This window comes from Duganella violaceipulchra, from assembly GCF_019166075.1.
Lineage (GTDB): Bacteria > Pseudomonadota > Gammaproteobacteria > Burkholderiales > Burkholderiaceae_D > Rugamonas > Rugamonas violaceipulchra.
Genome location: NZ_JAHTGR010000003.1, coordinates 55876 through 112689, shown reverse-complemented (window position 1 = coordinate 112689; position 56814 = coordinate 55876). Strand labels below are relative to the sequence as shown.

Annotated in this window: 54 protein-coding genes and 1 riboswitch (2 of these 55 cut by a window edge); of the genes, 30 read left to right on the top strand and 24 right to left on the bottom strand. The window is 65.3% G+C overall.

Going from position 1 to position 56814, the window contains the following annotated elements:
* On the bottom strand, positions 1-1851 hold the 5' portion of the coding sequence (locus tag KVP70_RS06425) for a hypothetical protein (protein ID WP_217941323.1). 252 nt of this gene lie to the left of the window's left edge; the window shows 1851 of its 2103 coding nt (coding positions 1-1851); its start codon is at positions 1849-1851; the stop codon falls past the left edge of the window.
* Positions 1852-2259: 408 nt separating this feature from the next.
* Here KVP70_RS06425 and KVP70_RS06420 point away from each other — a divergent pair, with 408 nt between their 5' ends.
* A complete protein-coding gene (locus KVP70_RS06420; protein ID WP_217941322.1) occupies positions 2260-2547 on the top strand; it encodes a helix-turn-helix domain-containing protein in 288 nt (95 codons plus the stop codon).
* Complete coding sequence (locus KVP70_RS06415; protein WP_217941321.1) at positions 2544-3854, top strand: type II toxin-antitoxin system HipA family toxin; 1311 nt, start codon at positions 2544-2546, stop codon at positions 3852-3854. Before KVP70_RS06420 ends, KVP70_RS06415 begins: the two co-directional genes overlap by 4 nt.
* Positions 3855-3881: 27 nt before the next feature.
* Here KVP70_RS06415 and cobA read toward each other — a convergent pair whose 3' ends face one another.
* Positions 3882-4601 (bottom strand): uroporphyrinogen-III C-methyltransferase, encoded by a 720-nt coding sequence (gene cobA / locus KVP70_RS06410; RefSeq protein WP_217941320.1) that lies wholly within the window; start codon positions 4599-4601, stop codon positions 3882-3884.
* An 81-nt stretch (positions 4602-4682) separates the two neighbouring features.
* Positions 4683-4874: riboswitch (cobalamin riboswitch) on the top strand.
* A 113-nt stretch (positions 4875-4987) separates the two neighbouring features.
* On the opposite strand from cobA, the gene KVP70_RS06405 reads away from it, so the two are divergent.
* From KVP70_RS06405 to KVP70_RS06325, 17 genes are all read left to right on the top strand, one after another.
* Positions 4988-5671 carry an energy-coupling factor ABC transporter permease gene (locus KVP70_RS06405; protein ID WP_217941319.1) on the top strand — a complete coding sequence of 228 codons (684 nt, stop codon included), beginning with the start codon at positions 4988-4990 and terminating at the stop codon, positions 5669-5671.
* A complete protein-coding gene (locus KVP70_RS06400) occupies positions 5668-5997 on the top strand; it encodes an energy-coupling factor ABC transporter substrate-binding protein (RefSeq protein WP_217941318.1) in 330 nt (109 codons plus the stop codon). Before KVP70_RS06405 ends, KVP70_RS06400 begins: the two co-directional genes overlap by 4 nt.
* Positions 5987-6721 (top strand): cobalt ECF transporter T component CbiQ, encoded by a 735-nt coding sequence (gene cbiQ, locus KVP70_RS06395; RefSeq protein ID WP_217941317.1) that lies wholly within the window; start codon positions 5987-5989, stop codon positions 6719-6721. The genes KVP70_RS06400 and cbiQ overlap by 11 nt, the downstream gene beginning before the upstream one ends.
* Positions 6718-7575 carry an energy-coupling factor ABC transporter ATP-binding protein gene (locus KVP70_RS06390; RefSeq protein ID WP_217941315.1) on the top strand — a complete coding sequence of 286 codons (858 nt, stop codon included), beginning with the start codon at positions 6718-6720 and terminating at the stop codon, positions 7573-7575. Before cbiQ ends, KVP70_RS06390 begins: the two co-directional genes overlap by 4 nt.
* A complete protein-coding gene (cobM, locus tag KVP70_RS06385) occupies positions 7572-8357 on the top strand; it encodes a precorrin-4 C(11)-methyltransferase (RefSeq protein WP_217941314.1) in 786 nt (261 codons plus the stop codon). The genes KVP70_RS06390 and cobM overlap by 4 nt, the downstream gene beginning before the upstream one ends.
* A complete protein-coding gene (locus tag KVP70_RS06380; protein ID WP_217941313.1) occupies positions 8354-9274 on the top strand; it encodes a sirohydrochlorin chelatase in 921 nt (306 codons plus the stop codon). The genes cobM and KVP70_RS06380 overlap by 4 nt, the downstream gene beginning before the upstream one ends.
* Entirely contained in the window at positions 9271-9948 is a 678-nt protein-coding gene (locus KVP70_RS06375; protein WP_217941311.1) for a precorrin-8X methylmutase, read from the top strand. The genes KVP70_RS06380 and KVP70_RS06375 overlap by 4 nt, the downstream gene beginning before the upstream one ends.
* Positions 9945-11138: a cobalt-precorrin-5B (C(1))-methyltransferase gene (locus KVP70_RS06370; protein ID WP_217941309.1), complete on the top strand. Its 1194-nt coding sequence runs from the start codon at positions 9945-9947 to the stop codon at positions 11136-11138. Before KVP70_RS06375 ends, KVP70_RS06370 begins: the two co-directional genes overlap by 4 nt.
* Before the next feature lie 2 nt (positions 11139-11140).
* Positions 11141-12451 (top strand): precorrin-6y C5,15-methyltransferase (decarboxylating) subunit CbiE, encoded by a 1311-nt coding sequence (gene cbiE, locus KVP70_RS06365; RefSeq protein WP_217941308.1) that lies wholly within the window; start codon positions 11141-11143, stop codon positions 12449-12451.
* Complete coding sequence (gene cobI / locus KVP70_RS06360) at positions 12444-13250, top strand: precorrin-2 C(20)-methyltransferase (RefSeq protein WP_217941307.1); 807 nt, start codon at positions 12444-12446, stop codon at positions 13248-13250. Before cbiE ends, cobI begins: the two co-directional genes overlap by 8 nt.
* On the top strand, positions 13247-14008 hold the full coding sequence (locus KVP70_RS06355) for a cobalamin biosynthesis central domain-containing protein (protein ID WP_217941306.1): 762 nt from the start codon (positions 13247-13249) through the stop codon (positions 14006-14008). Before cobI ends, KVP70_RS06355 begins: the two co-directional genes overlap by 4 nt.
* Complete coding sequence (locus tag KVP70_RS06350) at positions 14005-14409, top strand: cobalamin biosynthesis protein (protein WP_217941304.1); 405 nt, start codon at positions 14005-14007, stop codon at positions 14407-14409. Before KVP70_RS06355 ends, KVP70_RS06350 begins: the two co-directional genes overlap by 4 nt.
* Positions 14406-15398: a precorrin-3B C(17)-methyltransferase gene (gene cobJ / locus KVP70_RS06345; RefSeq protein WP_217941303.1), complete on the top strand. Its 993-nt coding sequence runs from the start codon at positions 14406-14408 to the stop codon at positions 15396-15398. Before KVP70_RS06350 ends, cobJ begins: the two co-directional genes overlap by 4 nt.
* Positions 15395-15742, top strand: coding sequence for a (2Fe-2S) ferredoxin domain-containing protein (locus KVP70_RS06340; RefSeq protein ID WP_217941302.1), 348 nt, complete (start codon positions 15395-15397; stop codon positions 15740-15742). The genes cobJ and KVP70_RS06340 overlap by 4 nt, the downstream gene beginning before the upstream one ends.
* Before the next feature lie 521 nt (positions 15743-16263).
* Positions 16264-17142 carry a ParA family protein gene (locus KVP70_RS06335; RefSeq protein ID WP_217941301.1) on the top strand — a complete coding sequence of 293 codons (879 nt, stop codon included), beginning with the start codon at positions 16264-16266 and terminating at the stop codon, positions 17140-17142.
* Positions 17139-17600, top strand: coding sequence for a hypothetical protein (locus KVP70_RS06330; protein ID WP_217941299.1), 462 nt, complete (start codon positions 17139-17141; stop codon positions 17598-17600). The genes KVP70_RS06335 and KVP70_RS06330 overlap by 4 nt, the downstream gene beginning before the upstream one ends.
* Before the next feature lie 6 nt (positions 17601-17606).
* The gene (locus KVP70_RS06325) at positions 17607-18299 is read left to right on the top strand and encodes a hypothetical protein (RefSeq protein WP_217941297.1); all 693 of its coding nucleotides are present in this window, start codon (positions 17607-17609) and stop codon (positions 18297-18299) included.
* 443 nt (positions 18300-18742) lie between these two features.
* Here KVP70_RS06325 and KVP70_RS06320 read toward each other — a convergent pair whose 3' ends face one another.
* Genes KVP70_RS06320 through soxC form a run of 10 tightly spaced genes read right to left on the bottom strand, consistent with a single transcriptional unit; the run spans position 18743 to position 27002 of the window.
* On the bottom strand, positions 18743-19168 hold the full coding sequence (locus tag KVP70_RS06320; protein WP_217941296.1) for a DsrE family protein: 426 nt from the start codon (positions 19166-19168) through the stop codon (positions 18743-18745).
* On the bottom strand, positions 19165-20139 hold the full coding sequence (locus KVP70_RS06315; RefSeq protein WP_217941295.1) for an MBL fold metallo-hydrolase: 975 nt from the start codon (positions 20137-20139) through the stop codon (positions 19165-19167). Before KVP70_RS06315 ends, KVP70_RS06320 begins: the two co-directional genes overlap by 4 nt.
* On the bottom strand, positions 20136-20573 hold the full coding sequence (locus KVP70_RS06310; protein ID WP_217941293.1) for a thioredoxin domain-containing protein: 438 nt from the start codon (positions 20571-20573) through the stop codon (positions 20136-20138). Before KVP70_RS06310 ends, KVP70_RS06315 begins: the two co-directional genes overlap by 4 nt.
* A gap of 6 nt (positions 20574-20579) precedes the next feature.
* Complete coding sequence (gene soxB, locus KVP70_RS06305) at positions 20580-22298, bottom strand: thiosulfohydrolase SoxB (RefSeq protein WP_217941291.1); 1719 nt, start codon at positions 22296-22298, stop codon at positions 20580-20582.
* 24 nt (positions 22299-22322) lie between these two features.
* Complete coding sequence (soxX, locus tag KVP70_RS06300; protein ID WP_217941290.1) at positions 22323-22943, bottom strand: sulfur oxidation c-type cytochrome SoxX; 621 nt, start codon at positions 22941-22943, stop codon at positions 22323-22325.
* Between the two features lie 12 nt (positions 22944-22955).
* Complete coding sequence (gene soxA, locus KVP70_RS06295; protein ID WP_217941288.1) at positions 22956-23762, bottom strand: sulfur oxidation c-type cytochrome SoxA; 807 nt, start codon at positions 23760-23762, stop codon at positions 22956-22958.
* A 10-nt stretch (positions 23763-23772) separates the two neighbouring features.
* Entirely contained in the window at positions 23773-24084 is a 312-nt protein-coding gene (gene soxZ / locus KVP70_RS06290) for a thiosulfate oxidation carrier complex protein SoxZ (RefSeq protein WP_217941287.1), read from the bottom strand.
* Positions 24085-24107: 23 nt separating this feature from the next.
* On the bottom strand, positions 24108-24566 hold the full coding sequence (soxY, locus tag KVP70_RS06285; RefSeq protein WP_217941286.1) for a thiosulfate oxidation carrier protein SoxY: 459 nt from the start codon (positions 24564-24566) through the stop codon (positions 24108-24110).
* Positions 24567-24597: 31 nt separating this feature from the next.
* Entirely contained in the window at positions 24598-25668 is a 1071-nt protein-coding gene (locus KVP70_RS06280) for a c-type cytochrome (RefSeq protein WP_217941283.1), read from the bottom strand.
* Positions 25668-27002, bottom strand: coding sequence for a sulfite dehydrogenase (gene soxC, locus KVP70_RS06275; RefSeq protein WP_217941281.1), 1335 nt, complete (start codon positions 27000-27002; stop codon positions 25668-25670). Before soxC ends, KVP70_RS06280 begins: the two co-directional genes overlap by 1 nt.
* Positions 27003-27135: 133 nt before the next feature.
* Here soxC and KVP70_RS06270 point away from each other — a divergent pair, with 133 nt between their 5' ends.
* The 4 genes from KVP70_RS06270 to lnt all read left to right on the top strand — a co-directional run bounded on the left by KVP70_RS06270 (position 27136) and on the right by lnt (position 33157).
* Complete coding sequence (locus KVP70_RS06270; RefSeq protein ID WP_217941280.1) at positions 27136-28668, top strand: methyl-accepting chemotaxis protein; 1533 nt, start codon at positions 27136-27138, stop codon at positions 28666-28668.
* Positions 28669-28899: 231 nt separating this feature from the next.
* A complete protein-coding gene (locus tag KVP70_RS06265; protein WP_217941279.1) occupies positions 28900-29994 on the top strand; it encodes an SGNH/GDSL hydrolase family protein in 1095 nt (364 codons plus the stop codon).
* A gap of 20 nt (positions 29995-30014) precedes the next feature.
* Entirely contained in the window at positions 30015-30692 is a 678-nt protein-coding gene (locus tag KVP70_RS06260) for a hypothetical protein (protein ID WP_217941278.1), read from the top strand.
* 5 nt (positions 30693-30697) lie between these two features.
* Entirely contained in the window at positions 30698-33157 is a 2460-nt protein-coding gene (gene lnt / locus KVP70_RS06255; protein ID WP_229224652.1) for an apolipoprotein N-acyltransferase, read from the top strand.
* 6 nt (positions 33158-33163) lie between these two features.
* Here lnt and KVP70_RS06250 read toward each other — a convergent pair whose 3' ends face one another.
* The 3 genes from KVP70_RS06250 to KVP70_RS06240 form a co-directional block, all read right to left on the bottom strand.
* The gene (locus KVP70_RS06250; RefSeq protein ID WP_217941276.1) at positions 33164-33466 is read right to left on the bottom strand and encodes an RES family NAD+ phosphorylase; all 303 of its coding nucleotides are present in this window, start codon (positions 33464-33466) and stop codon (positions 33164-33166) included.
* Positions 33463-34017 (bottom strand): antitoxin Xre/MbcA/ParS toxin-binding domain-containing protein, encoded by a 555-nt coding sequence (locus KVP70_RS06245; protein WP_229224651.1) that lies wholly within the window; start codon positions 34015-34017, stop codon positions 33463-33465. Before KVP70_RS06245 ends, KVP70_RS06250 begins: the two co-directional genes overlap by 4 nt.
* Before the next feature lie 168 nt (positions 34018-34185).
* The gene (locus KVP70_RS06240; RefSeq protein ID WP_255575797.1) at positions 34186-36354 is read right to left on the bottom strand and encodes a HAMP domain-containing methyl-accepting chemotaxis protein; all 2169 of its coding nucleotides are present in this window, start codon (positions 36352-36354) and stop codon (positions 34186-34188) included.
* Between the two features lie 185 nt (positions 36355-36539).
* Between KVP70_RS06240 and KVP70_RS06235 the strand changes: the two genes are divergently transcribed.
* The 4 genes from KVP70_RS06235 (at position 36540) to KVP70_RS06220 (ending at position 39819) form a co-directional block, all read left to right on the top strand.
* Positions 36540-37376 (top strand): arylamine N-acetyltransferase family protein, encoded by an 837-nt coding sequence (locus tag KVP70_RS06235; protein ID WP_217941272.1) that lies wholly within the window; start codon positions 36540-36542, stop codon positions 37374-37376.
* A 96-nt stretch (positions 37377-37472) separates the two neighbouring features.
* Positions 37473-38255, top strand: a complete 783-nt coding sequence (locus tag KVP70_RS06230; RefSeq protein WP_217941270.1) for a substrate-binding periplasmic protein — start codon at positions 37473-37475, stop codon at positions 38253-38255.
* 20 nt (positions 38256-38275) lie between these two features.
* A complete protein-coding gene (locus KVP70_RS06225; protein WP_217941269.1) occupies positions 38276-39379 on the top strand; it encodes a porin family protein in 1104 nt (367 codons plus the stop codon).
* Positions 39380-39399: 20 nt separating this feature from the next.
* A complete protein-coding gene (locus KVP70_RS06220) occupies positions 39400-39819 on the top strand; it encodes a type 2 periplasmic-binding domain-containing protein (protein ID WP_229224650.1) in 420 nt (139 codons plus the stop codon).
* Between the two features lie 4 nt (positions 39820-39823).
* On the opposite strand, the gene KVP70_RS06215 is transcribed toward KVP70_RS06220, so the two are convergent.
* Positions 39824-44194 carry a molybdopterin cofactor-binding domain-containing protein gene (locus KVP70_RS06215; protein WP_217941266.1) on the bottom strand — a complete coding sequence of 1457 codons (4371 nt, stop codon included), beginning with the start codon at positions 44192-44194 and terminating at the stop codon, positions 39824-39826.
* 282 nt (positions 44195-44476) lie between these two features.
* Here KVP70_RS06215 and KVP70_RS06210 point away from each other — a divergent pair, with 282 nt between their 5' ends.
* The 3 genes from KVP70_RS06210 (at position 44477) to KVP70_RS06200 (ending at position 50150) form a co-directional block, all read left to right on the top strand.
* The gene (locus KVP70_RS06210) at positions 44477-45964 is read left to right on the top strand and encodes a glycoside hydrolase family 30 protein (RefSeq protein WP_217941264.1); all 1488 of its coding nucleotides are present in this window, start codon (positions 44477-44479) and stop codon (positions 45962-45964) included.
* 73 nt (positions 45965-46037) lie between these two features.
* On the top strand, positions 46038-47396 hold the full coding sequence (locus KVP70_RS06205; protein WP_217941263.1) for a glycoside hydrolase family 5 protein: 1359 nt from the start codon (positions 46038-46040) through the stop codon (positions 47394-47396).
* Positions 47397-47432: 36 nt separating this feature from the next.
* Positions 47433-50150 carry a TonB-dependent receptor gene (locus tag KVP70_RS06200; protein WP_229224649.1) on the top strand — a complete coding sequence of 906 codons (2718 nt, stop codon included), beginning with the start codon at positions 47433-47435 and terminating at the stop codon, positions 50148-50150.
* A 51-nt stretch (positions 50151-50201) separates the two neighbouring features.
* Here KVP70_RS06200 and KVP70_RS06195 read toward each other — a convergent pair whose 3' ends face one another.
* From KVP70_RS06195 to KVP70_RS06160, 8 genes are all read right to left on the bottom strand, one after another.
* On the bottom strand, positions 50202-50606 hold the full coding sequence (locus tag KVP70_RS06195) for a helix-turn-helix domain-containing protein (RefSeq protein ID WP_217941262.1): 405 nt from the start codon (positions 50604-50606) through the stop codon (positions 50202-50204).
* Positions 50593-51897, bottom strand: a complete 1305-nt coding sequence (locus KVP70_RS06190; protein ID WP_217941260.1) for a type II toxin-antitoxin system HipA family toxin — start codon at positions 51895-51897, stop codon at positions 50593-50595. Before KVP70_RS06190 ends, KVP70_RS06195 begins: the two co-directional genes overlap by 14 nt.
* A gap of 172 nt (positions 51898-52069) precedes the next feature.
* Positions 52070-52462 carry an EF-hand domain-containing protein gene (locus KVP70_RS06185; protein WP_229224648.1) on the bottom strand — a complete coding sequence of 131 codons (393 nt, stop codon included), beginning with the start codon at positions 52460-52462 and terminating at the stop codon, positions 52070-52072.
* 41 nt (positions 52463-52503) lie between these two features.
* Positions 52504-54090: a S10 family serine carboxypeptidase-like protein gene (locus KVP70_RS06180; protein WP_263011133.1), complete on the bottom strand. Its 1587-nt coding sequence runs from the start codon at positions 54088-54090 to the stop codon at positions 52504-52506.
* Positions 54091-54166: 76 nt separating this feature from the next.
* The gene (locus KVP70_RS06175; protein WP_217941258.1) at positions 54167-54646 is read right to left on the bottom strand and encodes a nucleoside deaminase; all 480 of its coding nucleotides are present in this window, start codon (positions 54644-54646) and stop codon (positions 54167-54169) included.
* Positions 54643-55659, bottom strand: coding sequence for an aromatic ring-hydroxylating dioxygenase subunit alpha (locus KVP70_RS06170; protein ID WP_217941257.1), 1017 nt, complete (start codon positions 55657-55659; stop codon positions 54643-54645). Before KVP70_RS06170 ends, KVP70_RS06175 begins: the two co-directional genes overlap by 4 nt.
* Positions 55656-56738, bottom strand: coding sequence for a BMP family ABC transporter substrate-binding protein (locus KVP70_RS06165; RefSeq protein WP_217941256.1), 1083 nt, complete (start codon positions 56736-56738; stop codon positions 55656-55658). Before KVP70_RS06165 ends, KVP70_RS06170 begins: the two co-directional genes overlap by 4 nt.
* A 24-nt stretch (positions 56739-56762) precedes the next feature.
* Positions 56763-56814, bottom strand: the end of a protein-coding gene (locus tag KVP70_RS06160) for an outer envelope protein (protein ID WP_229224677.1). 800 nt of this gene lie beyond the right edge of the window; the window shows 52 of its 852 coding nt (coding positions 801-852); the start codon falls outside the window, past its right edge; the stop codon is at positions 56763-56765.

Sequence of the window (56814 nt, the reverse complement as noted above, 5' to 3'; positions counted from 1 at the left end):
GCAGCGGGGAGCGACCCTGGCGCCGCAGTTTGACGCTGCGGCGGCGGGCGGTGAGGCAAGGCCGGTAATCGACGCGTTGAAGCGGCCGCCGGTGCTTTCAGCATGGAGGGCCGCGGCAGCGGCCAACAGTTTCAGTTCGGTGTCGATCGTCTGGCTGCTGCAGGCATTGCTGGCGAAGGATTTGCTGGGGGCGAAAGTCACCACGTAATCGCGCCCGTCGCGCACGCATGCTGTGTTGTGGGCGGCAAAATAGCCGCTGGCGCAGAACGACGCGCCAGCGTCCGGCATGGCGGCAGTGCCGCCGCCGCTGCCGCCGCCAGCCGGGTACGGGGCCACATTGATCACCGGCGCGACGGTATTGGTGGGATTGAAGGTATTGCTGTTGTTGATGTTGAAGTTGGCGTTCAGCGTCGCCGAAGCCTGGCTGACGGCATACGCGGCGGCGGATACGTTGATGTTGTTGGCTATCGCCACCTGCAGGTCGTTGCCTGCCACACCGGTCTGGCTGACAAGCAAGGCCGGTGCGCTGCGTGCGGCGTCATCGATGACCTTGGCACTGGCGGCGTCCGCAATCCGCGTTACGGCGGCTTCATCGACTTGCTCTAGTGTGGGGAAGATAATTTCTGGCGGCGGGATTTTCCCATCCTTGTCTTTTTCGGGCACGCGCGCGCCGGCCTTGACCCTTGTTTCCATCTTTTCGACCAGCAGCATCTGGCGTGCGGCCCACTCGTTGGCAAGGGAAACGTGCAGCGCGACGGGCGGTGCTGGTGGCGGTTTTTGCCCGTCCACCATCGCTGCATAGGATGCGCTAAAGCTGCCGAACAATTCATGGGCCCCGTGAGCCGGTCCTGCCGCATCGTACTCCGCCAGCTTGTCTTTGATGATGGTTTTGTTCGCTGCATCGTCCTTGATGTCTGTGATGAACAGCGTGTCGACGATCTCGGTCAGCATGGAGAATTGCGTGCCTTGCTGCAGATTGCTGCAGGCAGCGCGCCGCATCTCCCGCATGAATTGCTGCAGGTATTCCGGGCTATCCGATCCGGTTTTTTTCAGCCGTTCCTGGTAAATGCCTTCGATCTTTAGCTTGGCCTTGTTGACGCTGTTCTGGATATCGGGACCGAAAGCCATGTAGCTGACGCTGATGACGCCGTAGCCTTGCTGATCCAGTTTGTTGATGATGGCGTCGGCTGGCCGCAACGCGCTGTGCAGCATGTCGAGACTGCGCCGGGCGACATGGACGATAACCTGGTTGCGCAGTGTGTCGCTGATGACGAGCCGGTAGTCGCCGGACAGAAGGCGGTCAAACTGGTCAAGGGTGGCGCGGAAGTTGGTATCCCAGGCGGCCAGCTCGATGGCCATTTGCTGGCTGAACAGCTGACGGTCCTTATACAGCGTCTGCCGTAGCACGTTGATGCTAGTGCGCAGATCAGCGAGCTTTTGGCGGATCGCTGCCGGATCGATTTGATTCACTGCGACTGCTACGGCAACCAGACGCTTTTGCTCTGGGCTTTGCAGGCTCTTTTCCAGTGCATCTTTTTTCTGATTGACCAGGTCTCTCAACTCATTCAGTTGCGTGACGACCGTCTCAAACTCGACTAGCTGCGCTTTCCTGCGCAGCTCGGCCACGCCGGGTGAGAACTCGTAGTCATACTTGGTCTGGATTTGCGCAAATGCGCACAAGGGCAGTAATTCGTAGTGTTTCTTGCTTTTATTTAGCCATACATCACAGTCGCCGAAGTTGCCAAGATGCGCGGTGAGTATATTGCTGGGAGCTGCCTTCGGCAGGGGGTCTTCTTGCACTTGTCGGCATTGTTCCGACACGTCGACCCGTTGACCAATCGATTTGGACATCTGGGCTGCACAACCGCTGAGCAAACCGATCCCAACTATGACGATCATAGTAAAAGCACGTCTACGCATGATTTTTCTCCCTAGTGTTTTGTCATCCTAATGGAGAAAATTATAGAAATTATCACCAAATATCACTTCGATAACAAAAACGCCTGGAAAGTGGAGTGAAAAATTGTACTCAAGACCATCTTTGCGGATGTCGGGGAGCTCAGCCTCACTTGCCAGCATAATTCACTTTCCAGGTAGATGCCTCGCCATGCGGTAGAGCAGTCAACCTCCCTCTGTTAAGATAACTCTTATGTTTAAACGTAAGATAATCGCTAATAGTCACGTTTTTATATAAGTCACCAGCATCAAAATTTATGTTTTAATGTAAGATTGAGGCCATAAATTATTTGGAAGAATAAAATGTCTGTCTTCGAGCAATTGCAGCGACGCCGGCGCCAACAGGGGAAAACGCTGCAGAGCCTTGCCAGTTTGACGGCGATGAGCGTGCCGCAGGTCAGCAACGTACTTGCTGGAAAAGTAGATTCCCGGCTTGGCACGATCGAGGCGTTGGCCGATGCCATGGATGCAAGCCTGGTCCTGATTCCCAAGCATCTACTGCCTGAAGTCGCACGCCTTTTGTCCGGGAAATCGATCGGGCCAGACGATGTCCCCTCAACGGTCGACCGACTCCTGGCGGGCTTAAATTGAGCAGCGCACTGATACCTCGATATCTGGAAGTGTGGCTTCACGGTCAGCACGTGGGCTGGCTCTGCGAGGCAGGGCGATCAACGCGCTTTCTCGCAACAGAGCAATACCTGGCCGATACGCAGCGAGCCACGTTATCGCTTTCCATGACGCTGCCTGGAGTCGAGAAGGTGACGCAGGAAACGCTGAAGAACCACTTTGACCCAGCGGTGTACCGCGAGCGCGGTGAGTTGCCCCCCTTCTTCGCAGGCCTATTGCCAGAAGGGGCACTCCGTCGCAGGCTTGCCGCAACGCGCAAGAACGACCGCGACATGGATGACTTCGGCATTCTGGCTGCCGCCGGTGAAGACTTGCCTGGTGCGGTGACCGTGGTGCCAGCCAATCTCGACAATCTGACCGCATCAGCGCGTGCATATGGCGTCACCGGCGGGGCCGACAATCTCGAAATCAGCGTGCCCGAGCAGGCCGCTGAAGGCGCCGCATCGCTATCGGGCGTGCAGGATAAGCTGGCACTGTCTCATGCCAAGGACGGCAAACGATATTGCATGCCGGTCAAAGGCAAGCTGTCGGATCTCATCGCGAAGCTGCCGTTGGCTGGTGACGATACGCAGGTGATGAATGAGTACGCTTGCATGCAGTTGGCAGGCCTGGCCGGGGTCAATGTGGCGCAGTGCCGGCCTGCTCCCATGAGCACGATGGATGGCTACCCGGAATTGGTCTCCGCCTTGGGCGCCGGTACACGCTTCCTGGCAGTAGACAGGTTCGACCGCGGTCCCGGCAGTGCGGTACATATGGAGGACGCTTGCCAGCTACTGACCCTCATGCCAAGCCAGAAGTATGCCGGCGCGAAGGAATTCATCAAGCTGATTCAAGTGCTGGACCGCCTCGGCACGCGCGGAATTGAAGATGTCCGCCAGTTCTTTGTCAGGCAGACCGTCAACACGCTGATCGGGAACTCAGACGCCCACCTGAAGAACTTCAGTGTGCTCTACCACAATGGCAAGCGCCCGGAACTTTCACCCGCTTACGATATCGTCTGCGTGGCGGCACTGCCGGGGTTCCGGGGATTCGGCACCAACGTCGCCATCGACAAATTGCAGCGACACGAAACCTTGGCCACCTATGCCGCGATTGCCAGGCAGGCGGGTATTTCGGAACGCATTGCCAGAGCCGCCGTCATTCAAACGGTTGCGCGTGCCCAAGACCTGTGGCCCAAGGCTCTGCAGGAGATGGAGGTGCCGGATGCCGTGCGCATCGAGATAGCGGGCCGCCTTGCTACGCTGCCACTCGCGCGTGGTGCGAAGTCCTGAGCAAGACCCGCGTAGAGCCGGCAGCCTTCAAGTTGGCTGGTGCAAACGCTGGCGCAACGCTTCGCCGATCATCACCAGCACCGGGCCGTGCGCCGCTTCCAGTCCGCCGGCCAGGTCCGACAGCGTCAGGCGCGCAATCCGCTGGTCGGCGCGGCTGCAGTTTTCTATCACGACCACCGGCAGGTCCGGCCGGCGGCCTTCGGCCAGCAGGCGGGTGGCGGTGGCGATCGCTTCGCGCCCGCCCATGTATTGCACCAGCGTGTCGGTGGCCGGCAGCGCCGGGTGCTGCGGTTCGTCGGGCGCGGTGCTGGAGGTGAAGAAGGCCACGCTGCGGGCCACGCCGCGCCGCGTCAGCGGCTGCTTGGTGGCCGCCGCAGCGGCCAGCGCGGTGGTAACGCCGGGCACGACTTCGACCTCGATGCCCTCGGCCTCCAGCGCGCGCAATTCCTCGTCGGCGCGACCGAACAGCATCGGGTCGCCGCCCTTGAGCCGCACCACCGTCCGGTGGCGCTGCGCCGATTCGACCAGCTGCTGGTTGATCAGCGTCTGCGCGGTCGAGCGCTGGCCGGAGCGCTTGCCGACCGAGATCAGCTGCGCCTGCGGACACAAGGCCAGCATCTCCGGCGTGACCAGCGCGTCGTACAGCACCACGTCGGCTTGCGCCAGCAAGCGCGCGCCGCGCACCGTAATCAGGTCGGCCGCGCCCGGCCCCGCGCCGATCAAATAAACTTTTCCCTGCACTGTCATGGCATTTCCTTGAAGACGTTCCAGCGCGCATGATACCGCTTGCGCGCGATTTGGTTTCGCTTGGCACGCGTCGGCGAGCTGGTGTAATATGCAACATTGGGTGCGCCAGATCCGTACGGAGATGGCGTTAAACGGGAAACCGGTGCAATTCCGGTGTAGCCCCCGCTGCTGTAAGCCAGACGAGTCCGTCAACACGTCACTGCCGTAACACGCGGGAAGACACGGACAAGGATGAAGGCGAGCCAGAATACCGGCCCAAAAAATCCAGCACCATTCCCCGGGGTAAAGGGAAGCCGCTGTCGACCGGCTTTCCGCTTGCCTGCTGTCGACCGTCTTTTCCTGCTCCCGCCTGGTGTCCATATAGTCCATTCGACGGGAGAATTCGAATGCATATCATGGAAGGCTTTTTGCCGCCGGCGCACGCGCTCGGCTGGGCAGCCGTTTCCTTACCTTTCCTGGCCTGGGGCTTGCGCGTCATCGGCCGCGACTTGCAGGCGCATCCCGAGCGGCGCATGCTGCTGGGCGTGGCTGCGGCGTTCGCGTTCCTGCTGTCCGCGCTCAAGCTGCCGTCGGTGACAGGCAGCTGTTCGCATCCGACCGGCGTCGGGCTGGGCGCGGCGCTGTTCGGCCCGACCGCGATGGTGCCGGTGGGCTTTGTGGTGCTGCTGTTCCAGGCGCTGCTGATGGCGCATGGCGGCCTGACCACGCTGGGCGCCAATGTGTTCTCGATGGCGATCGTCGGGCCGTTCGTGTCCTACGGCGTGCTGCGCGCCGTCGCGGCGCTGGGCCTGTCGCGTTCCGTGGCGGTGTTCCTGGCCGCCAGCCTGGGCGACCTGGCGACCTACCTGACCACCTCGGCGCAGCTGGCGCTGGCGTTTCCGGCGGCGGTGGGCGGCTTCGGCGCGTCCTTCCTCAAATTTGCCGGCATCTTCGCGCTGACGCAGGTGCCGATCGCCATCAGCGAAGGCTTGCTGACGGTGCTGGTGGTGAACGCCATGGTGCGCTTCAATGCCCACGAGCTGCGTGCGCTGCCGGTGATGACGCTGGGCGCGCGCAAGGAAGGCGCATGAAGGCGCGCACCTTTCTGTTGTGGCTGGCGCTGGTGTTGCTGACGGTGCTGCCGCTGTGGCTGGCGAGCGCGCCGCCGGCGGCGCCCGGCGCCGAGGCGCCCGCGATCTTTGCCGGCGCCGACGACCGCGCGCAGCGGGCCATCGGCGACATCGCGCCCGGCTACAAGCCGTGGTTCGCGCCGGTGCTGGCGCCGGCCAGCCCGGAAATCGCCTCGCTGCTGTTCGCGTTGCAAGCGGCCATCGGCGCCGGCGTGATCGGCTTCTGGCTCGGCACGTCCGTGGCCCGCGAACGCGCGCGCTCACCCCAGGACCGCCGTGCTGATTGAGGCGTCGGCGTACGCCAGCCGCTGGCGCGACGTGGCGCCATCCGCCAAGGCGCTGTTTGCGCTGGCCGGCCTGCTCGCCGCCTGGCTGGCGCGCGGCCCGGCCGCGCTGGCGGCACTGGCGTCGCTGCTGATGCTGGCGGCGCTGCTCGGCGCCCGCGTGAACCCGCGCGCCTATCTGCGGGTCGCGCTGCCGCCGCTGGGCTTCCTGCTGCTGTCCTGCCTGACCATGCTGGTTGGGCCGGACGCCGACGGCCGCTGGCGCCTCACCACGGCCATGCTGCCGACCATCGAGCATACCGCGCTGCGCTCGCTGGCCATGCTGGCCGCGCTGCTCGGCCTGGTGCTGACGACGCCGCTGCCGGACCTGCTCAACCTGCTGCGGCGCCTGCGCACGCCGGAATTGCTGCTCGACCTGATGGTGCTGTGCTACCGCATGCTGTTCGTCATGCGCCAGGCGTGGGACGAAGGCATCACCGCGCAAAGCGCGCGCCTCGGCTATCGCAACTGGCGCCAGGCATGGCGCTCCACCGGACTGCTGGCCGGCCAGATGGCGGTGCAGGTGTGGCAACGCGCCGCCGCGCTGCAGATGGCCGCCGACGCGCGCGCCTGCCAGGGCGCGCTGCGCTTCCTGCCGGCCTGCTACCCGCAAGCCCGGCGCCAACAAGCCTGGGCCGCGCTGGCCGGCGCGCTGATGCTGGCGATCGCGCTGGGGGAGCAGCTGTGAGCGCGCCGCAACTTGAACTGCAGGCGGTCGATCACGTCTACCCGGACGGCAGCGCCGGCCTGCGCGACTGCACGCTGGCGCTGCAACGCGGCCGCCGCTATGCGCTGCTGGGCGCCAACGGCGCCGGCAAGACCACGGTGCTGCAGCACCTGAACGGCTTGCTGCGTCCCACGGCGGGCGTGCTGCGTCACGACGGCCAGCCCTACGACTACAGCCGCCACGGACTGACCGCGCTGCGCAGCCGTGTCGGCCTGGTGTTCCAGAACCCGGACCGCCAGCTGTTCTCGGCGCTGGTCGAAGAAGACGTCTCCTTCGGCCCCCTGAACCTCGGCCTGCCGCCGGACCAGGTGCGCGCCCGCGTCGCCGCGGCGCTCGACGCCGTCGGCCTGCGCGGCCATGCGCGCCGCGCCGTGCACCAACTGAGCTTCGGCCAGAAGAAGCGCGTCTGCATCGCCGGCGTGCTGGCGATGGAGCCGCAGGTGCTGCTGCTGGACGAACCCATGGCCGGCCTCGACGCCCCCATGCAAACCGAATTGGCAGCACTGCTGGACCGCCTCGCCGCGCGCGGCGTGACCGTGCTGCTGTCGACCCACGACATCGACTTCGCGCTGCGCTGGGCCGACGACATCCATGTGATGGCGGCCGGCCGCTGCATCGCCTCCGGCCCCGCGCCGCAACTGGCCGCGCGCACCGACGTGCTGCACGCCGCCGGCCAGCGGCCGCCGGCCGCGCTGGCGCTGCACGCGGAACTGGTGGCCCTCGGCGTGCTGCCGGACGGCCCCGCCCCGCGCAGCGTCGACGCGCTGCTCGACACGCTGCGCGCGCTACAACCCTCAGGAGCAAGCACCGCATGACATCCCTCGGAAAAATCTGGTTCGTGGGCGCCGGCCCCGGCGACCCGGAACTCATCACCATCAAAGGCCAGAAGCTGCTGGCGCAGGCCGGCGCCGTGCTGTTCGCCGGTTCGCTGGTCGACCGCGCCGTGACGCTGTACGCGCCGCCCGGCTGCGCCATCCGCGACTCCAAGGACATGACGCTGGAAGAGATGACCGCATGGCTGATCGAGCAGGCGCGCAGCCACGCGACGGTGGTGCGCCTGCAGACCGGCGATCCGGCGCTGTACGGCGCGCTGATCGAACTGGCGCGCCCGTTGAGCGAGGCCGGCATCGAATGGTCGGTGGTGCCTGGCGTCTCCTCCGCCATGGCCTCGATGGCGGCGGCTGGCGAATCCATGACGCTGCCGGAGGTGACGCAAACCGTGATCCTCACCCGCGTCGAAGGCCGCACGCCGATGCCCGACGGCGAGGATCTGGCCAGCCTGGCCGCGCACCGCAGCACGATCTGCATCTTCCTGTCGATCACCTTGATGCACAAGGTGGAAACCGCGCTGCGCGCCGCCGGCTGGCCCGAGGACTCGCCGATGCTGGTGGTGCACAAGGCCAGCTGGCCGGGCGAGGAAAAAATCGTCCGCGGCACGCTGGCCGACATCAAGCAGCGATGCCGGCAGGCCGGTATCGCCAGCCAGGCGATGATCGTCGCCAGCCCCACGCTGGGCGCGCTGCACTGGGAAACCCTGGCGCGCTCCAAGTTGTATGACCCAACCTTTACCCATCGTTTCAGAAAGGCGAGCGCATGAACCCAGTATCCAATGAGACGATCCTGATTGTCGGCCACGGCTCCCGCGAGGACTCCGGGAATCAAGAGATTCGTGACTTCACGGAGCAGTGGCGCGCGCGCCGTCCGGACTGGCGCATCGAGTTGTGCTTCATCGAATTCGCGCCGCCTGAGATGAACGCCGCCTTGCTGAGCGCCGCGCGCGGTTCGCGCCGGGTGATGGTGGTGCCGCTGATCCTGAACGCGGCCGGCCACGTCAAGATGGAGATACCGGAAGCGATCGAGCAGGCGCGCGCCGTATGCCCGCAGACCGAAATCCTGCTGGCGCCGCACCTGACGGCGTGCGATCCCATCCTGGCGATCCTGAAGCGCGGCCTGCGCAAGGCCATGAACGCGCTGGACATGCCCGATCCGACCACCACCGGCGTGGTGGTGCTGGGCCGCGGCTCGTCGGACCGCGGCGCCAATGGCGAGATGGCCAAGATGGCGCGCTGGCTGCTGGAAGAGGGCGATCATGAACTGGTGGACCTGGCCTTCACCGGCATCACCTGGCCGCGCCTGGAGAAGGTGGTGCAGCGCCAGGTGCTGCTGGGCGTGCGCCAGGTCGTGGTGCTGCCGTACTACCTGTACACCGGCACGCTGATGCAGCGCATACATCGCCAGGTGGAGCATTTGCGCGGGCAGTATCCGCAGCTGCGCTTTGCCTGCGGCGAGCATTTCGGCTTCGAGGCCGAGATTTTCGAGTTGATGGATCAGCGCGTGACCGACCTGCGCGCCGGCGTGCCGGACAGCCGCCTGCCTTGTGACGGCTGCACTTACCGCATCATCGCCCATGACCTGGGCCACGGCCATTCGCACGCGCACACGCACGACCACGCCGCCGCGCCGGCGCACGACCACGCACACGACCACGCCCACCACGAGGGCCAGCCAGCATGAGCAGCGTGAACACCGTCACCGAGCAGCTGACGCGCGCCGGCCAGGTCATTGAGCACGACAGCTTCGCCATCATCGACGCCGAGGTGGGACCGCACGACTACACCGAAGCCCAATGGCCGATCGTGCGCCGCATGATCCACGCCAACGCCGACTTCGACTTCAACGGCCAGACCGACTTCCATCCGGACGCGGTGGAAGCCGGCATCGGCGCCATGCTGGCCGGCGGCACGCCGGTGGTGGCCGATGTGGAGATGATCTGCTCCGGCCTGTCGCAGCCGCGCCTGGGCCACTTCGGCATGAAGACCCACCAGTTCATCAGCGACGCCGACGTCATCGAGACCGCCAAGGCCGAAGACACCACGCGCGCCGTGCAAGCGATGCGCAAGGCGCACCGGCTTGGATTGCTGGACCGGGCCATCATCGGCATCGGCAACGCGCCGACCGCGCTGATTGAGTTGGTGCGCCTGATCCGCGAGGAAGGCGTGCGCCCGGCGCTGGTGGTCGGCATGCCGGTCGGTTTCGTCTCCGCCGCCGAATCCAAGGACCTGATGGCCGGCCTGGATGACGTGCCGTGGATCGTCATCCGCGGCCGCAAGGGCGGCTCGACCTTGGTGGTGGCGGCGCTGCACGCGCTGCTGTCGCTGGCGGAAGCCCGTCAAAAGGCCCGGCCATGAAGGAAAAAGCGGCTGCCGAACGCGGCACCCGTACCGGCTTCACCACCGGCGCCTGCGCCGCCGCCGCCGCCCGCGCGGCGGTGCTGGGCCTCGCCCATGGACAGGTGCCGGCGGAAGTCGAAAGCCTGCTGCCCAACGGCAGCCGGGTGCGCTTCACCATCCACGACGGCCGCTGCGAGGCGGACCGCGCGCACGCCATGGTCGTCAAATTCGCCGGCGACGATCCGGATTGCACCGACGGCGCCCACATGACGGTCGACCTGCGCCGGCTGCCCGGCCAGGCCGGCGTGGTCTCCTACGTGGCGGGCGACGGCGTCGGCACGGTGACCATGAAAGGCCTGGGCCTGGAAGTGGGCGGGCCGGCCATCAACCCGGTCCCGCGCCGTAACATCGCCGACAACCTGCGCGAAGCCGCGCCCGCGCTGCTGGCCGAAGACGGCATCGAAGTGACCATCAGCGTGCCGGACGGCCAGGTGATGGCGAAGAAGACCACCAACGCCCGCCTCGGCGTCCTTGGCGGCATCAGCATTCTCGGCACCACCGGCATCGTCAAGCCGTATTCGACGGCCGCCTGGCGCGCCAGCGTGGTGCAGGGCGTGCAGGTGGCCGCCACCGCCGGCTACGACATGGTGGCGCTGACCACGGGCGGGCGCAGCGAAACGTTCGCGATGACCGCCCTGCGGGCCGAGCGCCCGGAACTGCCGTCGGCCTGCTTCGTGCAGATGGGCGACTTCCTGCGCTACGCGCTCGACGAGGCGGTCGCGCAAGGCATCGGCCTGGTGGTGCTGGCGCTGATGGTCGGCAAGCTGACCAAGATCGCGCAGGGCGAAACCATCACCCACGCCAACCGCAGCGAAGTCGACACCGACCTGGTGGCCGACATCGCCCGCCGCATCGGCGCCACGCCCGAGGACTGCGCCGCCATGGCCGCCGCCGAAACCGCGCGCTTCGGCGCCGAGCTGATGGTCGAACGCGGCCTCGGCGACGCCTTCCACGCCGCGCTGGCGCAGGCGGCCATCGACACCCTGACCGCGCCCGAGCGCTACGGCCGCGCCTTCCAGCTGCGCGTGCTGGTGTGCGACTTCAGCGGCGTGCAAGTGGCCGACGTCTGGTCGGCCCCCGCCGAGCCGAATGAACGCCCGTCCAGCGCCGGCCGCACCGGCATCGACCACCTACCGGAAGAATCCTGACCATGGAACTACAAGACCCCAATCCCTGTCGCGTGATCGGTGTGCTCGACGATGGCATCGCCAGCTTGAGCCAGACCGCGCTGGCCTTGCTGCGCAACGCCGACGTGATCATCGGCGGCGCCCGCACGCTGGCCTTGCTGGCGCGCGAGTTCAAGCCCGGCGCCGTGCGCCACGACCTCACCGGCAAGCTGAAAGACGTGCCGGAATGGGTGCGCGCCGCGCGCGCCGACCATCTGGCCTGCGTGGTGCTGGCCACCGGCGACCCGCTGTGCCACGGCATCGCGCCGTATCTGGCGCAGCATCTGTGCGTGCAGGCGCTCGACATCCTGCCCAACCTGTCGACCCTGCAGCTGGCCTGTGCGCGCATCGGCCTGGCGTGGCAGGACGCGCGCATCGTCTCGGTGCACGCCAGGGATGCCGGCGAATGGCGGCGCGGCAGTGTGCCTGGCCATGGCCTGTACGCGCTGGCGCAGGCCGCGCGCCAGCATGCGCGCCTGCTGGTGCTGACCAGCCCTGACAACTCCCCGGACCGCATCGCGCGCCTGCTGCTGGCCGAAGGGCTGGGCGACGACTTCCTGATGGCGGTGGCGGAAAACCTGCTGCAGCCGGAAGAGCGGGTGGTGGCGGAGCTGACGCCGCAGCAGGCGGCCGAGATGCGCTTCGCCGCGCTCAACGTGGTGCTGCTGTGGCGCGTGACGCCGGCCGCGCGGCCGGTGCGCTTCGGCCTGGCCGATGCGCAGTTCGCGCAGCGGCAGCCGGAGAAGGGCCTGATCACCAAGCAGGAAGTGCGCGCGGTCAGCCTGGCGCGCCTGCAGCTGCGGGCCGACAGCGTAGTGTGGGACATCGGCGCCGGTTCCGGCTCGGTGGGGCTGGAGGCGGCGCGACTTTGCCCGCAAGGCCACGTCTACGCCACTGAAAAGAACGAGGCGGATTACGCCATCGCCGGCCAAAACCACGCCAACTTCGGCGTCAGCAACTACAGCCTGTTCCTCGGCAAGGCGCCGGAGGGGCTCGACGCCTGGCCGGACCCGGACGCGGTCTTCGTCGGCGGCTCCGGCGGCGAACTGGCGGCGCTGATCGGCGGCGTGATGGCGCGCCTGCGTCCCGGCGGCACGCTGGTGATGAACTTCGTCACGCTGGAAAACCTGGCCACCGCCACCGCCACGCTGCAGGCGCTCGACGGCGCCGAGTGGGATGTGCTGCAGCTGCAGGCGGCGCGCAGCAAGCCTATCCTGCACATGCACCGCATGGCGGCGGAGAACCCGGTCTGGATCGTCTGCGCGCGCCGCGCCGGGGAGGCCGGCGATGAGTGAGTTGAAACAGCCAGGCACCCTGTGGGGCATTTCGCTCGGCCCCGGCGATCCGGGCCTGATCACGCGCGCCGCATGGGAAGCGCTGCAACGCCGCGATACGATCTGGGTCTACCCGGCGCGTAGCGGCAAGACGCCCAGCTACGCCTTCGACATCGTGCAGCGCGCCGGCGCCACGCCGCCCGAGCTGCACACGCAGCTGCTGTTCCCAATGACGCACGACGGTGAAAAACTCGGCCGGGCGTGGCTCAAGGCCGCCGGCACCGTGCTGCCATGGCTGCGCGCCGGCCGCGACGTGCTGTTCCTGGTCGAAGGCGACGCCAGCACCTACGCCACCTTCGGCCACCTGGCCCGCACCGTGAACGCGCTGGACTCCGGCGTGTCGGTGCAAATCATCGCCGGCGTCAACGCCTTCACCGCCGCCTGCGCGCAAGTGCCGGTGCCGTTCGCGGAACAGGATGACACGGTCGCCATCGTGCCCGCCGCGTATGGCGTCAGCGCGGTCGAGCGCCTGCTGCCCGACTTCGACACGCTGGTGCTGATGAAGGTGAAGCCGTTGATGGATGAACTGATCGACTGGCTCGAACGGCGCGATTTGCTGGCCGACGCCCACTTCATCGAACGCGTCGGCGCGCCCGACGAGCGCCGCTTCAGCGGCAACGACATCCTGGCCCTGCGCGGCACCAAGGTCAGCTACCTGTCGCTACTGATCGTCAAACACGGACACCGCATCCGCGGCGAACGCATCAAGGGCTGCCTGAAGAAAGACAGCCCGCAACCCCAAATCACGGAGACCGCATGAGCAGCGCACCTATCACCACCGAAGCACCACGCGTATGCCTGGTCGCCATCACCAAGCATGGCGCGGCGCAGGCCGCGCGCCTGGCCGCCGACCTGCCGGAAGCCGACATCTGCACCTCGGCCAAATTTTCCGCCGTGTTTGCGGAGGCCAGCAACACCGTGCGCGCCTACGACGGCGCATTGCGCGACGAGATAGGCCCGCTGTTCGCCGGCTACGACCAGATCATCTTCTTCGTCTCGCTGGGCGCCGTGGTACGCCTGATCGCGCCGCACCTGCGCAGCAAGGATGAAGACCCGGGCATCATCGTCGTCGACGATGCCGGCCAGTACGTGATTCCGGTGCTGTCCGGCCACGTCGGCGGCGCCAACGAGTGGAGCGAACGGGTGGCCGACCTGCTGGGCGCCGCGCCGGTGCTGACCACCGCGTCCGACGTCGGCCGCACGATACCGGTCGATATCCTCGGCCGCCACCTGGGCTGGAAGGTGGAGGCGCCGAAGATCAACATCACGCGCGTGTCGGCCCACGTGGTCAACGGCGAGCCGATCGCCTTCGTGCAGGAGGCGGGCAGCCCGGACTGGTGGACCCGTCCCACCCCGCTGCCGGATAACATCCACCGCTTTGCGCGCTTCGACGACGTGCCGCTGGACCGCTACGCGGCGCTGCTGTGGGTCACGCACGCCGACGTAACCGCCGAGCGCTGGGATGCGCTGACCGAGCGTCTGGTGGTGTACCGCCCGCCGCAGGATAACGCGGCATGACGCAGTTCACCGTGGGCCTCGGCTGCGACCGTGGCGTGCTGCTGGAAACGCTGCGCGAGGCCGCGCAGGCGGCGCTGGCCGCCGCCGGCGCGCATGCCGGGCAGGTGGTGGCCGCCGCCAGCATCACGCTCAAGCAGGACGAAGCCGCGCTGCTGGCACTGGCGGCAGAAAACGGCTGGCCGCTGCATTTCTACGAAGCGCAGGAACTGGCCGCCGTGGAAGTGCCGCACCCGTCGGAAACTGTGCGCCGCTACACCGGCACGCCGTCGGTGAGCGAAGCGGCGGCGCTGCTGGCCGCTGGACCGGATACGCCGATGACCGCGCTGGTCGTCGAAAAACATAAACTCAAAGGAGCAGATGGCCGCAATGCCACCGTCTCCATCGCAAGGAAACAACCATGAACGAAGCATACGTCCCGACCGCCGGCAAGATCATGCTGGTGGGTATAGGCCCCGGCAGCGTCGACCACATGACCAAGCGCGCGCGCGACGCCATCGCCGAAGCGGACGTCGTGATCGGCTACGTCACCTACATCAAGCTGGTGGCCGATCTGATCGAAGGCAAGGAGATCATCCGCAAGTCGATGACCGAGGAGCTGGACCGCGCCGTCAGCGCGCTGGAGGCGGCGCGCGCGGGCAAGAAGGTGGCGCTGATTTCGTCGGGCGACGCCGGCGTGTACGGCATGGCCGGGCCGACCTTCGAGGTGCTGTTCCAGTCCGGCTGGACGCCGGACGACGCGGTGCAGGTCGAGATCATCCCCGGCGCCTCGGCGCTCAACAGCTGCGCCGCGCTGGTCGGCGCGCCGCTGACGCACGACTTTTGCGCGATCTCGCTGTCGGACCTGCTGACGCCGTGGCCGACCATCGCCCGCCGCCTGGACGCGGTGGCGATGGCCGACTTCGTCGTCGCGCTGTACAACCCGAAGAGCGGGCGCCGCACGCGCCAGATCGTGGAGGCGCAGCGCCTGTTCTTGCGCCACCGCCGCGCCGACACGCCGGTGGCCATCGTCAAGAGCGGCTACCGGCGCCGCCAGAACATCGTCTTCACCACGCTGGACTCGATGGCGGAGGCCGACATCGGCATGCTCAGCACCGTCCTGATCGGCAACAGCAACACCTTCGTGCGCCATGGCCTGATGGTCACGCCGCGCGGCTACGCCAACAAGTACGACATGGAGGAGGGCGGCGCCACGCGCGAAGGCGAACGCGCGGGCCGTTCGCTGTCGACCGGTTTGCTGGGCTGGCTGGAGACGCTGCAGGCCGAGCACGCGGCCGGCGACAGCATCGCCACGCTGGCGGCGCGCCATCGCCTGCCGGCCGACTACATCCGCGACACCCTGAGCGAGCCGGTGGAAGCTGAAGGCGTCGCCAGCGAGGAGAGCGAAGCATGAGTGAAGCCGTCGTCAAGCCGAAGATCGGCAACTACCACCGCCACCTGCTGATCTGCACCGGCCCGCGTTGCAGCGAAGACGGCGCGTCGCAGGCGCTGTTCGACAGCCTGGGCGGCAAGTTCAAGGCTGCGGGACTGGATGCCGGCGAGTTGCGCGTCAAGCGCAGCCGAGTGGGGTGTTTTGCCGCCTGCAAGGGCGGCCCCATCGTCTGCGTGCAGCCGGATGGCACGTGGTACTACAACGTCACGCCCGAGAACATGGACCGCATCATCGACGACCATTTGTGCAACGGCAAGCGGGTCGAGGAACTGGTGTTCCATCAGGCCGGCGCGACAGTGGAGTAGTGGCGGGGTCAGTTCCGAAGCCCCAATCTTCCTTACGGCTTGATGTAGGCGTAGCCTTCCAGTGCATGTAGTCGGCTGATTTCCACCACGCCGGAGCGAGCGGTGGGGGCAGTTCCGGCAAAGTGCCATTTGGCGGGTTGCCGGAACTTAACCCGGCTTGGATGTTCTAGGGCGTGCATTAGAAAGGCGGCCCAGTGCTAACGCTCCAAGATTGGTTGAATATGACGCGACAAGTTGAACGTATGATGGCGTGCTCTATGACTTGGAAATTTGCAGTACGATCATTGGAGTTTTCCTGTGTAGTGATCTTGCTGCCTAATTTTGTGCCAACTTGCAAGTGAGCCGAATAGGTTTCCTACAGTTATTGTGATATATTTAATATAAGCAACTAACGAAGGTTGAACTGTCTTGTTCTGATAGTCGTTGACGTTTCATATATAAAAACGGAATACGGTTCACTTCCAACTTTGCAGGCGCTTCCCAGAGCGTAAAATAATATTTCCATTGCTAAGGGGCAATAGTTGGCTACTAAACCGAAAAAGATTGAAACTCCAGTCGTAGCAGTTTTAAACATGAAGGGAGGCGTTGGAAAGACGACTATATCGGCGCACGTATTTCGTCACCTATATTCGCATCTTAAAAAACGTGTTTTATTAGTGGACTTCGATCCTCAATTTAACTTAACACAGGCAATCATGCCTCAATTAAGTTATGAAAAACATAAGGCCGCAGGACGTACAATTTTAAGTGTGATGGAAGATAGCAGTGCTCCGTCTATTTTTAAAGTCAACAGCAATTTAGGACCTCCGCCGGGTCTTGATAGTGTAGCTGTAAGACTTAGACATTTCAAAAACAATAGTCCTGATCTTTTGTTGGTGCCAGGAGATTTCGATATGGTTAAGTACTCAATGATCGGGGATGGAAAAATTCTTGAACCGGTTAAGGCAAGATTTCTCCAGTTTATTGAAAATTCGCGTGCTGATCGAGATTTAATTTGTATTGATTGCAACCCAAGTAGTTCGTTTATGACTATCTGTGCGTTACAAGCGGCTACTCACGTTGTTGTACCTGTGCGTCCAGATAGATATTCGATATTGGGACTTAAGATGCTCAATAGGTTTATTTCTGAAGTGCCACAAATTACGAAAAAACCGGAACTAATTGTACTGCTTAACGGTATAAAACCAAGCGGATACGATCCAGCGGTAGAAAATGCTTTACGAAGTGACCCAGAATTTGGCCCAATAACTTTAGCAAAAAGCCTTAAAATATCTAAAGTATTAGAAGCAACCGTCGGGTACACAGGGTTTGCTACCGATAAAGAAGGACAAGCATGGCGTGTGACGCCCAATATATCTGCTATTGTTGATGAACTAGGAGTAGCATTAGGATTGACATGAAATCACCTTACTTGGAAATATGTCGATTGCTGGCCTCCTCTGGCTATTCGCTTCGAGACATATCTGAATTTTTGGATTTCTCAATGCGCCAAAGTCCAAATGGGACTGTGCGTGAGATTGAGGCTATGCGGCACGAAATAAACCATTGGATATCAAATACTGATTTTGATGAGCCACGGGATTATTCGCATTCAGAATTTAATGAAACCGCTCAAAAAGTAGAACGTCTTCTCATTTATGATGTGGGAATGCCAAAATCTGTGGCTATTGAGATTTTGTCGCACGAACTGATACTCAGATATCCAGGATTATTGCTTCCACCCGAAGGTCGGAAGGGATTTTTAGCGTGGATACGTAGGGTGGCGTCGATTGTGCCTGAAAAGGAACTTTTGCATATTGCAACTAATATTCGAAATCGTTCGGTGCATGACTTGCCGACTGATTGGCGACTTAAATAAATAATTATGCATAAAATACAGACGACTGAACTTAGACAAGCTGCAAGTGATTTTTCCGTTTCATATGGCGAGAATTTGTCTGCCTTGGTAGAAGTGAATACTGATTTATTAATACACTGGCTAAAATATCTAAATTCTTTTCATAGAACTAATGTTGCTGATTCATTACTTGATGGCGTTGCCTGCTCTATCCGCGAAGGAGCGGGCGTATTATCTTTGGGACTGATGAGACAAGCGCTATTTTCATTGCGTGGACAAGTTGACCTTATGCTTGCATGGCTTTACTTTAAAGATCATGAAGTCGAATGGTCTCATGTTAACGATACTGCGGATGGGTTTAAATTAAAAAAAGATATTTTAATGTATCTTGAACAAAATTTTAATAAATTTGGACATCGTATGGCGATACTACGTCTTATAAAGACTAGAAAGGAATTGGATCCATATCGCCTTCTATCTGCTCATGTTCATGCCCAAAGTGATCCAGTTCTACCAAATGTAAGTGAACTGAAGGAGTTAATTCAATCCGAAAATTTATGCCGTGAATGTGCGACTGTAGCTTTTGAAGTGAGCGAATTTTTAAATGATATTTTGCTTTCTATTTATTTAAATAACTGGGCATCACTTCCAGTTGAAATTAGAAATCGAGTGGAGTCGAGGTTCAAAACGCCAGAACAAAAGAAAACTTTCTTTTCGTAAATAAAAAACATATATCCACTATTGTAGGAATATGGGTGGGTATGGTTCGTAGATGGCGAGTATCGTTTAATCATCAACGTCAACGAATAATTTTGGTTTAGTCTACTTATTCCTTAATTGACTAAATAGAGGAGTTCGTCCAAATGGCGGGTTGAGGGAGCGCTTCAGATAGCTGAGGGAGCCGCCATCGATTCGCTAAACGCTCATTAGTTTAAGATAGTTGTTTCATAATTAACTAAAATAGGTTGTGTTTGACGATGGATGGTAAGAATATGGTTCCGAAATTTGGCATGGGTAAAGTTATGATTCTGGTCCGAAGAAATACGGAACAATTTGACTTAATGCTTCATGGTGCCCGATGCTGGACTTAGGACAACGCGGCGAAGTTATTCTTCAGGCTTCGACCCAGTTATGGTCTAGGCAAACGTGTCATAACATATCGCCTACGGCTTGATGTAGGCGTAGCCTTCCAGCGCCTGCAAGCGGCTGATTTCCGCCACGCCGGAGGGGACGATGGTCGCTTCCGGCAACACCTTGTCCTTGCCGAGGTTGCGCGCTTTCAGCGTGTTATTGCAGACGCGGAACTGCACATGGCGGGCCGCCAGCTCCTGCACCACCACCTCGTACGGATTGCCGTTCTTGTCCATCGCGCCTTCGAGCAGGAAGTCGATGCCCGGACCCAGCGCCACGACCACGATCTGCACATTGGGACTGGCGTCCAGGTGGTTGCGGATGTTGCGCAAGCCGCCCATGGCGTTGCCGCTCTCGCTGAAGTGATAGACCACTTTTTCCACGCGCGGCGCCTCGGCCTGTGCCGCCTGGGCGCACAACAGCATCAATGGCAACAACAGGATACGGAAGAGTTTCATTTGGCCTCCTTGCCAGATTGCAGAGTTTCTTTTTCCATCAGCAGATACGTGCCATAGGCGTTGAGCCGGTTGGCCTGGCCGAAGGCAGGGTAGTCCTGGAACGCGGACCAGTCGGTACGCGCATAGGCCTCATCAAAGGATAGCAGTTCCTGCACGGCATTGCCCATCTGTTCGCGCAGGTAGCGCAGATAGCGTTGGGTCAGCAGCATGTCCTGGCGCGGCGCGCGCGAGGCCGCGCCATGGCCGGGGATCACCACGGCCGGCTGCGCGTCGAGCATGCGGTCGAGCGCCTGCAGCCAGCGTTTGCTGTCGGCGTCGCCGACATACGGCAGGCGGCCGCTGAAGAACAGGTCGCCCGCGAACAGCACGTGGTCTTCCTCCACCAGCATCAGCAAGTCTTCCGGCGAGTGGGCGCCGCTGCTGTCGATCACGCGGAAGTGCAGGCCGCCCAGTTCGAAGCGCCAGGGCTGGCCGTCGGCGAAGTCCAGCCAGCGGTCGGCCGCCACCAGTTCCGTGCGTTCGTCCACCCACGGCGCCAGCTCGGCGCGGCGCTGCGCCAGCCGTTCGCGCGCCAGGTCCGAGCGCAGGTAGTCGCGGCCGTTGCGATGGGCGGCGATCACCACGCCAGTCTGGCGCAGCGCTTGCAGGCCGTAGAAATGGTCGGCATGGTAGTGCCCGACGATCACCGTCTTCAACGGCGCCGATGTCACCTGGCGGATCGCCCGCAGCATGGCGGCGCCCAGCGCCGGCGTGGCCAGCGCGTCGTACACCACCACGCCGGCCGGCGTGACGACAAAGCCGGCGTTCGACATGAAACCCTGGTTGGCCTGGCTGGCCATGCCGGCTTCACCCTGGAAGTAGTAGACATGGGGGCTGACCTGGATCGGCTTGAGCACGATGTCTGGCGCAGCCTGGGCCGCAAGCGCTGGCAGCACCGCAGCCAGCAACAGCAGTCGGCGGACGAGGTTCATAGAGTTTCCTTGGGCGAGGCGAGGGCGGCGGCTTGCGCCTGTTGCAGGCGGCCGTCCAGATAGGCGCCGTAAAAGCCGGCCTGGTCCAGGCCGGGCAAGGGGGCGGCCAGCGTGCGGCCTCCGCCGCCGAGAAATAATACCGTGGGGAAGAAGCTCACATGCAGCAGGTGCAGCACGTCGGCGACGGCTTGCAACTGTCCGGCCGCATCGACCAACCGATCTACCGTATCGCTTTCCAGCTCGCGCAGCACCAGCCGCGGATTGCCTTCGCGTAGCAGCGGCGCCAGGTAGTTGCGCCGCACTTCCAGGCAATACGGGCAGTCCCGGCGCGACACCAGCAGCACCAGCACCGCCGACGGCGCCGCCAGCGCGGCCAGTTCCGCCCGCAGATCGCGCAGCGGCGGCAACAGGGGCGCGTGCAGGGCGTCGGCCACGGCGGCTCAGACTGCCATGCCGGGATTGCCGGCCGTGCCCACCAGCGTCGGCTGGTCGGGACGGCGCGCGCGCACCACCGGATGGGCGCGCAGATAGGTTTCCATCACGTCCCAGATCGGCGCGCCGCTGGCGCCCTCGGCCACCGGCGCCCAACCGGCCACCTTGTAGGTCTTGTCCGCATCGAGCAGCTTGCCGCCCAGCCGCATGTCGCTGATGCGCCGGCCGCTGGCCGCGGCCGGCGTGCAGGTGTAGCGCATGCCGCCCACGCGCACCATGTCGCCGCCCTGCTGGTAGTAGGGGTCCGGATGGAACAGGTTGTCGCACACGTCTTCCATGATGGTCTTGATGGTGGCGCCCGTCATCTCGGTCAGCGTGGTGGCCGGGTAGGTGATCGCCAGCTGGTCCATCAGGTCGCCGCGCGTGATGGGCGCACCCGGCAGCAGAGAGGTGCCCCAGCGGAAGCCCGGCGAGAACGCCAGGTCGGCGCCCTTGACCGCCAGCAGGCCGTCGACGATCAGCTGGTCCCAGCTGCCGTTGAAATTGCCGCGCCGGTACAGCAAGCCTTCGGTGACGGCCAGCGTTTCATCCAGCTTGGCGCGGAACGGCGCGCGCACCGCGTCGATGTGCGCCTGCATGGCGCGGTCGGCCGGCAGCAGGTTGGAGAACACCGGCAGCAGCCGGTACTGGTAGCCCTGGATGCGGCCGTCGCGCACGTCGAAATCGAGCACGCCGAGGAACTTGCCGTTCGAGCCGGCATTGGTCACCAGCGTCTGCCCGCCCTGGTTGGACACCACCACCGGCGTCGGCACGCCGTCGTGGGTGTGGCCGCCGAGGATGGCGTCGATGCCGACGACGCGGCTGGCCAGCTTCAGGTCCACGTCCATGCCGTTGTGCGACAATAGCACCACCACCTTGGCGCCCTTGGCGCGCACTTCCTTGACCAGCGCCTGCAAGCGCTCCTCCTGGATGCCGAAGCTCCAGTCCGGCACCATGTAACGCGGGTTGGCGATCGGCGTGTACGGGAAGGCCTGGCCGATCACGGCCACCGGCACGCCGTTCATTTCGCGCCAGCTGTAGGGCGCGAACACGGGATCGCCGAAATCGGCGGTCACCACGTTCTGCGCGATGAAGTCGACCTTGCCCTGGAAATCCGTCTGCACGATTTCCTGCACCCGTTGCGCGCCCAGCGTGAACTCCCAGTGCGGCGCCATGATCTGCACGCCGAGCAGCTTGGCGGCGTCGACCATGTCCTGGCCGTTGGTCCACAGCGCCGTGGCCGAGCCCTGCCAGGTGTCGCCGCCGTCGCACAGCACGGCGTGCGGGCGGCTGGCGCGCAGCTGCTGGACCAGGGTGGACAGATGGGCGAAACCGCCGACCTTGCCGTACACCTTGGCGGCGGCGGCAAAATCGAGGTAGGTGAAGGCATGCGCGCGCGCCGTCTTCGGCGCGATTTTGAACTGCTTGAGCAGGGCGTCGCCCACCAGGTGCGGCGCCTTGCCGGCCGCCTCGCCGATGCCGAGATTGACGCTGGGTTCGCGGAAATACAGCGGCCGCAACTGGGCGTGGCAATCGGTGATGTGCAACAGGCTGACGTTGCCGAACTTCGGCACCGCATACAGCTGCTCGGCGGCGCCGGGCGTGGCGGCCAGACCATCCTTGCCGGCCAGGGCCAGGCCGCCGGCGCTGGCGATGGCCAGCATTTGCATGAATTCGCGTCGTTGCATGGAGTAGCCTGGCTCAGGTTCGGATTACTGGTTGACCGGCGATTCAGGCGCCAGCAGCAGCGCCATCACATCCTGCATCTGCTTTTCCGTCAGGATGCCGGCGGCGCCGAAGCGCGGCATCGTCGAGCACGCCTGGAAGGCATGCGAGTTGTAGATCTTGGTCCAGGTGTACTTCAGGTTGTCCGGCGTCGGGCCGCCGCGCAGCTTGCCGTACTGGTGCAAACTGGGGCCGATATTGCCGAAGGCGATTTCCTTCGGGTCCAGCTTATGGCAGGCATAGCAGTTGCCGCCGGCCGGCGTCCCTTTCGGATCGGACGATTGCAGGCCGCGGCCGTTCTGCGCGACCTTTTCGCCTTCCTTCCAGTCGCCCAGGTAGTTGCCGTCGGCCGGATAATGCACGGTGACCGTGGCTTGCTGTTCGATCTGCTTGCGCTGCGCCGGCTTCAGCGGGCGCTGCGCATCCTGCGAGCACAGGCGCTGCGCCTCGCTCTGTTCCAGGCGATCGACGGTGGCTTCGTTCTTGTCGCGGAACGAAGCCTTGAACGCGGCCAGGTCGGCGCTGTCCTTGGCCGTCGGCCCGGCGGCCAGTGCGGCGCTGGAGGCCAGCACGCCCAACAGGGCGGCGGTGATGAATTTGCTTTGCATGGACACTCCGTATCAGCGTTTCAAGCCCGGCGCCGCCATCGTGCCGCCCTTGGCGTTGACGCCGAGGTAGGTGATCAGGTCGATGGCGGTCTGGGAGTTGTATTCCAGTTGCGGGAAGCGCTGCTGGCGGAAGCAGTCGGCCATGCGCCACTGCATGGTGCGCACCGCGCCCTGGCTGACGCGGTAGGCCGGCCAGCTGGCGAAGGCGCCGCGCGCGGCGGCGGCCTGCTGCAGGTTCGGCAAGTCTTGCAGGCGGATGCGCTGGTCGTTCTTGCTGTGGCAGGAGGCGCAGGAAAAATCATGCGGGCCGGCGCGGTAGAAGAACGCTTGCTTGCCGCGCGCATATGCGGCTTTTTCCTCGGCGTGCTGCTGCGGCAGATTGATCTTCATGTCGCGCGAGGCGGCCGACACGTAGGCGGCCAGCGCCTCCATGTCGGTGGCGCGCTCGCCCTGCTCGGAAAACGGCTTGCGCACGATGTCGGCGCGTTCGATGCCCTGCAGCGTCACCATGCAATGCACCAGGCGCGCTTCGGCGTCCATCACCTTGCCCGTGTCCTTGAAATAACGCGGCAGCTCAGCATAGGCGCCGGCCACCACGCCCGGTCCCTTGCCCAAGTCGCAGGCTTCCAGCGTGGCCTGCTTGGGGCCGCGCTTGGTGGTCCACAGCACTTCGCCCTGGCCTTCGACCAGCTCGGCGGGGTTGCCGTCGGCCAGCATGGCGCGGTATTTGGCGATCTCGTCGCTGGCGCTTTGCGCGACGGCGCTGCCTGCAATGACCAGCCCCAGCAGGCTGGCCCAGGTGACACGGGATAGTGACATGATGGCGGCCTCAGGCTACGGTGACTTGGTCGGTGCGGCTCTCGCCCAGATTGTCCTGCCAGCTGACGCTGACCGTGTCGCCCTTGGCGCCGCCCTTGAACTTGAAGGCGAGGTAGGGGTTTTGCGAGACCGACTGGCCCCACAGGCATTGCAGCACCACGCGCTCGCCGTGCTTGACGGTGACGTCGGTGATGTAGTGCGCCGGCACCACGACGCCGGCCGCGTCCTTGCGTATGCCGGCCTCCATCGGATGGGCCATCAGTACTTTGACTTCCGTGACGCCGTTGGCGGCGTTGGCACGGATTTTCATTGGATCTGCCATGTCTGCTCCTGTTCTGTTACTGATTAGCCGCCGCAGCCGCCCAGCGTGACCTTGGTTTCCTTGGTCGCCGAATACAGCTTGCCGTCGGCGGTCTTCACCACAGCCACCACGTTGGTGCTCTGGCCCATCTTCAGGCGGCTCTGCACGGCGGCGTTGGTGCCCTCCGGAATGCGGAACATGGCGGCCAGCGGGTTCGGATTCTTTTCGACAAAGAAGTAGATTTCGCTGGTGCCGGGAATATTGGACGCCACGCCCACCGGCACCACGGCGCCGTTTTCAGCGATGTCGGGCGAGGTGATGACGATGTCCTTGCTGTCGGCAGGCGTGCCGCCGACGGCGGCCAGCGCATCGGCCAGGGTCTTGGCGCTGAAGCCTTCGCGGCCGGTGGCGGCCAGCGCTTGCTGGCTGGTCACCAGGCCACAGGCGACCAGCAAGCCAAGGGCCGAGCTGGTCTTCAATACGGTACGACGGGTGGGGTTCATGCAGTCTCCAGGTGGTTGCGGGGTGGCCCGCTCATTGCGCGCCGCTGGCCAGCCATTGAACGATGGCTTGCAGGTCGGCTTCTTTCAATTGGCTTTGCGGCGGCATGGGCATGGCGCCCCAGGCGCCGCTGCCACCGCTGCGTATCTTGGCTTGCAGATAGGCGGCGCGGTCGGCGCGGCCCTGGTACTTGACGGCGACGTCGCGCAAGGCGGGACCGATGATCTTGTTGCTCACGCCGTGGCATGCCAGGCAGCCGTTCTTGTTCAGCACCTGCTGCGCATCGCCGCCGGCGGTGGCTTTGGCCGGCGCGGCTGCGGCTGCGACAACGGCGGCGGCCGGCGCCAGCGCGGCGCGAGGTGGGCGGGTGGTATCCGTGCCGCGCACGCCGCCCAGCGGACGGTTCTGCTCGGCCAGGTTGCCATGCGCGTTGCGGGCGAAGTCGGGCAGGCTGGAGGTCTGCCTGGCCTCGGTCGGGCAATTCGCCATGCAGGCGGTGTTGAGCACATCGGGCTTGCCCTTGATGTCCCACAGGCCGGGCTGGCGCACCAGGCCATTGCGGTTGGGCAGGTGCTGCTGCACGTCGGCGATGTTGTCGTTGCTCAGCACGAAATCGGCCGGCACCACGCCGCCCAGGTTCAGGATGTGGGCCGTGACGGCGTACACCTCATCCGTGGTCAGCGACTTGGGCGCATCCCAGGGCATGGCGCGGTTGATGTAGTCCCACAACGTGGACAGGTGGGCCACCTTCATCAGCGTGGTGCGTTGCGGCACGCTGCCGTTGGACAGGGCCGCCACGTGGCCGCTCTTGATATCGGCCTCGGTGGTGCCGCCCACGATGGGCGTGAACACCTCGTTCGATTCGCCGAAGCTGCCGTGGCAGCCGGCGCAGCGGTTTTCCCAGACCTGCTCGCCCTGGGCGACGGAGCCGCGGCCCTTCGGCAGCCCCTGGAAATCGGCGCGCACGTCGATATCCCAGGCCTTGATTTCGGCCGGCGTGGCGGCGCGGCCGATGGCTTGCCACGGCGCGTCGGCCGCTTGCGCCAACAGGCAGGCGCCCAGCAAGCAGGTGTTCAGCAGCGCGGCGAGGATAGCTTTTTTCATCAACTCACCTGCACGTTGGAGACTTCACCATTCGGCGACACCAGCCAGGACTGGATGGCGTTGTTGTGATAAATGGAGCGCGTGCCGCGCACCGCGCGCAGCTGGTTGATCTTGGGCTGCACATAGCCGCTGTCGTCGATGGCGCGGCTCTGTAGCACGGCGTTGCCGCCATCCCACACCCAGTCGATATTAAAGCGGGTCAGCGCCTTGTTCTGCACCGGCCCCTCGATGCGGGCGGTGCGCCAGTTGCGGCCGCCGTCCGTGCTGACATCGACCCGCTTGATGCGCCCGCGCCCCGACCACGCCAGGCCGCTGATGTTGTAGTAGCCGCGGTCGAGCAAGGTCTGGCCGCCGGACGGCGTGGTGATCACGCTCTTGCATTCCTGGATAGAGGTGTACTGGCGATGCTGGCCGTCCGGCATCAGGTCGACGTAGTGGATGGTCTCGTCCTTGGTGTCCCACGGCTGGTCGCCCACCTCGATGCGGCGCAAGTATTTAACCCAGCTGACCCCCTGCACACCCGGCACTACCAGGCGCAGCGGATAGCCGTTTTCCGGCCGCAGCATTTCGCCGTTCTGGCCCCAGGCCACGATGACGTCGTCCAGCGCCCGTTCGATGGCGATGGTGCGCGTCATGCTGGAACCGTCGGCGCCCTCGGCCAGCACAAAGCGGGCCTTTTTGCGGTCGATGCCGCACATGTCCAGCAAGGTCGACAGCAGCACCCCGGTGTATTCCGAGCAGGCCAGCATGCCATGCGTATATTGCACCGTCGGCAGCGCGACGTTGCCCCACTCGGCGCCGGTGTTGGCGCCGCATTCGATGAAGTGGATGCGCGACACCGACGGCAGGCGCATCAGGTCGTCCATGGTGAACACGCGCGGCTCGCGCACCAGGCCGTTGATCATCAAGCGGTGCTGGCTGGAATCGATGTCGTGCCAGCCCTGGTGGTGACGTTCAAAATGCAAGCCGCTGGGCGTGATGATGCCGAACAGCCCTTGCAGTGGCGTAAAACTGACGGACGCCTGGCGCACGCGAGTCAGGCCCGGACTCTCGCGGCGCTGCAGATTGCCTTCCCACTTGGACGGCTGGCCGTAGGGCAGGGCGGCGACCGGCTGGCCCAGCGTTTTGCTGTGCGCCGGCAAGGTCAGGATGGCGTCGTCGCCGGCCGCGCTCTGTGCGGCGGCAACGCCGCCCGCAGCCACGCCTGCCCCCATGGCCAGGGCTTTACCCATGAAGCTGCGGCGCGCGGTACGCGCCTGTGCGAGCTGGGCCTCGCCGAGATGATGCTCGGGGGCTTGCAACAGCCTGCCGATGGTGCGTAGCACATCCGTCACGGCCGGTCTCCTTGTGTTTTTGTGGGGATAAGCTTAGCCTGTACAAGTTCTTCTATGCAAGACATTTCCAGTCTCATATCGTTGCCGTTAATGTAGTGAATAAAACCTAGAAAATTCAACAAGGGGAGAACCGATGAAGTTACGCGACAAGATGGTGCTGTGCATGGCGGTGGTCTGTTGTGCTTTCCTCGTCGCGCTGGGGGTGGCGCTGATGGGCATGCAAAGCGCCCGCAACCAGTTCCAGCAATTCCTGGAAGTGGATCAGGCCTTGTTGCAGACCACCACCAACCTGTACGCGCAAGGTCTGCAGATGGGACAGGCGCTGCGCAATGTGGTGCTCGATCCGACCAACAAGGCCGGACACAAGAATATCGACGACGCCAGCAAATCCTTCGCTGAATACCTGCAGGTAGCGCAAGGCCTGGTGACGCCGCAAAGCGAGGCCGGCAAGATGTTCGCGGAGGTGGCGCAATTGCGCGAAAAACAGGCCGGGCTGCAAGCGAAAATCATGACGCTGGCCAAGGACGACCAGCCCGCCGCGATCCAGGTGCTGAACAAGGATGAAACGCCGGTCTGGCGCGTCATGCGTGGCCGCCTGCTGGACTTCCTCAAGGCCAAGAAGGACGATGTCAAGGTGACCGAAGCGAGCATGATCGCCGCCACCCAGCGCACCATGTGGATCAGCCTGGGCCTGGCGCTGGCCACCCTGGTGGCGGCTGGCGTGGTCACGTATTTACTGTCGGCCAATGTGATGCGCCAGTTGGGTGGTGAACCGGACTATGCGGCCGACATCGCGCGCCGCATCGCCGCCGGCGATTTCACCGAAGAGATCCAGACCAGCGGCGGCGACCGCGACAGCCTGCTGTCGGCCATGAAGTCGATGCAGCAAAGCCTGGCCGGCATCGTGGCCCAGATCCGCAGCGGCGCCGAGACCATTTCGACGGCGTCGAGCGAAATCGCCGACGGCAACCTGGACCTGTCCAACCGCACCGAACAGCAAGCCACCTCGTTGGGTCAGACCGCCAGCGCCATGGACCAGCTGACCAGCACGGTCAAGCAGAACGCCGGCAGCGCGCGCCAGGCCAGCGGCCTGGTGGCGGCCACCGCCGCCGTCGCGGTCAAGGGCGGCACGGTCGTGTCCGAAGTGGTGACGACCATGGGCGAGATCAACGATTCGTCGCGCCGCATTGTCGACATCATCGGCGTCATCGATGGCATCGCCTTCCAGACCAATATCCTGGCGCTGAACGCAGCGGTCGAAGCGGCGCGGGCCGGCGAGCAGGGGCGCGGCTTTGCCGTGGTGGCGTCCGAAGTGCGCAACCTGGCCCAGCGCTCGGCGTCGGCCGCCAAGGAAATCAAGGAGTTGATCGGCGTCTCCGTGCAGAGCGTGGAACAAGGCGCGCGCCTGGTCGAGCAGGCCGGCACCACGATGGACGAGATCGTGGCCAGCGTCAATCGCGTCAGCGCCATCATGGGCGAGATCGCCGACGCCAGCGAAGAGCAGACCTCGGGCATTGAGCACGTCAACCACGCCATCGTCCAGATGGACCAGGTGACGCAGCAGAACGCGGCGCTGGTCGAGCAGGCCACGGCGGCGGCGCAATCGATGCAGCAGCAGGCCGCCGAGCTGGCCGGCGCGGTCAGCGTCTTCAAGCTGCGGCGCTAGCTTCATTGTGATTCCAACGCGACAGGAAACCGGTCCTGTCGAGACATTCTCTGGTCCCGTCGAGACAGCCGACCGGCCGGGGAGATCCGCAATTGTGCGCAGGGTAATATTGACCAAGGCAAGCTGGCCGCCGCGATGTGATGGCTCGCGCGGCCGGGCTTGCCGTACGTCGCAGCGCGAGACCCATCACAAAAACAGCCATCTTGCAGATCCCCTGATCGGAGACACCCCATGTCGTACACCCGCTTTCACAAGAAGTCGTTGCCTACGCTATTGTCCTCGCTGTTCCTGCTGGCCCTCGGTGGCCAGGCGGCGGCCAGCACCCTGAACCAGAACGTCTCGTGGACCATCGACCGTCCCGGCACCTCCACCGTCTACCGCGTGGTGGCCTACGGCGATTCGATCTTTGCCGGCTACAACGGCTCCGTCACCAGCGCCGCCAAGTACGCGGCGCCGACCGTGGACGCGGAATACCTGTCGGCGCAATGGAACGCCGACATCGAGAGCGTGCGCCGCACCAAGTCCGGCGCGGTGGCCTCGGACGTGTACAACAACAAGATCGTGGCCGAGCGTTCGTATATGCAAGCCAGTAACACCCGCGTGGTGGCCTTTGAAATGTGCGGCAATGACGGCCTGCAGGCCCGCACCGCCTTCAAGAGCCAGACCGGCACCTGCGACGACAGCGTGCTGACCGCGGCCGAAAGCAGCTGCAAGCAATATGTCGGCGCGGCGATGGACTACATCAACGCCAACGCCTATTCCGGCGTCAAGCTCAAGCTGGTGTCCAACCTGCACTATCCCGGCTACGCGGCGGACAATGTCCAGAGTTCCTGCAAGGACGCATCGACCGGCAAGACCGTCAACATGCAGGACAAGTTCCTGCCTTCGCTGGTGCGCATCAACTTCGCGATGTGCGACCTGGCGCGCCAGAAGGGCTTTGCCTGCGCCGACAACTTCGCCCAGTACATGGGCGCCGACTATGACAGCAACGGCGACGGCAAGGTCGACTCCGACGCGCTGCGCTATGTCGCCGGCGAAAGCCAGGCCAGCTACCTGGCGCGGATCACCACCACCTTGCGCTCGACGCTGCGCGACGCCAACACCCACTTCGTGTCGGCCGGCAGCAGCTACGACTACATCCAGTCGGACGACACCCACCCGACCTACAGCGGCAGCACCGTCACGGCTGGCCTGTTTGGCGGCAGCACCGGTTCCGGCGCGCCGCGCTACAGCACCATCGCCGGCGGCAAGAACCCGATCTGGAACCAGTACGGCCACGAGCGGATGGGCTGGGCGGTGTCGACCTACAACGTCGCCACGCCTTGATGCACGGCTGAGTTGATCCCTTGGCACAGCCTCCCCAGCGGCCTGAAGACGGTAGCGAGACCCCGGGCGCGGGCCGCGCCTGGCGTCCGCGCGCCGGCTTGCTGGCGGCCGCGCTGGTGCTGGCCGTGATCGGCTTCGGCGTGCTGGTCTTCCTGGTGACGACGCCGGACCCCGGCATCGTCGCCGGGGCGTCGCCGCAGCCGCTCGCGGGCGGCGCGCCGGTGACCTCCAGCGCGCCGCCCGCAGCGTCTTCTGTCGCGCCGCAGACCGCGGCGCCGGAAGCGCAGCGCGCGCCGGAAGGCGACGCCGACCCGACGCGCGACCTGAAAAGCTATGTCGCCCGTGGCGAGAAGCCGACCATGCCCGAAGTGATAGAACGCCTGCACGAGCGCGGCATCTATTCCGGCCTCGGCGCGTTTTCGCCACCCGGCACCCGTCCACCCATGGTCGGCCTGGCGGTGCCCGAGGACTTCGTGCTGCCGGAGGGCTACGTGCGCCACCACCAAGCCACCGACGATGGCCAGCGCATCGAAGCGATCCTGATGTTCGCGCCGGATTTCCAACTGTACGACGCCGCCCACAATCCGATTCCCATGCCCAAGAACCGGGTCGTGCCGCCGGAGCTGGCGCCGCCCGGATTGCCGATTCGGCGCATCGTCGTTCCCCCTCCCATAGAACCGGCCGCTCCCGGCCGCTGACCCGCATGCGACAACTTTTCACCTCCTCCACGGCGCGCATGGTCGCCGGCATCCTGGCGAGCGCCGTCCTGTCGGCCCTGTACGCGCGCGGCGGACCCGGCTGGATGCTGGGCTTCGTGATGCTGGTCCCGTGGCTGGGCGCGCTGAACGCTCGCCGCTCGCTGGCCGCGACCCTGGCTTGCGCCTACCTGATGTCGCTGGCCTTCACGGCGGCCGTGTTCCCCTGGTTCGGCATCGCGCTGGGACGTTACACCCAGGTCGGCGCCGGTACCGGGCTGTCCGTGCTGCTGCTGGCCGCGCCCGTGTTCCAGCCGCAGTTCCTGGTGTTCGCGCTGGTGCGCCATGTGAGCGGACGCGGCCATGGTCCGCTGCTGCGCGCACTGGCGGCGGCGGCGGCCTGGGTGGCGGCCGAATGGCTGCTGCCCAAGCTGCTTGGCGACACGATCGGCTACGGCCTCTATCCATCGCAGCTGATGCGCCAGGGCGCGGCCATGGGCGGTGGCGCCGGCCTGACCGTGCTGCTGTTGCTGGCCAACGAAGGCATCGTGGCGGCGCTGGCGGGGCGCCGGCATGGCTGGCGCGCAGTCGTCCAGCCGCTGGCGCTGGCCGCGCTGGGGCCGCTGCTGCTGGGGCTCCACGGACTGGCAGCGCAGCCGGATGGCGGCGCCGCTGCCGGCAAGCCATTGCGCATGGGCCTGGTCCAATCCAACATAATCGATTACGAAGGCCTGCGCCGGCAGAAGGGCGCGGGCGCGGTGGTGCGCGAAGTGCTCGATGCGCATTTCGCGATGAGCTATGACGCCGTGGTGCGGCGCCAGGCGGACGCGGTGCTGTGGTCGGAGACCGCCTATCCCACCACGTTCGGCCATCCCAAGAGCGCGGCCGGGGCCGGCTTCGACCGCGAAATCCTCGCCACCGTCCAGGCCGCCGGCGTGCCCTTCGTGTTCGGCACCTACGACAGCGACGGCGACGGCGAATACAACGCGGCCGCCTTCGTGCAGCCTGGCGGCCCGGCGGCCTTCTACCGCAAGACCCATCTGTTCCCGTTCACCGAATACGTGCCGGCCTGGCTGGATGGTCCGCGTTTGCGTAGTCTGCTGCCGTGGACCGGCAACTGGAAGGCGGGCAATGGCGCGCGGGTGTTCCCGCTGCGCCTGGCGGACGGTCGCGAGATCCCGGTGCTGCCGCTGATCTGCCTCGACGATGTCGACACCGGCCTGGCGATCGCCGGCGCCAGGTTGGGCGCGCAGGCCATCCTGACCATGTCGAACGACTCCTGGTTCAGCGACGCGCCCGAAGGCGCGCGCCTGCACCAGACGGTGGCCGCGTTCCGCAGCATCGAAACGCGGCTGCCGCAATTTCGCGTCACCAGCAACGGCTATAGCGCGGCGTTCGACGCCGGCGGCGCGCTGCTGGCGGGCACGCGTATGGGCGAACCGGCGCTGGTGGTCGCCGACCTGGTGGTGCGCAAGCCGGCGCCGACCCTGATGGTGCGCTGGGGCGACTGGGTAGGGAGGGCCGCCTGCGTCTTCCTGCTGTTGCTGGCGGCCAGGGCGGCCGTTCCTTCCTGGCGCTCACCGGCGGCGGATGGCGTAGCGCCGGCGCGGCTGGCGATGACGTTTCCGGTCCGGGTCGCGGTGTTGCCGCCGGCGGCCCGCTTCGCCGCGGCGCTGTTGCGCATCCTGGCGCGCGCCGGCCTGCTCGGCATCTGCGTGGCCTTGCTGCTCAACGAACCGTTGCGGACCAACACGCTGGCGCAAATCCGCTGGTTCAGCGGACTGTTCCTGGCGCCGGAAGCCGCCTCGTGGTGCGTGTTGCTGGCGTTTGCCGCGCAGGCGTCGATCCGCGACGGCGTGCTGGTGTTGACCCGGGGTGCGCAGCGCATCGAACTGGCGCTGGGCGAGATCGCTGCCGTCAGTTTGTGGCGCCTGCCGGTGCCGGCCGCCGGCCTGGCGTTGCGCCTGGCTTCCGGCCAGCGCTGGCGCTACGGGCTGGCGTTGGCCAACCCGCTGGCCTTCGCCGCCGCGCTGGCCGGCGCCGGCGGCCCCCAGAGTTTCGAGCAGCCCGGCGCGACGCTGGGCGTATATGCGCGCGCCCGCCTGGCGCTATGTCGCCGCAAGCTCGACCGTCCGCTGGTCAAGTTCGGTTTGCTGCCGCTGGCGCTGGCCATCCCGGCCTTCCACCTGCACCAGCACATCGCCTACGGCAGCGCTTTCGGCGAGTTCTACAGCTACGGCCTGAAGGCTTACCTGCTGGCGTTTGCCCTGTGGTGGGCGGCCTGGGCTATCGGCGTGGTGCTGAGCGCGGCCTTGCTGCGCGCCGCGATCGAAGCGGGCACGCTGCTGGCGGCCTTGCTGCGGCCGGGGCGGGCGATCGAGGTCCGCCGCTGGCTGGAGCGCGCCGGCCGCGCGGCGCTGTATCTGGGCCTGCCCGGATGGCTGCTGGCGAACCTGGTCGGCGCGTAGCGGACGCTAAACGCGGGGATCGTAGAGAAATTGCCGAATCCGGGCGACCGCTATCCGTGCCGCATCCGGATGCGTGGGATTGATCAGGACGTTGTCCTCTTCGTTAATGATCACCGACGGAACGACTAGCACGGCCCCGAAGTGAGCCCGCGTTTCCCATGCCGCCAGCGAAATGGACGTGGCAGCGTAAGCGACATGCTCGCCAGCCTGATTCCATCGCGCCCCGCGGTTGGCAGCGCCTTTCCCACTCATATCGTCTGCCGTCCAAGCGGTAGTGTCTGAGGCGATGCGCCATAAACTGACCGTCATGCGGCCAGTCCTCCCCGCATGCGTTCGAGCACCTGTTCCACTGCGCGTTGGCCTTCAGTATTGCGCAACATCTCGGCTGGTGTATTGCCTTTCAATTCAGGAAGTTTCTGATGTACCCAATGCGCAAACCAGGTTTCGAGATCGAAGTTTTTCACTTGTTCAGGGTCGCCGCTCTCGTCCAGCATTTTGCGCAAGGTGGCGAGCAGACGCAGGTAGCCCATGATGCGATGGCCGGCCACGTCCGGCAGCGGCTTGTTGGCAGCCTCATTGCGCACAAACGTTGTTTGGGATACGCCAGCGAGCTCCATAATGACCGACGCAGGTTGACCGGTTGCCTTGGCGATCAGTTTCACGACCTCCGTTGGAACACCTGCTTCCACGGCGTCGAATAGCTGGGTTCCTGAAGCTTCGCGGACGCGCGTAACGAGCGCTCTTAGCTGGCTAAGCGGGGTTTTACCGGGGCTGGCTATCGTATTCCACAGCGCATGCGGCTTGGCTGGAGGCACGCGCTTTGTCTGGGGTGGCATATTCAGGTGGTCCGTAGCAGTCATGACGCCATCCATTTGGTTAAACCAGGACAGTCAAATGGTATGCCAAAGTTCCTGGCGACTCAATGGGTAGTTAAGAAACCCGGAGCTAAAGCTAAGCCTGCTGCGCAAGCCAGGCCCATAGCTAAGCCAAATGAAGATATGGCACTAGTATTCGAGAGCGGTAGGAATCTAGAACTTGCCGAACTTGCTCTCGTCGACATCCTGCACGCTGCTGGACATGGCGTGCAGGTTGTGCGCCGGCCCCTGCCGATGACCGCCGCGCACCGGCGGCGGCGGCCGGCGGCCCTTGGCGGGCGCGCCGGCGCGGCCGGCCCCTTCCAGCTTGAAGAAGGCCATCGACGTTTGCAGCTGCTCGGCCTGGCCGCTCATTTCCTCGGCCGTGGCCGCCAGCTGTTCCGAGCTGGAGGCGTTCTGCTGGGTAGTCTGGCTCAGCTGGCCCACCGCGCTGTTGATCTGGCCCACGCCGGCCGATTGCTCTTCCGACGCGGCGGTGATTTCCTGCACCAGGTCGGACGTCTTGCGGATGTTCGGCACCATCTGGTCGAGCAGGCGGCCGGCCTTCTCGGCCAGGTCGACGCTGCTGGTGGCGACCTGTTCGATCTCCTGCGCGGCCAGCTGGCTGCGCTCGGCCAGCTTGCGCACCTCGGCGGCGACCACCGCGAAGCCCTTGCCGTGGTCGCCGGCGCGCGCCGCCTCGATGGCCGCGTTCAAGGCCAGCAGATTGGTCTGGTAGGCGATGTCGTCGATGATCTGGATCTTCTTGGCGATCTGCTGCATCGCCGCCACGGTCGAGCGCACCGCGTCGCCGCCCTCGACCGCCTCCTTGGCGGCCTGGCTGGCCATGCCGTCGGTGACGCGGGCGTTCTCGGTGTTGGCCGAGATCGACGCCGTCATCTGCTCGATCGCGGCGCTGGTTTCCTCGGCGCCGGCGGCTTGCTCGCTGGCCGCCTGCGACAGCGTCTGCGCGGTCGCGCTGATTTCCTCGGAGGCGCTGGCCAGCGCCTCGGCGCTGCCGTTGACCTCGGTGACCACCTGGCTCAGCTTGTAGACCGTGTTGTTGCAGAACTCCTTGAGCTGGCCGAACGAACCCTCGTAGTCCTGGTCGATGCTGGCGCTGAGGTCGCCTTCGGACATGGCGCCCATCACCCGCACCACGTCGTCGATGCTGGCGCCGGTGGTGGTGACCAGGTTGTTCAAGCCTTCGCCCATCTCCCTCTGGAAGCCTTGCAGGCCGGCCAGGTCGACGCGGTCGTTGAAGTTGCCGTGGTTGGCCGCCTCGACCACGCGGCGCTGGCCTTCGATCACCTGCTTGAGCTTGGCGATCATCTGGTTGGCGTAATCCTTGAGCTCGCCAAACGCGCCTTCATACGGTTTTTCGATGCTCTTCGACAGGTCGCCGGCCGACAGCGCGCCCATCACCCGCACCACGTCGTCGATGCTGGCGCCGGTGGTTTGCATCAGCGCGTTCAGGCCGTCGGCCATGTCCTTCTGGAAGCCCTGCAGATCGGTGGCGCCGATGCGCATGGCGAAGTTGCCGCGATTGGCCGCGTCGACCATGTCGCGCTGGCTTTCTATCATTTCGCGCAGCTTGACGATCATGTGCTTCATCGCCGCCAGCAGCTGGCCGGTCTCGTCGTTCGACTTGACCTGGATGTCCAGGTTGAGGTCGCCGCGCGCCAGCGTCTCGGCGGCCGTCACCGCCTGGCTGATCGGACGGGTGATGCTGAGCGTGATGTAGATGCCGGCGCCGATGGTCAGCACCACGATCACCGCCAGCGTCTCGATCACCTTGGTCTGGGCGGCGACGCTGACCTCGCTCATGACCTGGTCGGCGTGCTTGAGGGTGGCCTCGGTCTTCTGGGTCAGGCTGGCGAGGGCGGCGCTGATGGGCTTGTCGGCGCCGGCCACCGCCTTGTCGAGTTCGTTTGGATTGTCGGTCTTGGCGCGCATGGAGACCAGCACCGCCATGTCCTTGCGGTAGGCGGTGGCGCCGTCGCGCAATTGGCTCAGCAGCTTGTCTTCGTCGGCGGTCAGGAAACCGGTGGCCCGGTAGTCGTCCAGCGTGTGGTCGATATCGGCCATGTCGGCTTCGAATTTCTTGTCGTAGTCGCCGCCGCGCAGGATGTAGTTCTTGAAATGGTGGATGCCGGCGCCCAAGGCGTTGGAGCCGCGGTCGATCGCGCTGCGCTTGGCCAGCGCGTCATCCTTGATGGTCTTCCACTGCTCGTTCATGGCCGAGGTTTCGTGGATGGCGATCCAGCCCAGCGCCACCGACAGCATGGTGATCAGAAAAAATGCCAAGCCTAAACGCGTGCCAACCTTTAAACTGGAAAACATGTACGTCTCCTGGTCGAGAATGCGCTGCCGCTGAGGTAATGCGTTGCGCCAATAAGTGTGAAGTCGATACTACCTCCATTCGACTTGCATTTGATACTGCGGCGTGTGGTTCTGTGGAAATTGTGAAACGCGGCAGCGCTGCTATCATGGTGGCTCTTACGCTAACATTGCAAGCAGGCTGGACCATGGAATTACTGGACGCATATTGCGCGCGCATCGGCTACGCGGGGCCGCGCACTCCCACGCTGGCGACGCTGCGCGCCTTGCAGCAGCTGCACCCGGCCACCATTGCTTTCGAGGCCATCGATGTGCTGCTGGAGCGGCCGGTGCTGCTGACGCCGGAGGCGGTGGACGCCAAGCTGCTACGGGCCGGGCGCGGCGGCTACTGCTTCGAGCAGAACAGCCTGTTCCAGCGCGTGCTGTGCGCGCTGGGCTACCAGGTCGAACCGCTGATCGCCCAGGTGCAATGGATGGCCGGCCCCGAGGCGCGGCAGCGGCCGCGCACCCACATGGTGTTGCGGGTGACGATCGACGGCCAGCCCTGGCTGTGCGATGTCGGCTTCGGCAGCTGCGTGCTGACGGCGCCGATCCGCTTCGACCTGAGCACGCCGCAAGCCACGCAGCACGAGCGCTTCCGCATCACGCCGCAGGGCAATGAGCATCTGCTCGAAGCGCAGCTGGGCGACGACTGGATGCCGGTCTACCTGGTCTCGCCGGCGCCCTGCCGCGACGGCGATTATGAGATGGCGAACTACTACTCGTCGACCTACCCGCAATCGATTTTCCGCCACGACCTGCTCGTGGCGCGCAGCACGCCCGAGGCGCGCCATGCGCTGCTGCGCAACCGGCTGACGATACGCCGCGCCGACGGCGGCGGCGAGCGCCGTTTCCTGAACGCCGACCAGATCGAGCAGGCGCTGGCCGAGCTGTTCCTGCTGCCGGTGGCGCCGGACTGGCGTCCGCTGATCGAGCGCGCGGCCGCCGCCGTGTGGGACGAGCCGGCCGGCCAGGCCAGTCGATAGCACAAAAAAAGTTTTCATCGACGCAACACTTATTGCGGCGGCCGGGGCGGGGTTTGCTAGAATGGGTCTCGGATTGTTGCGGCCGGCTCCCATGTTATGAATCGTCTCTACGCATTCTTGCTGTCGCTGTGCCTCGCTACAGGCTCCGCCTGCGCCGGCACGGTGCGGGTCTGCGCCGACCAGGCGGAAATGCCGCCCTTCGTGTTCGCCGAGCGCGCCGGCGGCCAGCGCGGCGGCCATGTGGTGGGAGCCAGCGTCGACCTGCTCAACCTGATCGGCGCGCGCTATGGCTGGACCGCCAGCGTGCAACTGCTGCCCTGGGCGCGCTGTCTGGCGCTGGTGGCCGACCATCGGGTCGATATCGCGCTCAACGTCGGCCAGGCCGACGCCGCCGGCAACCTGGTGCTGAGCGACGCCTACTTCACCATGCACAACGTGTATTTCTACTCGCGCCGGGCGCGGCCGCAAGGGCTCAGCCTGCAACAGCTGGGCGACGTGCGCCACTACCACCTGTGCGGCCTGGGCGGCTACCGCTTCGAGGTCTACGGCATCCCCACCAGCACGGTCGACCGCGGCGCCACCATCGGCTACGAACAGTTGATCGGCAAGCTGCACCTGGGGCGCTGCGATCTGTTCATCGACAGCCGCGAGACCATGGCCGGCCAGTACCTGATCAACCCCAAGCTGCGCAGCCTGCTGGTGGACGGCACGCTGGTGAGCCAGCCGCTGCCCGATTCGCCGCTGCGGCCCCTGTACTTCGGCGTGGCGGCCAGCGGCGCCGACGCGGCCAGGCTGTTGCAGTCCTTGAACGAAGGCCTGGCGCGGCTGGCCAAGACCAGGGAACTCGACAAGTTGCTGGCCCACTACATGGAACAATAACCCACCTGCCTGGAGCCTGGATGCCTGCCATCTCCCACCTGATTTCGGCCTCGACCGTGATACTGCTGAGCCTGGCCTTGCCGGCGCGCGCGGCGGAGTTCGCGGCCGATCCGGTACGACCATGGGTGTCGGTCAACGGCTTTGGCACGGTCGGCATGGCGCACTCGGACGAACACGGCGCCGACTATGTGTTCGACAACCTGCAACCCTCGGGCACCGGCCGCAACCGCCAGTGGACCGGCGATGTCGATAGCCGGCTGGGCCTGCAACTGACGGCCAACTTCACGCCGCAGCTGTCCGGCGTGGTGCAGCTGGTGTCGGAATACCGCTGGAATGGCACGTATCGGCCGTTGATCAGCTGGGCCAATCTGAAGTATGCGTTGACGCCGGACCTCAGCGTGCGGGTGGGACGGATCGGGCTGGCCAGTTTCCTGGCGTCGGATTCGCGCCGGGTCGGCTACAGCAATATCACGGCGCGTCCGCCGATCGAGGTCTACCGCCTGCTGGCGCTCAAGGAAAGCGACGGCGTGGACGCTTCGTACCGCATCCATGCCGGCGACATCAGCAACACCACCAGCATCCTGTACGGCAAGCGCACCGTCACCAACACGCGCGGCATCGACGTCCACTCTACCTCCGTGATGGGCGTCTTCGACACCCTGGAGCGGGGCCCGCTGACCTTGCACGCGGCCTACCAGCAACGCGACGTCGACAACCAGAACCCGCCGCGCGGGCGCTTCGCGTCGCTGGGCGCGTCGTGGGACCCGGGCGAGTGGTTCGTCAGCGGCGAATGGGTACGAGTCAGCAATTATGACGGCAAGCGCGTCAAGGCCATCCGCGAAGCCTGGTATGTGAACGGCGGCATGCGCTTCGGCACGGTCACGCCTTATGTGACCGTGTCCGAACTGCGGCCGCTGACCGATACCGGCAACATCCCGGTGGCCCAGCACACCTATGCGGCCGGCCTGCGCTGGGACGTGGCGCGCAACCTCGACCTCAAGCTGCAATGGGACCAGCTGCACCTGGGCGCCAATTCCTACGGCACCTTGCAGAACGTGGTGGCCGGCACGCCGCGCGGCGGCCGGGTGAACGTGGTCAGCCTGCTGGCCGATTTCCTTTACTGACGGGAGGATAGATCATGTGCATGTCTCTCCCCCGTTGCCTGCTGGCCGCGCTGCTGTTGGCCGGCAGTTGCAGCCGCGCCGAGGTGGTGGTGATCGTCTCGGCCCGCAACGCCGTCAAGGCCCTGAGCGGCGAGCAGGCGGCCGACCTGTTCCTCGGCAAGGCGGTCGACTTCCCCAACGGCCAGCACGCGGTGCCGATCGACCAGAGCGAAGGCTCGCCGGTGCGCGATGTGTTCTACCTGAAGAGCAGCGGCAAGGCGCCGGCGCAGATGAAGGCCTACTGGGCCCACATGCTGTTCACCGGACGCGGCCAGCCGCCGGTGGAGTCCGGCGACAGCGCCGCCATCAAGCGCCTGGTGGCCGACAACCCCAACCTGATCGGCTATATCGACCGCAGCGCGCTGGACGCCAGCGTGCGTGCGGTGCTGTCGATCCACTAGCGGACTAGCGCGCGCTGAGGTCGGCCGTGTCGACCAGGCAGGCCTCGCGCACCCGCTGCACCGTGGCCGGCGATTCCATCTGGAACCACTCGTGGTGGCCGCGGTCCTTGCGCGCCGCCAGCACGGCGCGCTTGATGGCGAAGAAGGCCGCCACCGCCAGGGTCATCGGCGGCTCGCCCATTTCCTTGGCCGACAGGATGTCGCCCTGGTCCGGCGGCGCGTTCGGCGCCAGCTCGCGCGGGAACATCATGATGTTCATCTGCAGCGGAATCGACTGCGCTGCCGGCGGTTTGTACTCCCAGGTGTTGGTGGTGTACAGCGCGCCCGGCGCCGGCCGCGTGGCGCTGGCCTCGGTGCTGGAATCGGCCGGCTGGTAGCTCAGGTCTTCGCTGGTCACATAGCCCAGGCCCTGCACGAAGCCGCCTTCCACCTGGCCGACGTCGATCGCCGGATTGAGGCACTTGCCGCCGTCGTACACCACGTCCGCGCGCAGGATGGTGGTCTCGCCGGTCAGCACGTCGAGCTCGACCTCGATGCAGGCCGCGCTGTAGGTGTAGCCGGTGAAGTAGTCGACCTCCTCCTTGGCCGGCTGGCCGTCCACCTTCTTGAACTCCAGGTTGCCGTCGGGATGGGTGCCGCCGTCGATCGCCACCCGCGCCTGCGCCGACAGGTTGAGGCGCTCGCCGAAGGCCTTGTCGGCGATGACGGCCCACATCGTCATCTTCTTGCCGTTGTGGACCACCTCGGTGCGCCAGCCGTCCTTGAAGTCCCAGAAGTTGACCTGGTTGGCGGCGCACCAGTCGTTGCCGTTGGCGGTCAGCAGGGCCAGGCAATAGGCTTCCAGCCGGCCGCGCAGTTCGCCGCAGGCCTGCTGCGCCGCCAGGCCGTTGAACGAGGTGCCGGTGGAGGCGCCGGTGCTCTCGGGATTGGGCACCACGGCGGTGTCGTTTTCGGCCACCCGTATCATGCCGATCGGGACGTTGAGCGCATACGCGACCACCTGCGCCATCTTGGTGTTGAGGCCCTGGCCCATCTCGATGCCGCCGTGCCGCACCAGCACCGTGCCGTCCTGCGAATACACCTCGATCAGCGCGCCGCCCTGTTCCAGCAGCGCCAGGTTGAAGCCCGAGCCGTACTTCACCGGCAGCACCGAGATGCCGCGCTTGCGCCAGCGGTTGGCGGCGTTGAACTGCTCCACCGCCGCCGCGCGCCGGGTGAAGTCGGCCTTGTCCAGCGTGTATTCCCACACCTCGCGCATGTAGCACGATTCCAGCGGTTCGGCATACGGCGTGACCTGGCCCTGCACGTACAGGTTGCGCGCGCGCACCTGCTCCGGCGTCAGGCCGACGCTGTGGGCGGCCGCCTCGATCGCGTCCTCGACGATGATGGCGCCCTGGATCATGCCGACCGTGCGCATCGAGGTGTTGGTGGTCTTGTCGGTGCGGCAGACGTCGGTGGTGCACGACCAGTTCGGGATGAAGTAGGCCGAGTCGCTGCGCAAGGCCATGCAGTCGCTGATGACGAAGCTGCAATCGTAGGTGCGGCCGCCGTCGAGCCAGTAGTCGGCCTGGAAGCCGAACAGCTTGCCGTGCGTGAGCGGGTTGCTGGCGTCGCCGATGGCGATGTTGTAGTTGCCCAGCGCCGGGTGGCGGTGGCCGAACATGGCGGTGTCGACCTGGCGCAGCGCGGCCATGCGCAGCGGCCGGTTGAGCTTCCACGCGCCGACCGCGGCGATGGTGCTGGCGAAGGCCGACTGCCCGCACTTGCCGCCGTAGCCGCCGCCGATGCGGCGCACCCGCACGTCGACCTTGTTGACCGGCAGCTTCAGCACGCTGGCGACGGCGCCTTGCACCACGTTGGCGTCCTGGGTCGAGGAGTAGACGCGCACCTGGCGGTCCTCCACCGGCTCGACGTAGCTCGACTGCGTCTCCATGTAGAAGTGGATCTGGCTGCCCACCTTCTGCTGGCTGGCGGTGCGGGTGCAGCTGACGGCGCCGTAGATCTCGCTGGCGATGGCCACCTGGTAGTCGACCACCGGCCGCTTCAGGTCCGGCTGCTCGGGCGTGCGCGGCGCCACCCAGTCCAGGCTGGTGCCGGCGCGGGTGATCTTCCAGATGTGCGAGTACCACGGCGCGCCGGCCGGCTGGTCCAGGTAGACCAGCTGGTTGCGGGCGGCGTCGGTGTCGGGCAGCTCGATCAGCGGGCGCTCGGCGCGGAACTCACAGAAATGTTTTTGCAGGTAGAACGCCGCTTCCTGCGCCAGCTGCTCGTTGCGCGCCACTACCATGCCGATGCACTGGCCATAGCCGGTCAGCATCAGCGGCGCGCGCGGGTCGTAGTGCTCGGGCAGCGCGCCGTCCGGGCAGGCGCCGACGGCCACGCTGATGGCGAAGATGGGATCGTCATGCGCCATGCCGTCGATCACCGCGCCGGGCACGTCGATGGCGGTGATGTAGTCCTTCACGCCCGGATACACCGCCTGCAGCGCCGCCAGCACCTCGGCCGGCGAGGCCGGGCCTGTGACGTCGGGCACCCGGTAGACGCAGCTGCCCAGCGCGACCTGGCTCTGCACCGGCGCGCCGTTCATGCCGGTCGGCGGCATCGGGATGTCGTGGATGTACTGTGCCTCGCCGGTCGCTTGCAGCATCGCTTCGATTTTGACGTAGGGCACGTGCACCGGGAACTGGTCGGTGTAGCGGACGTAGGCTTGCGTGCCGCTCGACACCGGCCGCTCGCCGCGTTCGCCGGCCGAGCGCAACGCCGGCGGCACCGGCAGGCCGCGCCATTCGCAGACGGCGATGAAGAATTTGTACAGATACGACTCGGCCAGCTGGCGCTTGTAGGTCGCGCTGTAGCCCTCGTCGGGCAGTTGCGCGTAGTGGGCGGCGTAGCGGTCGGTCAGCGCGTCGAGTTCCTGGCGCAGCACCGGCATCGCGCCGGCCAGCGCGGCGGCGTCCCAGTGCTGGCCGCGCAGCGCCTGCTCGGTGTGCGGCATGCGGCTGGCGGTGGGCGACATGCCGCCAACCACCAGCGTGATGTCGGCCACGCGCTGCTGCGCGTCGAGCCGGACCCGCATGCCGCCGTTGACGATGGAGTGGGCGTTGACCTCGCGCTGCGCGGTCTTGTAGGTCTGCGCGTATTCGTCGGCGCCGGTCAGCCGCACTTGATACGACAGCAGCACGCAGCCGTCGGCGTGCGACCGCCAGTGGGCGGGCAGGTCCAGCAGCGCCATGGTTTTCGGCTCGGCCTGGTCGGGCGCGGCCACCGACACCGTCGCGCCCAGCGCGGCCAGCGCCGTGTACAGGTCGGAAGGGAAGGGCACGCCCTGTTCGGCGTGCGTGACCACCAGCATGGTGTTGCCGGCCAGGGTGGCGGCGTTGCGGACGATGCCGCCGGCGGTGCGGCCGGCCATGTAGGCCAGCGCCTGCAGGCCGGCGTTGGGCGCCTGCTCGTTGGCGCCGTCGAGGAAGTCCAGCAGCCTGGCGTACAGCAGGCCGCCGCCCAGGCGCAGCTGGCCGTCCGCCAGGCTCAGCGCGTGCAGTTCCGGCAGGTGCGAGATATCGATGAACACGTGCGGATTTTCCACCGTGCGCGGGTAGATGCCGATCGAGGTGTTGCCGCCGACCAGGCGCAGGTCGGCGCGGTCGTGGAAGTCGCGCATCAGGCCGATGGCGCTGGCCACCGTCAGTGGCCGGAACCAGTGGTAGCCGTTGGCCGAGTAGTGCACCGGACGCGGCGGCTTGCGCAGCTCGGCGGGGAAGGCGATCTGCACCGGCGCGATCCGGTCCACCTGCTCGGCCGGGTCAACCTCGCACGTCATGCAGCCGGCCTCGTCGACCTTGGGGTCCCAGTCGGAGGCGAAGGTTTTCTTGAAGCCGTACAGGATGGGGCGGTAGCCGGTGCAACGGCAGATGTTGCCGTCGAACATGGCCTCGATCTCCTGCTTGGTGCCCGGCTTGGGGCCGCGCTGGGCCACGGCGGCCGTCATGTTCATCACCCAGCCGGGGGTGCAGTAGCCGCACTGGGTGCCGTTGTTGCAGGCCAGTCCGTCCTGCACGGTGCTGATGCAGCCGGACTTGACGCTGCCCGTGCCTTCCACCGTGGTCACCAGCATGCCGTCGAGCGAGGCCACCGGCCGCAGGCAGGAGTTCACCGAGCGGTGCTCGACCTGCTGGCTGTCCTCGTTCCAGCTCGACAGCATGACGGTGCAGGCGCCGCAACCTCCCTGCTTGCAGCCTATCTTGGTGCCGGTCAAGCCGACTTCGGGCGAGCGCAGGTAGTCGGCCAGCAGCACGGTCGGATCGACCGTGGGCAGCTGGACGCGCTCGCCGTTGAGATAGAACACCAGGTCGGAAGTTTGGTCGGAAGTGGACATGCAGGGCTCCTGTGGCGTGGGTGGTGGGTCCAGCGTGGCAAATTCGAGACAGCGAAAAATCGCCGATTGCGCACGGGCAGAATACGGGTTTTGCGATGGGCGGCCAACTTAATTTTGCGCACTTTTTGCACGCGCAAAACTCACCAATTACCACCGCCCAAGCTTTTCCCTGATTGACATCGCAGAATTCGCGGTGCTATAGTGAATTTAATAAGTGGAAGCGTTTCCACTCACGTAAAAACCACAGACGGACGGGCCACGACCCATCTGCATGGAGACAGAATGTTCACAGCCAGCCCCGCTCTGCCGGGCGATGGGGCCTTGCGCCCTTCGCCAGTCCGCCTGCCGCCGCGACCGTTGTCGCGCCGGCTTGCCATCCCGCTTTTGCTGCTGTGCGCGCATGGCGCAGCGCGGGCCCAGGGCCCTGTCCAAGCCTGGATCACCACCGGCGACCAGAGCCAGCTGCTGGCGCGCGGCGCCGACGCCGCCTTCGGCTCCGGCGTCAAGGCCGCCGTCGTCATCGACGTCGACCCGGCCCAGCGCTACCAGGAGATGGTGGGCTTCGGCGCCGCCATCACCGACGCCTCGGCCTGGCTGATCCAGAACCGCCTGAATCCGCAGCAGCGCGGCGCGCTGATGAACGAGCTGTTCGGCAAGGCGCCCGGCGCCAACTTCAGCTTCACCCGCCTGACCATCGGCGCCTCCGACTTTTCGCGCCACCACTACAGCTTCGACGACATGCCGCCCGGCCAGACCGATCCGACGCTGGCGCATTTCTCCATCGAGCCCAACCGCGCCGACGTGCTGCCGGTCACCCGGGCCGCGCTGGCGATCAACCCGCAGCTGCGCGTGATGGCCTCGCCGTGGAGCGCGCCGGGCTGGATGAAAAGCACCGACAGCCTGATCCAGGGCACCCTGAAGCCGGAAGCGTTCGCGCCGTTCGCCGCCTACCTGTCGCGCTACGTCGGCGCCTACGAGCAGGAGGGCGTGCCGATCTTTGCGCTGACCTTGCAGAACGAACCGCACTTCGAGCCCAAGGACTATCCCGGCATGCGGGTCGAGCCGGCCAAGCGCGCCGCCTTCATCGGCGGCCACCTGGGCCCGCTGCTGGCGAAGGAGCATCCGCACACCCGCATCCTCGACTGGGACCACAACTGGGACGAGCCGGGCTCGCCGGCCGATGTGCTGAAAGACCCACTGGCCAGCAAATACGTCAACGGCGTGGCCTGGCACTGCTACGGCGGCGACGTGCGGGTGCAGGCCGCGCTGCACGACCGCTGGCCGGACAAGGACACCTATTTCACCGAATGCTCGGGCGGCCAGTGGGCGCCGGTGTGGTCGGACAATCTGCAGCACTTCGCCCGCACGCTGGTGATCGGCGCCACGCGCGGCTGGGCCAAGGGCGTGCTGCTGTGGAACCTGGCGCTGGACGAGAACGACGGCCCGCACCTGGGCGGCTGCAAGGATTGCCGTGGCGTGGTCACCATAGCCAGCCGCGACGGCAAGGTCACGCGCAACGAGGAGTACTACGCGCTGGCCCACGCCAGCCGCTTCGTGCGCCAGGGCGCGCGCCGCATCGCCTCAAGCAGCGGCTACAACGAACTCGACACGGTGGCCTTCCGCAACGCCGACGACGGTTCGGTGGCGCTGCTGGTGGTGAACTCGGCCAAGGCGCCGCGCAGCTTCGCCGTGCGCCTGGCGCCGGGCCAGCGCAGCTTCAGCTACACCTTGCCGGCCGCCAGCGTCGCCACATTTACCTGGAAACCGTAAACAGAACTGCTGTGCACGCGCACGGCAGTTTTTTCAGAACGCGAGTGGAAGCGCTTCCATAAAGGAGAAGCAGATGTTCAAGTTGCTGAGTGTGTTGTTCGTCACGGTGTTGGCCGGCTGCGGCAGCGGTGGCGGTTCCAGCGTGGCGCCGCCGGTGACGCCGCCCGCGCCGCCGGTCGAAGCGATCAAGCCCACCCCGGTGACGCCGGTGCCGGTGCTGCCGCTGACCATGCTGCACACCCAGGGCGCCAAATGGCTGAAGGCGGACGGCAGCGCGGTGGCGCTCAAGGGCACCAACCTGGGCAACTGGTTGATCAACGAATTCTGGATGATGGGGCAGGGCAGCGCCGGCATCGACGACCAGTGCAAGCTGGAGGCCAATCTCGACACCCGCTTCGGCTACGCCGAGCGCCAGCGCCTGATGCAGCTGTTGCGCGACAACTGGATCACCACCCGTGATTGGGACCAGATGCAGAAGTTCGGCCTGAACGTGGTGCGCCTGCCCTTTATCTACAGCGTGGTCGAGGATGAAAAAAATCCGCGCCAGCTGCGCGCCGACGCCTGGCGCTACCTGGACGACGCCATCGCCCAGGCCGAGAAGCGCGGCATGTATGTGATCCTCGATCTGCACGGCGCGGTCGGCTCGCAGGGCTGGGAGCACCATAGCGGCTGCGCCAACAAGAACCTGTACTGGTCGACGCCGGAATTCCAGGACCGCACCATTTGGCTGTGGCAGCAGGTGGCCGGCCGCTACAAGGACCGCGCGGCGGTGGCCGGCTACAGCGTGCTCAACGAACCTTGGGGCACCACCGCCGCCAACTTGGCCGCCGTGGTCAAGACCTTGTACACGGCGATCCGCGCGGTCGATCCCAACCATGTGGTGATACTGCCCGGCCATAACACCGGCGACATCACGGCCTACGGCAAGCCGTCCGAACAGGGCATGGGCAATGTCGCGTTCGAGATGCACTTCTATCCCGGCCTGTTCGGCTGGGGCCAGCCCGGCCTGGCGGTCCACAAGGACTGGCTCACCTGCGGCGGCGGCGGCAACGGCGGCGTGTGCGAATGGGACAACAAGATCAAGGCCGTCGACACCGCCTTCTTCATCGGCGAAACCCAGCCGTGGATGGGCCTCGGCCTGGAGCTGGGCGGCCAGGTCGGCCGCGCCTCCTTCGACACCTACGCCAGGTACGGCTGGGCCACCACCGCGTGGAGCTGGAAGGTGGTCAGCAACGGCGGCGGCCAGGGCAGCGGCAGCTGGGGCTTCGTCACCAACGCCGCCGGCGCCGCCGTGCCCGCCGTCGACTTCACCAAGGCGCCGATCGCCGATATCGAAAACCTGTTCAAGTCGTTTGGCACCCAGGCTTATGAGGTCCACCAGCCCCTGCAGGACTGGATGACCAGCAGCACCGCACCACAGCCGTTCCGTTAGTATTTTCCACCCGTCTAAAATTATAAGAGAGACCAGATGATGAGCAAGCCAACCCAAGCACTCGCACTGACACCGATCGCCGCCGCCTGCGCGGCGCTGGCGTTCGCTTCCGCCCCGGCGTGGGCGCAGCAGGGACCGTCGGCCGGCGCCGACGACAAGGAAATCCAGTCGGTGGTCGTCACCGGCATCCGCCGCAGCATCGAAACCTCGATGGCGGTCAAGCGCGACGCCGATTCCATCGTCGAGGCCATCACCGCCGAGGACATCGGCAAGCTGCCCGACGTCAGCATCGCCGAATCCATCGCCCGCCTGGCCGGCCTGACGGCGCAGCGCGTCGAAGGCCGGGCGCAGGTGATCTCGATCCGCGGCCTGGCGCCGGACTTCTCCGGCACCCTGATGAACGGGCGCGAGCTGGTCTCCACCAGCAACAACCGCGGCGCCGAGTACGACCAGTATCCCTCCGAGCTGATCAACGGCGTCACGGTCTACAAGACGCCGGACGCGTCGCTGGCCGGCGGCGGCCTGTCCGGCACGGTGGACCTGCACACCGTGCGTCCGCTCGACATCCGCGAACGCACCATCGTATTCAACGCGCGCGGCGAGCACAATTCCAACGGCAAGCTGAACGCGAACACGCCGGCCAACGGCAACCGCGTCAGCGCCTCGTATGTGGACCAGTTCATCAACAACACGCTGGGCGTGGCGTTCGGCTACGCCCACCTCGATTCGCCGGGCCAGCAGCAGGAGTACAAATCGTGGTGGTGGGGCACCGACAACAAGCTGCCCAAGGGCGACGAGGACGTGGTGGCGTTGAAGGGCGCCGAAGTGACGGCCACCTCGCGCAAGCAGAAGCGCGACGGCCTGATGGGCGTGCTCGAATACCGTCCGAGCAAGGAATTCCGCACCTCGCTCGACCTGTACTATTCCGAGTTCAAGGAAGACACCACCATGCGCGGCATGATGTGGAACTCGCACCAGTGGAGCGACGTCACCTACACCAACCCGGTGATCCAGACCATCGGCGGCACCCGCCTGCTGGTGGGCGGTTCGCTGGTCAACCTGGAACCGATCGTCCGCAACGACTTCAACACCCGCAAGGACCAGCTGGGCGCGGTCGGCTGGAACAACACCTACAAGAAGGACGGCTGGACCCTGGTGGGCGACGCCTCGTACTCGAGCGCCAAGCGCCGCGAGACGGTGCTGGAAACCTATGCCGGCCTGGGCCCGGCCGGCTCGCACATCACCGACAACAACTTCAAGTTCCAGATTCCGACCGCCAGCGGCCTGCCGACCTTCACGCCCAGCATCAACTTCGCCGACCCGGCGATCATCAAGCTGACCGACGTCGGCGGCTGGGGCAAGGACGCCGACATGCACCACCCGGTGGTGGAGGACAAGCTCGGTTCGATCAAGTTCTCGGCCAAGCGCGACCTGGAGGGCAGGTTCCGCAACATGGAAGGCGGCGTCAACTACAGCAAGCGCGAGAAGACCCACGCCGACACCAACAACTACTGGAACCTGAACAACGGCCGCACGCCGGCCGTGGTCTCGTCCGACCTGATCCAGCCGTCCACTTCGCTGGCCTTCGCCGGCATCCCGAGCGTGCTGACCTATGACGTCATGGGCGCGCTGGGCAAGTACTACACGATGCAGCCGGCCCGTCCCGACGACCAGGCACTGCAGGACTGGGGCGTGACCGAGAAAGTCACCACCGCCTACGCCCGCCTGGGCATCGACACCGACGTTGGCCCCTTCCCGCTGCGCGGCAACATCGGCCTGCAGGCGGTCAACGTCGACCAGAAATCGCGCGGCGCCACCGTCAACGCCGGCAAGCTGGGTTCGATTACCGGCGGCGCCAACTACACCGACGTGCTGCCCAGCCTGAACCTGAACTTCGACCTCGGCAAGTACCTGGACACCACCAACCTGCGCTTCGGCGCCGCCAAGACCGTGGCCCGGCCGCAGATGCAGGACATGCGCGCCGGCGTCTCGGGCGGGGTCGACGCCACCACCCGCATGTGGAACGGCAGCGGCGGCAATCCGCAGCTGGAGCCATGGCGCGCCAATTCCTACGACCTGTCGATGGAAAAATACATCGGCAAGCGCAGCTACATCGCCGCCGCGCTCTGGTACAAAAAGCTGCAGAGCTACATCTACAACCAGCAGACCGCGTTCAGCTTCGCCGGCTTCCCGAATCCGTCGGGCGTGGTGCCGCTGCAGGACATCGGCACCTTGAACCGGCCGACCAACGGTGCGGGCGGCCTGGTCAAGGGTGTCGAGCTGTCGGGCGCGCTGGACGGCGGCCTGCTGTACGCACCGCTGGAAGGTTTCGGCGTGACGGGCAGCATGTCCGGCACCGAGAGCTCGATCCATCCCAACGGTCCGGGGACGAAGGAGAAGCTGCCGGGGCTGTCGGGCGTGGTGTCCAACTTCACGGTCTACTACGAGAAGTCGGGCTACCAGGCGCGCGCCAGCCGCCGCTACCGTTCGGCGTATCGCGGCGAGGTGACGGGACTGTTCGCGCAGCGTTCCTTCAGCGAGATCCTGGCCGAGCGCCAGATCGACCTGCAGCTGGGTTATGCGATCGAGGAAGGCCGCTACAAGGGCCTGTCCTTCCTGTTCCAGGTGAACAACCTGAACAACTCGCCCTACCAGACCCGCCAGGGCGACGCGTTCTCGGGCGGTTCGTACGCGCCCGAGCGCTACACCACCTACGGCCGCCAGTTCCTGCTGGGCTTGAACTACAAGCTGTAAGTTGCAAGCGGCGCGGCGAAGCGCATGTCTTCGCCGCGCCGGACGGCGCCGCTATGTCGTTTTTGGCGGTTCCGGCGGCAGCAAGGCCCGGATATTTTCGATGGTCTTCGTCAGTTGGTGCACGTCGTCGCTTGCGGCGATCCATGTGGGTGCCGCTTGCTGCATGCCGCGCTTCAAAGTCTCCGTTCGCACAAACGCGACTTCCAGTCCGAAAAATTCGCCGATGCGATTGAGTGTCTGGACCGTCGGATTGCCGTGGCCGCCTTCGATCTCCTTGATGACCTTGGTGCTGACGCCCCGGTGTGCGGCAAACTCGGCCTGGGTAAGACGTGAAATCTTACGCATCTGTTTGACCGCATCCCGCAGAGACAGCTGCCCGCGCGCGACCGCATCGTAAAGCTCCGTCCGGCGCGCGCGGGCGCTTTCCTTGTCCTCGGCTTTTTTAATGCGAACCATGCTGGTCCTCCCCGAGTGCGCTGAGCTGCTGGACTTGCGTTGCAATATGCGGTCGCAGAAAGCGAATAATATCGTCGTCGACGCCGGCCGCGAGCATATGCGCATCCAGTGCCTGTATCTGCGGCGCGAAGCGATGTAGTGCAAGGCGGATGTGCCCACGCTCTGCATCGTCCACCGGCAGCGCGGCCAGCACATCTCGCCATTCCGTGAGTTCGACCCTGGTGGCGGGATGGTGCCAGCGCGCCGCGCGTGGAATACCGTCGGGGTCCAGATACATCGGCGCGAAATCGAACAGCGGTGTCAGGCGAACATGGTCGCGTGTCTTTTGCACGGCCGTGTTGCGCGCGTGGTTGTCGGTGTTGCGCATCGCCAGATTCAAGACATCGCGCTTGAGGAATTCAATCGTTTCGCTGGTCCGATCGCTGACCACGCTGCGCAGGCTGGCCAGCAATTCAAACTGGGTCGGATGGGCATTGAAGCCGACGATGCCAGCGATGGATGCCGCGCTTTCCTGGTGCAGACGTTCCACCCTGCCATGGGTGCGCACCCGGTCGAAGCGCGGAATGAATAGTGTATCTTCGTGATGCCGCAAAGCACCCGCAGTACGGATACCCACGGCGGCTGCCACGCGCATGTAAGCGGCTTCATTTCGCAGGACTTTGCGATCCGCATCGGTCTTGCCACGCGGACGCTTGACGATGAAGTGCTCGACGGCGTGGGCATCGGCGAGTGCGCCATCGGCATGCCATTTTCCTTCCTGGTCGGTGGTCAGCAGGTATTTGGGCGCAGCCCCCTGTACGCCCAGCGAGCTTGCGGCCAGCATGCTGTGGATCAGCATGCGTTCGTTGAATTCGTCGCTGCGTCCGGTGATTTGCTCCAGCGTGAAACCGCGGTCGGTGGTGCTGGCGGGGTATTTCCGCACGTGGGCGTCGTAGAACTGGACCGCCTCCTCCACGCGCACCCTGCCGATGGGATTGAACGCGCCAGCGCGCATCAGTAAAAAGTCTGCCGCCGGGCCATCGTTCAGTCCTAGTTCGCCGAGCAGGAACTGGCGGCCGCTGCCTTGAGGTATCAAGTCAAACAGGAAACTCGGCCAGCGGTCCAGGATCTGCAGCTCCGCATTGACGGGAAATCGCAGCGAGAGGGGCTCCACGTCCGGCGCAAAAGCATAATCCAGATCGTACTCAAAGGTGTTGGGCGTTTGCGGATCGCCACGCGCGGCGTCCTGCACGCTGACTGTCGCGCAATTGACCCACGTATCGTTGAGAAAAATTTGGAAGGTGCAGTCCATTTGTCGGTCCGATGGCCCCTATAAGTTCCCAATACTACCATTTTCGTCAAAAATGGTCCTTTTAAGATACTCAATATCATGGCCTGACCGGATCTGGTGCCGGGGCGTGCGCGACCACGGGCCCGGCATCGCACACGCGCGCCGGGACAAGATCGTCGCGTTGTATGGGCCGCTAGCGCGAGCGCGCTTCTTCGCGGCGCTGGATGATGAAGGCCTTCAGGTCTTCGAAGGAGACCGCGCCGCGCTGGGCGCTGTCGATATGGTCGAAGTTTTTCTCGACGAAGCCCAGGCCGGCCTTGCGCGCTTCTTCACGGCTCAGGCTGCCGTTGCCGTCCAGGTCGGCCTCTTCAAAGCGCTTCTTCAGTTTCTGCATGGCCTGGTATTGCAATATGGGGCCAGAGGCGCCGTCGCGCGGCGGCTTGCGCATGGCCGGCGGAATGTAGGGATCGGGATGGAGCGGCGCCGACATCATCAGCGGCGCGGCTTCCCGGTTCGGCGTCTGGGCATGCGCGCAGGTGCAGGCCGTCGCGGCGGCCAGCATGGCAATGTGGATGAGCAGTTTCATGATGGTCTCCCCCGCGCGGCGTATTGAGTCTGGCGCATGGCTTATGGTGTCACTGTGACGCTGTTGAAGAAATTAATCAAATCCATTTGTTGGGCTCGGCGTGCAGTGTCGTCTAGATACGTCATATGGCCGCTTGCGTAATATTTAAGCACAATGAGCGGATTGGCACCCAAACGCGCCAGATCGAGTTCGGTCTGGTGGAAGGGCGTGGCCAGGTCGTGGTAGCCGTTGACCGACAGCACCTTCATGGTCGGGCTCAGCGTCATGGCGGCGGCCAGGTCCGGGATGGTGTCCGGCAGCTGCTTGCCGTCGTGGCTGAAATCCCATTGTCCGCCGATGTCGTTGCTGCTGGTGTAGCGCGAGCGGGCGCTGTAGTGCAGCTCGTCCGACAGGTAGCCCGCGATGCCGTTGACGAAGGCGGAGTTGATGACCGTCAGCGAGGGATCGCCGTCGACCGTCAGCGCGCTGCCGGTGGGCGCGGAGACGCGGGCGTCGTAGCGGCCCACCAGCCTGCCCGGCACGGCATTGCGTTGATAGTAGTCCGGCCCCATGTCGAAGTTCTGCTGCCAGGTCAGCACCGGCAGGCCGGTGTAGCCGACCAGCTGCGCGATCACGCCGGACGGCGGCGCGACCTTGCTGGCCAGGTAGGCCGTCATGGCGCTGCGATAGTCGCCGGCGGCGAAATTGCGCGCCTGCTGCACGTAGCCGCTGAAATTGGTGGGCAGCGGATTGCTGCGCTGGTAGTAGGCGCTGGTGGCGGCATAGGTCGGGATGTGGCCTTCGCAGCTGATGGCGCCCGGATCGAGCACGCCGCAGTTGCTGTTGTAGTCCATGATGGACGACTGCAGCACCACCGCGGCCACCTGCACGCCGGCCAGTTCCAGCAGGTTGGCCAGCACCGCCGTGCGCGGCGTGCCATACGACTCGCCGAACAGGATCTTGGGCGAGGCCTCGCGCTGGTTGACGGCCACGTAGCGCTGCACGAAATCGCGGAAGGCGGCGGCGTCCGCGTCCACGCCCCAGAAGCTCTGGTTGGTGTTGGGCGCGATGGCTTGCGAGTAGCCGGTGCCGATGGCGTCCACGAACACCAGGTCCGATTGCGCCAGCAGGGTTTCCTGGTTGTCAACCAGCTGCACCGGCATGACGGTGGCGTTGGGGATGGTGCTGACCAGCCGGCGCGGCCCGAACGAACCCAGATGCAGGTAGATGGAGGAGGAGCCGGGGCCGCCGTTGTAGAAGAAGGTGACCGACCGCCTGGCCGCAGCGGCGCCGGCCACGGTGTAGGCGACGTAGAAGAACGAGGCCGAGGCCTTGCCGGTGCGGACGTCGGTCGCGGTCAGGTGGCCGGTGGTGGCGGTGTAGTTGAACTGCTGGCCGTTCAGCTGGATATGGCTGGCGATGACGGCGGCGCTTTCGTTGGGCGCGGACAGCGAGGCGTTGGCGAGGCTGGAATAGGCCAGCGTGTCGTCGAAGGCGCCGGGCACCGCCGGCGGAGTGGGCGTGACCGGGGGCGTGGGCGCGGGTGTTATCGCCGCGCTGGAACCGCCGCCACCGCCACCGCAGGCGACCAATAACGCGGCGCAGGCGGCAACCGCCGCAGCGCGCAAATCAAACCGCCGTCCGTGCAATTTTGTAGGATTTGCCACTGTGCTCTCCACCAGGCCGGATCACAATTATGATCCCGACTTGCATGAAATGCATCAGCTATTTTTTCCAGAATCCGGCGTGCGCCAGCCGCGCCTCGTCCTCGCGCAGTGGTCCGATGACTTCGGTCGGGCGCTGGCCGCGCGCGAACACCTCGCGGCAGGGCAGCGACAGCGTCGGATTTTCGGGATCGCTGCCGGTCAGTGCCAGCAGGCTCGCTTCCGACATCGCATACACCACCCGTCCGACGCCGCTCCAGTAAGTGCCGCCGGCGCACATGGCGCAGGGTTCGGCGTTGGCGTACAGCGTGGCCGTGGCCAACTGCTCTGGGCCGTGGCGCTGCGATGCCTGGCGCAGCGCGTTCATCTCGGCGTGCGCGGTGCGGTCGCTGCTGGAGGCGTTCATCGCTTCGGCGATCACCTTGCCGTCGGCGGCGACCACCATGGCGGCGAAGGGATGGTGGCCCTCGTCGCGCGAGCGCTGCGCCAGGGCCAGCACGCGGGTGAGGAAGTCGTGGTCCTGGTCGGTGGGGTTGGTCATGTAGTCTCCTGATCGTTGCGCAGCACTCCGTAGCGCAGGTCCTGCTGTTTGAGATAGCCGCGGTAGGCCAGCGACATGCGGTCGCAGGCCACCGACACTTCGGCGCCCGGTATCAGGGGCAGCCTGGCGGGGCTCTGGCTTTCCAGGATCGGCCGGTCTTGCAGGAAGATGGTGTCCTGGAACTGGCGCAGTTCGTCGTCGCCGGAGGTGAAGTCGTCCAGCGCCAGGATGATCCAGACGCGGGTGGTGGTTTCGGTCAGCGGTTGCAGCATCAGCGCGATGGCCTCGCGCACGCTGGCCGCCGGATGCTTGGTCAGCACCGCCGTCAGCGGCCGCACCACGCGGTAGGTGTATTCGATGTCGGCGCCGCCGGTTGCGGCCTTGCTGGCCTGCGGTTGCCATGCGCGGCACTGCTTGGCCCAGACGCCGCTGCCGTAGTCGACGTCGTCGAAGTTCTCGATGGTGTAGCTGGCGATGGCGGCTTGTTCCTGCACGCCCAATATGCCCTCGTGGACAAAGGCGAAATGCGCCATGTCGAGGAAGTTCTCGACGATGCGCGGTCCGCTGCTTTGTACATCGTATGGGCCGCACCAGACTTTGCGCAGCGCGGGGTCGGCGAATTCGGGAAAGCGTGGCGGCGTTGCCGTGGCAGGCTCGCCGAGGCAGACCCATACCAGGCCATAGCATTCCCGCACGTGATAGGTGGCGACTTGCGCCTTCAGGCTGGCCGCGCCCAGTGCCGGCAGGGCGGGGATGTGCTGGCAGCGGCCTTCGCTGCCGAAGCTCCAGCCATGGTAGGCGCAGCGCAGCGTGTCGCCGTGCAGCGCGCCCATCGACAGGCGGGTGCCGCGATGCGGGCAGCGGTCTTCCCACGCGTGCAGCGCACCGCCGCTGTCGCGCCACAGTGCGAGGCGCATGTCCAGCAGGTCGGTGGCGGCGATCGCGCCGGCCACGATCTCTTGCGAGAGCGCGACCGGGTGCCAGTCGTTCAACAGGACTGGATCGGTGTTCACTTCGGAATCGAGCCTTCCACGCCCTGCACGTAGAAGTTCATCGACAGCAGGTCCTTCACCGGCACCACCACGCCGGCCGCGTATTTGACGGCGCCCGACTGGTCCTTGATCGGACCGGTGAACGGCGCGAAGGTGCCGGCGGTCAGCGCGGCCTTCTTCTCTTCAAACACCTTGGCCGCTTCGGCAGGCACCACCGCGTTCAGCGCCGACATCTTGACCATGCCTTCCTTCATGCCGCCGCGGTATTCGCCGGTTTTCCAGGTGCCGGCGATGACCGCTTTGGCGGTCTCGATGTAGTAGGGCGCCCAGTTGTTGGTAGCCGCCGTCAGGTGCGCCTTCGGTGCGAACTTGGACATGTCCGAATCCCAGCCGAACGCGTACACGCCTTTTTCCTGCGCCACTTGCAGCGTGGCCGGCGAGTCGGTGTTCTGCGCCATCACATCCGCGCCCTGCGCCACCAGGGTTTCCGCCGCCTGGCGTTCCTTGGCCGGGTCGTACCACGAGTTCACCCAGATCACCTTGGTCTTGACGCCGGGATTGACGCTCTGCGCGCCCAGCGTGAAGGCGTTGATGTTGCGGATCACCTCGGGCACGGGGAAGGAGGCGATGAAGCCCAGGGTCTTGGACTTGGTCATCTTGCCGGCGATGACGCCGTTCAGGTAGGCGCCTTCGTACAGGCGCGACTCGTAGGTGCCCAGGTTCTTGCCGGTCTTGAAGCCGGTGGCGTGCAGGAACACCACGCCCGGCGTGGACTTGGCGACCTTCTCGGTCGGGTTCATGTAGCCGAAGGAGGTGGTGAAAATCAGCTTGTTGCCGCCGGCGACCAGCTTGCGGATCACGCGCTCGGCGTCCGCGCCTTCCGGCACGTTCTCGACATAGGTGGTCTTGATCTGGGCGCCGAGTTCCTTCTCCATCGCCAGGCGGGCCTGGTCGTGGGCGTAGGTCCAGCCGGCGTCGCCGACCGGGCCGACGTAGACGAAGCCTATCTTCAACGGTTCGGCCGCGAACGCGGAGGCGGACAGGCCGATGCTTGCGGCGGCCAGCGCGGCCAGTGCCAGTACTTTGCGACGATTCATCATACGGTTTCCTTTGGTGGGCATGGTTTAGAAGTGGTACTCGGCGCGGACCATCGGCGTTTTCGCCGTGGCGCCAGGG

Bases quoted from the DNA above. Each gene is read 5' to 3' on its own strand.
- KVP70_RS06420 (WP_217941322.1), top strand. From the start codon at position 2,260: ATGTCTGTCTTCGAGCAATTGCAGCGACGCCGGCGCCAACAGGGGAAA.
- cobA (WP_217941320.1), bottom strand. From the start codon at position 4,601: ATGACAGTGCAGGGAAAAGTTTATTTGATCGGCGCGGGGCCGGGCGCG.
- KVP70_RS06405 (WP_217941319.1), top strand. From the start codon at position 4,988: ATGCATATCATGGAAGGCTTTTTGCCGCCGGCGCACGCGCTCGGCTGG.
- KVP70_RS06400 (WP_217941318.1), top strand. From the start codon at position 5,668: ATGAAGGCGCGCACCTTTCTGTTGTGGCTGGCGCTGGTGTTGCTGACG.
- cobM (WP_217941314.1), top strand. From the start codon at position 7,572: ATGACATCCCTCGGAAAAATCTGGTTCGTGGGCGCCGGCCCCGGCGAC.
- KVP70_RS06380 (WP_217941313.1), top strand. From the start codon at position 8,354: ATGAACCCAGTATCCAATGAGACGATCCTGATTGTCGGCCACGGCTCC.
- KVP70_RS06375 (WP_217941311.1), top strand. From the start codon at position 9,271: ATGAGCAGCGTGAACACCGTCACCGAGCAGCTGACGCGCGCCGGCCAG.
- KVP70_RS06370 (WP_217941309.1), top strand. From the start codon at position 9,945: ATGAAGGAAAAAGCGGCTGCCGAACGCGGCACCCGTACCGGCTTCACC.
- cbiE (WP_217941308.1), top strand. From the start codon at position 11,141: ATGGAACTACAAGACCCCAATCCCTGTCGCGTGATCGGTGTGCTCGAC.
- cobI (WP_217941307.1), top strand. From the start codon at position 12,444: ATGAGTGAGTTGAAACAGCCAGGCACCCTGTGGGGCATTTCGCTCGGC.
- KVP70_RS06355 (WP_217941306.1), top strand. From the start codon at position 13,247: ATGAGCAGCGCACCTATCACCACCGAAGCACCACGCGTATGCCTGGTC.
- KVP70_RS06350 (WP_217941304.1), top strand. From the start codon at position 14,005: ATGACGCAGTTCACCGTGGGCCTCGGCTGCGACCGTGGCGTGCTGCTG.
- cobJ (WP_217941303.1), top strand. From the start codon at position 14,406: ATGAACGAAGCATACGTCCCGACCGCCGGCAAGATCATGCTGGTGGGT.
- KVP70_RS06340 (WP_217941302.1), top strand. From the start codon at position 15,395: ATGAGTGAAGCCGTCGTCAAGCCGAAGATCGGCAACTACCACCGCCAC.
- KVP70_RS06330 (WP_217941299.1), top strand. From the start codon at position 17,139: ATGAAATCACCTTACTTGGAAATATGTCGATTGCTGGCCTCCTCTGGC.
- KVP70_RS06325 (WP_217941297.1), top strand. From the start codon at position 17,607: ATGCATAAAATACAGACGACTGAACTTAGACAAGCTGCAAGTGATTTT.
- KVP70_RS06320 (WP_217941296.1), bottom strand. From the start codon at position 19,168: ATGAAACTCTTCCGTATCCTGTTGTTGCCATTGATGCTGTTGTGCGCC.
- KVP70_RS06315 (WP_217941295.1), bottom strand. From the start codon at position 20,139: ATGAACCTCGTCCGCCGACTGCTGTTGCTGGCTGCGGTGCTGCCAGCG.
- soxB (WP_217941291.1), bottom strand. From the start codon at position 22,298: ATGCAACGACGCGAATTCATGCAAATGCTGGCCATCGCCAGCGCCGGC.
- soxX (WP_217941290.1), bottom strand. From the start codon at position 22,943: ATGCAAAGCAAATTCATCACCGCCGCCCTGTTGGGCGTGCTGGCCTCC.
- soxA (WP_217941288.1), bottom strand. From the start codon at position 23,762: ATGTCACTATCCCGTGTCACCTGGGCCAGCCTGCTGGGGCTGGTCATT.
- soxZ (WP_217941287.1), bottom strand. From the start codon at position 24,084: ATGGCAGATCCAATGAAAATCCGTGCCAACGCCGCCAACGGCGTCACG.
- soxY (WP_217941286.1), bottom strand. From the start codon at position 24,566: ATGAACCCCACCCGTCGTACCGTATTGAAGACCAGCTCGGCCCTTGGC.
- KVP70_RS06280 (WP_217941283.1), bottom strand. From the start codon at position 25,668: ATGAAAAAAGCTATCCTCGCCGCGCTGCTGAACACCTGCTTGCTGGGC.
- KVP70_RS06270 (WP_217941280.1), top strand. From the start codon at position 27,136: ATGAAGTTACGCGACAAGATGGTGCTGTGCATGGCGGTGGTCTGTTGT.
- KVP70_RS06265 (WP_217941279.1), top strand. From the start codon at position 28,900: ATGTCGTACACCCGCTTTCACAAGAAGTCGTTGCCTACGCTATTGTCC.
- lnt (WP_229224652.1), top strand. From the start codon at position 30,698: ATGCGACAACTTTTCACCTCCTCCACGGCGCGCATGGTCGCCGGCATC.
- KVP70_RS06250 (WP_217941276.1), bottom strand. From the start codon at position 33,466: ATGACGGTCAGTTTATGGCGCATCGCCTCAGACACTACCGCTTGGACG.
- KVP70_RS06245 (WP_229224651.1), bottom strand. From the start codon at position 34,017: ATGACTGCTACGGACCACCTGAATATGCCACCCCAGACAAAGCGCGTG.
- KVP70_RS06240 (WP_255575797.1), bottom strand. From the start codon at position 36,354: ATGTTTTCCAGTTTAAAGGTTGGCACGCGTTTAGGCTTGGCATTTTTT.
- KVP70_RS06235 (WP_217941272.1), top strand. From the start codon at position 36,540: ATGGAATTACTGGACGCATATTGCGCGCGCATCGGCTACGCGGGGCCG.
- KVP70_RS06230 (WP_217941270.1), top strand. From the start codon at position 37,473: ATGAATCGTCTCTACGCATTCTTGCTGTCGCTGTGCCTCGCTACAGGC.
- KVP70_RS06225 (WP_217941269.1), top strand. From the start codon at position 38,276: ATGCCTGCCATCTCCCACCTGATTTCGGCCTCGACCGTGATACTGCTG.
- KVP70_RS06220 (WP_229224650.1), top strand. From the start codon at position 39,400: ATGTCTCTCCCCCGTTGCCTGCTGGCCGCGCTGCTGTTGGCCGGCAGT.
- KVP70_RS06215 (WP_217941266.1), bottom strand. From the start codon at position 44,194: ATGTCCACTTCCGACCAAACTTCCGACCTGGTGTTCTATCTCAACGGC.
- KVP70_RS06210 (WP_217941264.1), top strand. From the start codon at position 44,477: ATGTTCACAGCCAGCCCCGCTCTGCCGGGCGATGGGGCCTTGCGCCCT.
- KVP70_RS06205 (WP_217941263.1), top strand. From the start codon at position 46,038: ATGTTCAAGTTGCTGAGTGTGTTGTTCGTCACGGTGTTGGCCGGCTGC.
- KVP70_RS06200 (WP_229224649.1), top strand. From the start codon at position 47,433: ATGATGAGCAAGCCAACCCAAGCACTCGCACTGACACCGATCGCCGCC.
- KVP70_RS06195 (WP_217941262.1), bottom strand. From the start codon at position 50,606: ATGGTTCGCATTAAAAAAGCCGAGGACAAGGAAAGCGCCCGCGCGCGC.
- KVP70_RS06190 (WP_217941260.1), bottom strand. From the start codon at position 51,897: ATGGACTGCACCTTCCAAATTTTTCTCAACGATACGTGGGTCAATTGC.
- KVP70_RS06185 (WP_229224648.1), bottom strand. From the start codon at position 52,462: ATGAAACTGCTCATCCACATTGCCATGCTGGCCGCCGCGACGGCCTGC.
- KVP70_RS06175 (WP_217941258.1), bottom strand. From the start codon at position 54,646: ATGACCAACCCCACCGACCAGGACCACGACTTCCTCACCCGCGTGCTG.
- KVP70_RS06165 (WP_217941256.1), bottom strand. From the start codon at position 56,738: ATGATGAATCGTCGCAAAGTACTGGCACTGGCCGCGCTGGCCGCCGCA.